Source organism: Wolbachia endosymbiont (group A) of Aleiodes leptofemur (genome assembly GCF_964028465.1).
GTDB lineage: Bacteria > Pseudomonadota > Alphaproteobacteria > Rickettsiales > Anaplasmataceae > Wolbachia > Wolbachia pipientis.
The window spans coordinates 631494-689164 of sequence record NZ_OZ034782.1; the positions used below are offsets into that span (position 1 = coordinate 631494).

The window sequence follows — 57671 nt, forward strand, 5'->3', positions numbered from 1 at the left end:
CTTAATATTCTCTTGCATATTTCTTTTTGATATACTAACCTTTACATGCTAAGAAAGCGCATACCGGTAGAGTCGTTCTGTGCCTCACCAACTTGTAATTACTCTACCAGTATGTTATGCTATAGCGACTTTTACTAATACGCCAGGTCTATGGCACATTGGCAGAGGATTTGACTGCGTATGTAAATCAGTTCCTCTATCAAACCTCCTTGGTTCTTGTTTTGCATAGAGTGGCTGTCCAAGAGTATTTACTGTCTCATTAAAGTCTGCTGGTGCAAAATATGTTGTAAATGTGCTCGCTGTTCCTAGTGGAAAACAGTGCCCTGTATCTTTGTCAATAAATCTTCTAACCGTTCCTTCAGGGTCAGTTGCTTGCCCTCTATATTCCTCAAACGTTATGCCACAAAATGTAAACCCTGACCTCATATCATTTCGAAGTGCTGCTCCTTCTTGCCATCAACTATGTTTTTTAAAATTTTTTGAATTTAGTCTCATTTGTTGATAATTTTGTATTTTTATTCAATTGAAAAATGTATTTTGGTAACAAAGATCCTAGTTTATACAGAAAGAAATTTATATCAAACAGCAACCACTGCTTAGATTTTATGGTTAACGAATATGTGCTTTAAATGTGTGTAGACGCACATATCCGTTAACCTATTTTCTATGCAGATTTTTTTTTATTTCATATTAATTGCTTCTTTAAGTCTTGCATTGGCAATTACTATGATTTTTCGCATTAGAGCTGTTATAGCTACCATCTTCTTTTTACCTCTACCAATAAGATCAGAATAAAAAGCACCAAGTGCAGATTTAGATCTTGCAGCAGCCATAGCAGCTGTGAAAAGCTTTGCACGAACATTGCTTCTACCACCTGTTATCCTTCGGTAACCAATAGTTTTACCGCTTTCTTTTGGATGTGGAGCAACTCCAGCAAGACTTGCAACTTCTTTTTTGTTTAGGTGGCCAAGTTCTGGCATTAGACACACAAAAACTTGTGATAACTTGAGACCTATTCCTGGCACTGTTCTCAAGATTTTTTGACGCTTTTGTAACTCTGGATTTTTATCAATAATTCTTTGTATGGCATCGTTGAACTCATTTATCTGACTGGTAAAAAAGTCTATTGTTTTTTGGCAACTTTCCTTTATATAGTCGTTTTCAGGTGCTGCAAGCCTACATTTCTCTTGAGTTCTCATTTGCGTAATGTCATCACGACGTTGACAGAGTGCAACTAAGGCGGTTTGTTCTTTTGACATAGGCACAAATAGAGATAGAGCACTATAGCGTTCAAAACCATATTGAGCAAGGGCTCTTGCATCTGATTGATCTGTCTTTGCTAAAGTTCCATGTGATATGATAAAACTTTTTACTTTACGAGTATTAGCTCGATGTACAGCAACATTCTTATCAACAAGAAAATGTGCTAAGCCAAGCTCATATTTTCCAGTGTTTTCTAAAGTTACTAGAGAATTAGGTAGGATATCTGAAAATTTTTGAAACAACTGTTGCCAACCAGTAGCATCATTGTCAAACTTGATAGCGCTCCTTTGGTTATAAGCTGCAGCAACATTTTTAAATTTTCCGATATCAATGCCAATGAAATTTTGATAAGATGTAATCATAATAAATAACCTCGATAGTTTAATTAATTTAAGATTGTAAACGGGTGCATACATATGTCCCATGCAACTATTCAAACGTATCGAGAGATGGGGCTAGTTTACCTTGATGGCTACGGTTGTAATACCAACTTTCATTCGGTCGCACACGCCCGTGATAGCCCTATTCCTATAGTGAGTAGGGTTATCTTTCCCTCTTATCTCTTTTATATCACATTTTTAACTTACAATCCTTCTTTGGTTTTTATATAAGTAATCCCATACTTTATTTGGTTGATCGACAATAAAGTTTTGGTCTAATATATTGGGAGCTACTGTCCGTTTGTTGTTTCTTAATTTTAAATTTTCTTCTCAATATAGCCTGAATACCATTTTTCTGCATAATACTTTGCACTGTTTTTAAGTTGCAACTTTTACCCAAAGCCTTTAATTCAGCATGAATTTTAGGAGCTCCATATCTACATTTAGAAGCTTGATATATTTTTTGAATATCTGCTAATAACTCTTTATTTGCTGATTCTCTACTGCTTATTTTCCTTGTAGTCCACTTATAGTAGCCACTAGCAGAAAACCCTACATAATTCCTGCACTTTATAGTGTTTACTATGCTCTTTTATGAAAAAATATTTTACTCTTTTTGACTGGCCAGGGCTTTTTTTAAAATGTCTCTTTCTCTTGTTACTTTTGCTAACTCTTTCTGTAAATCAAATCTCTCTTTGTCATAAGGTGCTACATCTGGAAATGCATTTGCCGCTGACTTTTTTTCGTTATATTTCTTCATCCATTTTCCTAATACACTATCCCTTATTCCTAGATCTCTTGCTACTTTTGCAACTGGTTGACCTACCTTTCTTTGTTCATTTGCCAGCTTAACAGCTTCCAATTTGAATTCTGCCGTATATTCTCTTGCCATTTCTAATCCTCCAAAATTTTATTTTACCCGAAAAAACTCCTTTCTTTCTCTCCACTTTTTCTGGGTAAGGTCAGTATGGGAAAAGGTGAAAGATGTACTAAAAAACCCAGAGATGATAAAAAAGGAATACCAACGTAGAGTATTAGAAAATAAAAATGATGAATCATCAGAGAAAAAGTTTGCAAGAAGAGAAAATCAAATAAAAGAAGGTATCGAAAAATTAATGGAAGATTATTATAGTCAAGAAAATGCAGGAGAGAAAGGATATATAAGCGAGGAAGAATTTAAACAGACAATGAGAAAAATGAAAGAACGCTTACAAGGGATAGAAGAAGAGAAAAAAAAGGTAGTTGATCAGAAGGCAGTAGAAAAAGGAATAAGTCTTATTATAAATAGCATAAAGAATTTTTATTCTAGTGTAAAATCGAACCTGGAACAGCTAGATTGGCAAACTAAGCGCGGCATTATTAAAGCATTAATAGGACAAATTAACATTGGTTGTGATCAGGTAGAAGTAGGATTTCAGATCGAAGAACCAGCACAGGATGGGGGAATTCTTAATTTGTATCATTGTACTACACATCATAATAAGGGGGTTGGCAAAATGTGTCAAGCAAGTTTTTTCGTTTCTATAAATCTGGATTTCAGCGTTATGCGCTGGAATGACAACGTGAGGTAAATTTTTCAACATCCCAAAATTACAGAATTCAGTCTGTTTAATTAAGTGTGAACTGTTACACGAAAATTTTGTAAACAGATTAATATACCCTGTTTTTGCTATTCATCTAAAAATGGAACCATAGAGTACGTTGAGGAGCGTAAGCAAATTTTAATGCAAAAATTACTATCAAAAAATAGATTATGCAAGAGGTCTAATTATTCTGCCGCAATTTTGCTCTATCACACTTGCCACATTTAATATTCCAGCTTCATCATAATAATTTCCAATCACTTGCAAGGCAAGTGGTAAACCCTCATTGGAGAGCCCAACAGGAACAGAAATAGCAGGCAATCCTGCCAGACTTGCCGGCACAGTAAACACATCATTGATGCACATAATTAGCGGATCTGGCTTTTCATTTAAGCCAAAAGCTTCTGTTGGAGCAGATGGCACAAGTATGTAATCTATTTTTTCAAACGCTTTTATAAAATCATTTCTGATTAATGCCCTGATACACTGTGCTTTTTCGTAATATTCATTGTAATGACCTGAGGAAAGCGCATAAGCGCCAATTAAAATTCTTCTTTTCACCTCTTTACCGAAACCTTCTGCTCTTGTTAGTGAATACATTTCTTCAAGGGTATCAGCATCAACCCTGAACCCATAACGCACACCGTCATAACGAGCAAGATTGGATGAAGTTTCAGCAGAACAAATTAAATAATAGACTGGTATTGCATATTTAGTATGTGGCAGAGTAACGTCAACAACTTCAGCGCCATTTTCTTTTAAATAGGAAGCAACTTTCTCCCAATTATGGACTATTTCCTCTGAAATTCCATCCATCCTATATTCTTTTGGTATACCAATACGCTTACCCTTGACATCACCATTTATAAAGCTAGAAAATTTAGGCACTGGCTTTTCGCTTGATATTGAATCTTTTGTATCATAGCCACAGATTGCTTCCAGCATTAATGCTGAATCAGAGACAGAACGAGTAATGACTCCTGCTTGATCTAGAGAACTCGCAAATGCAATCATACCAAAACGCGAGCATCTTCCATAAGTTGGCTTTATTCCAACCACTCCACAATAAGCTGCTGGTTGGCGCACAGATCCACCGGTGTCACTCCCTAGTGCTCCAGCGCATAAAAATCCAGCCACCGATGCTGCAGATCCACCAGATGATCCACCAGGAACAACTTTTTCCCCATCGCTTTTTCTAATCCACACATTTTCAACAGGGCCAAAATAGCTATTTGTGTTCGCAGAACCCATAGCAAATTCATCCATATTAAGCTTACCGAGCATGGCTGCTCCACTTTTTAAAAGCAAGTCAGACACCGTAGATTCGTAAGTCGGAACGAAATTTTCCAGCATTTTTGAGCATGCTGTTGTTTTTATTCCTTTTGTACAGAATAGATCTTTGATGCCAACTGGTACACCCATGAGCGGCGAGATTAAATCATCCTTTTGCCTAGAGAAATGTTCATCTGCAGCTTTAGCAGCTTTCATTGCTATCTCTGGGGTTTTTGTTATAAATGCATTTAATTTCTCATTTTCAACCGCACTGATGTGCGCCTCTACGAGTTCAACGGCAGAAAAACTCTTTTTTTTGAGCCCGTCATGCATTTGTGTAATACTTAACTTTCTTAGTTCATTCATCAATATTTAATTTTTAGCAAGACGTTAATTATAACATGGCACGATAAAAAATCCATACATTTATAGTTACAGCTAGAAATGTAGCTAAGGTAACTTAGATTCACCGACAATCGTCATCCCGCTACTTGTTAGCGGCTAAGAGATACCACAGCGGTATGACGTAGAAGCTATACTTTTATACTCACCAACTCAGTATCCAATCCGGATTGTATCTTAAAAAGGTCAAAAGACTATAATAAGCAAAGGAGTGATACTGTGTCTGAGTGAAAATCGTTGAGATCCCAGTGTCTGCTGCTTGCATAGCATTTATTTACAAAAAAATAGTCATGCAAGAGACTTTGCTTGGATATTTGATATAATTTAGGTCTATTAAAGCAAAAAATACTAACATGAATGAAGTGATAACATTTGGTTGTCGTCTAAATTTTTACGAGAGCGAGTTAATCAAAGAAGCATTAAAAAAAGCAAAGAGAGAAAATGTTGTTGTGGTGCATAGCTGTGCAGTGACAAACGAAGCAGAACGTCAGGTAAAGCAAAAGATACGTAAGATTTACAAAAATGATCCAAATAAAGAAATTATCGTAGTTGGTTGTGCTGTTCAGTTGGATCCAGAAGTTTACAGTAGCATTCCTGGTGTAAGTAAAGTGCTCGGTAATCAAGATAAGCTAAAAGCTGAAAATTACTTACTAAATGACGATAAAATCTTGGTCAGTGATAACCAAGTAGAACCTGTTCTAATTAATGGATTTGAAGATAAGTCAAGGGCATTTATTGAAATTCAAAATGGTTGTAATCATAGCTGCACATTTTGTTCAATTACTGAGGCAAGAGGGAATAATCGATCTGTGCCAATAAACAGTATTATAGAGCAAATCAGGATCTTTGTAGAAAATGGATATCAAGAAGTAGTGTTTACAGGGGTTGATATTACTGACTTTGGTACAGATTTGTTGGGTAAGCCATCACTTGGTTCAATGATTAGGAGAGTTTTAAAGGATATACCAGAGTTGAAGAGGCTAAGACTTTCCTCTATCGATGTTGCTGAAGTTGACGACGAATTAATGGATTTAATAGCTAATGAGTCAAGACTTATGCCTCATTTACATTTGAGTCTACAATCTGGTAATAATTTAATACTAAAGAGAATGAAGCGTCGTCACAACAGAGAACAAGTGATAGAATTTTGTCATAAAATGAAGAGCTTGAGGCCTAATATAGCATTTGGCGCTGATATTATTGCTGGATTTCCAACAGAAACTGATGAAATGTTTCAGGATACAGTTGATTTACTGAAAAAAACAAATATAGTTTACCTACATGCTTTTCCATATTCAGAGCGGAAGAATACACCTGCTGCACGAATGCCACAAGTACCAGAGAATGTGCGTAAAGAACGAGTAAAAAATTTAAGAGAAATGAATAGAGAAATGATGAGTAGCTTTTATCAATCTTTGATAGGCACTGAACAAAGTGTTCTGGTTGAGCAAAATCATATCGGTAGAGCAGAAAATTTTGCATTAATAAAGCTTGAATCAAGAGCGCAAGCTAAAAGTATTGTGAAAGTTAATGTTACAGGCGTAGAGAATAATTATTTAATTGGAAATACTCTTTCTTAATTTTTGTACATTAAAGAAATATATGATATGATGGTTATACTATAAATGATAATTATGGGTTCATTTGTGATAACTAAAAGATCTATTACTTTATTTTTGATTTTAATTTCATGTGTCTATTTTTTTATTACTTATATCGGTAATTATGTACACGTTGAACAAGTTATTGGAACACAACTCTTAAAACTAGAAACGGACAATAATGAAGATGTAATGCATTCTAAAGAGGTTAATGAAAAAGAAGTACTAACAGAGGATTTAAAATATCAAGAACCTGAAAATAGTCCTATTGAACAACCTTCTATTCTCCAAGTAGCTGATCAGAAAAATATGTGGTCACGTATTGCAGATCAAGCTGAGCCTACAAAAGAAAAATCAAAAAAACTTGATTTTTATGTTAGCGCTAACGGTGGTAAGGTATACCATGATAATTCAGAAACATTTGTAAAGGGTATACAAGAAATAGGAAAAAGAGTCCTAACTTTAGTTGAAAGTCATTATGGTTTTATAATAAAAAATATAGTGGCAGATGAAATTAAAAGTATACAGCAATTTGATGGTAAAATTGATTTCCAGTGGTTTAGCAGCATGTCTTTAGGTTACTATGCTGGAGAAAATGGTAAAATTGATTTTGAAGCCGCGTATTCTATAGCCAATATTGAAGATAGTAATTCTCCTCCGGTATTTGATAAATCAGCAAGTATATTTGCGTTTTTGTTAAACTTCTATTATAATCCCAGCGTTCAGGATACACAATTTGCTCCGTACATCGGTCTTGGTATAGGACCAACAGTTTTTAGATTAAAAAGGATTAATGGGTCACCCCAAAATTCAATGCCACTGAATGTTCCTTGGTTTGCTTATCAAATAAAACTTGGTGTTGATTATTCAATAATCCCAGAAATCAAAACCTTTCTCGGCTATCGTTACTTTAGCATTCCGATACCTGTTGCAGATGACATATCTACTCACAATATTGAAGTTGGTTTGATATTTAATTTTTAGTGATAATTTAATATATATATAAATTCTTATCTTTTCTATCTAACAAACCAAATGTTGGTACGATTGTTGCTTTTAAAAAAATGACAGTTTCTACTGTTCTAATATTATTCGCTAGCCTTTTTGATTTCTGATGCAATAAGCTTTGCTTATCTTCTCTATGTTCTATAAGCCCGCCGATTACCATAATTTCACCGCTCTTAATTTTTAACATAGAGTTCATTTCTCTGATTTCAACAATTGGAATGTCGCTATTTAATTTCATTTTACTCTGCTGTGCGACGTACTCTATATCTGGATCTTTAGTGTAGCCGTTAATTCTTGATAAAGTTGGATGTATATCCATGAATATTTCACTAGTATCAATGTTAATGCTTGGGTGGATTATTAGCACAACACCTATTGGGACGCTATTCATCTTGGTAATTAAGGTCTGATTAGAGTTTCTAGTATCTTTTTGTATATCGGAAGTAAAATAAATATGGTTTTTAGTAAATGAAATCATCGCTTGCTGATTATTTATAGCATGTACTCTGGGGCTTGAAATTACAGTTGAAGTGCCAAATTTGTCTAAATTTTTTACTAAATCTCCTAGATCATTCGCACCAAAGTTCATTGCTAGGTTAATAATGGAGTTATCTTGATTTATTATAGACTTAGTTCCATCGTGTAAGTCATTTAAGTTCATACCAGAAAGGTATTTGTCATCTAGCACAACTTCAACTATTTTTGCCTCTATCATTACTTGAGAAGACACTAACTTCTTAACCTTATTAATATATTCTTCAACAGCTTTGTGGATATCTTTTCTAGCATTCAAAATAATAACACCAGCTTCTCTGTTGGATGAGAGGAATTCGCCATCATCCACCCCGTTAACATCCATTATTGCATTCAAGCCTTTTTCTAATGAATTCCATAAGTCACTACTGTATTGAGACTTCATAACATTGTTATAGTCCCTATCAACGTTACTTCCATCACTGTTAGTAATATTGTTACTAATGACGAAACTGCTTTGAGCAGAATGTTGAATATTGATGAAGTCTACGTAATAATTTTGCGCGTATGGCAAGTCCTGCTCAATTCTAATTACACCATTACTTGTTGAATAGCGCAGTTTGGCGCTATTTGCTATACTCTGAATTACTTCATTTATATCCTTATCTTTTAGCTTTAAAATAATATTACCTGATATTTTTGGGTCCATATCCAAGTTAACGTCAGAAAGTTTTCCTATCTCAATCAGCAAATCTTTTACTGATACTTCTTCACTAACATTAATAGAAATAAGCTGATTACTGATTGTGAGATCGGGAAACTCTATTGGTAAAGGCATAATTTCTGGTATTGCCGATTCATTACTCTCCAAAGAGGTGTTATATTGTTGCAACGAATAATCGTGCTCACCTATATCATGATGATCTTCGTTGCCTATATTAGTAAGATGTTGCTTAGTAGGCAGGTGTGTGCAAGAAATAATGAAGAGGAGTATTAAGCATTTAAAAATAGCCATTAGAACAGCATATAGATCTATACTAATAGATTTCTATAAAAATATTAAAAATGTATTTAATCTCATTTTCATCGAGCAGATAATTGTCATATATTAGCTTTGGCTATGTATTTTTTGTATACTCTTCTTGTACTTAAATGTAGACCAGCATAGCCTTAGTTTTTTTATATATTTTACTTCTTTCTCTATATTTAATAATAGGCTTGAAAATAAATGGTAAGCCTATAATTGTTAGGCTTAGAGCTAGGGTTGAAAGTATACAACAGGCTTTGTGTTTACTATGTAGCTCTTTCAGGTAAAGCATCAAAAATCTACAAAATTTTTTGTAATTTTCTTCGATGTTTTTTTTGCTATGAGCCTTGCTAATGAACATATCTATTGCGGTATGACCGTTATTACACTTAATATTAAGGTCTGCACCTTTTTCTATTAACATCTGAGCTATATCAAAATAATCCTTTTGAACAGCAAGATGTAGAGGTGCAAAACCTTGTTGCTCACAAATGTTCATATTGGCTCTAACTTCCAATAACATTTTCACAATTTTTGTATGGCCTTTTTTAACTGCCAGTAGCAAGGGAGTTCTGTTACATTTAGTAACAGCATTAATGTTTACCTTAAGCTTCAATAAGAGCTTAACTGTTTTAGTGTTACCATTATGGCTAGCTTTATGCAGCCTAGCGTTACCATTAAAATCTTGATCGTTTGCTTCTATTCCCTTTAAAACAAGAAATGTTACCATTTTTCTATTATTATGCTCAATAGCGCAATCTAACGCATCAAAACCATGGTTGTTTTTTGTGCAAAAAAACTCTTTAAGTTTAATTTTATCGTTACTTGCTTGCTGTTTTTTTGCAATAAGTTTTACTATTTGCATTTTGTTGTTATACGCTGCTAGGAAAAGCGTAGTGTTATTTTCTGCATCTTTGGCTTCTATATTTGCACCTTTCTTTATCAGATATTCTATAATTTCTGCTCTGCTGTCATAATGTGCGGTGCATTGATAAATGGTTAAAAACAAAGGAGTACGAAAATTGTTATCTTCACATTCGAGATTTGCTCCGCTATCAATTAAAATTTGGACGCTTTTTTTAGAACCGTATAGTGAAGCTATATGAAGAGGAGTATAGCCCTCTTTGGCATCTTTTTCATTAATTTTTGCGCCTTTTGTTATCAAAAAATCTATTAATTCCGTGTCATCTTGTAGTGCAGCAAGGTGCAGTGGAGTGAATCCATTTTTATCCTTGGAATTAATTGTCAGTTGGTTAACAAAAAGTTTAGCAACTTTCTTGTGTCCATGCATAATGGCGTAATGCAGAGGGTTTCTATTTTCGTTGTCTACGACATTGAAATCAGCTTCGTGCTCTAGTAATGACTTTACTCCAACTAAATCGCCTTCTTTTGTGAACTTATGCAAGAGAGTGATTCCACTTGCATCTTTTGAGTTAATATCAAATCCATTTTCTACTAATTGGTTTATATCTTCCTCACGCGCCATATCACTTAAATCTCTAATTAAACTCTTTTCGCGTTAATAATACTCCTACTTGATTAAGTTTAAATGAATCTGTGAGAAATGGCTAGTGCATTCTTGCATAACAAACTTTTGGCAGCACATTGGATGAAACGAAAAACTTACTTGACAAACTCCGCCAGCCCTCCTATCATGAAACTGAAGCTATTTATTTATCTTCGCAATCTCTGCGGTGGATTAATGACAAAAAACTTAATGTATTTGGCGTAAATCATGCTTAATTTTTTGCACTATGTGCACCTCATGTCTTTATAAAACTTTTAGGTTTCTACCTATACAAGCCGAAACGCGCTTATAAAGTGTTTAAGACAGTAAAAGACGTCAAATAGACAAGGGAGAATTTGAATACTAGCTACCCTAGGGTTTCTTTGCCTTTTTTTTTATTTGGTAAATTTCTTAACATTTATAGCTAAACGACAACTGTCATTCCTGTAAAGGTCAAGTATCCCGCTACTTGTTAGCGGGATCTAGAGATACCGTGACGGTATGACGTAGGATTGCTGTCATTCTGCTACTTGTTAGCGGCTGAGATACCGCGAATGAATCGCGGTATGACGGTTAGCGGTGGCGTGACGATAAGCTCGTCATTCCGCTACTTGTTAGCGGCTAAGAGATATCGCGGTGGTATAGCTATAAATTGTTGATATCTTTTTTATATCACATTTTTAACTTACAATAGTTAGCCAGCGTTCCTTACATTAACCAAATCTTTCAAATTCTGCACTCACCACTACCTATAACTCACTTTCACGCAATATTGATCGTTCTTAAAAAGCAATCTAACATTTTTTATTCCTTGATTGCGAAGCTTTGATGCAGCTGATTTAGCAGCCTGAGCACTTTTAAAAAATGCAACATATCCCTTACTTTCTGCACTGTCTTGTTTCGGGTGACGTTTCTGCATTTCTTTTTCATATTGCTTTCTGTAATGAGGAGTATTTTGTATCAATTGTTCTGACATCTTTCTTAGGTATTGAACTTTTACTTTTGCAAGCCCAGATTTATGAAATCCTAAGACTTGAGCTGCTTTTTCTGATAAGTCTATTATTCTGCCTTCAATAAAAGGCCCTCTATCGTTAACCCTTGTAACAAGCTTTCTTCCATTTTCTAAATTAGTGACAAGAACAAAGCAGGGTAAGGGCAAAGTCTTATGCGCTGCAGAGATCAAGTGACGGTTAAACGCTTCACCATTTGCTGTAAGTGTGCCATGATCTTCTATTCCATACCACGATGCTATCCCTATCTCTTCATAGTGTTTACAGTTTTTTGGGTGATAAGTTATACCATTTATTGTGTAGCTGCTGCCAATTTTATAATGACCTGCAGTGCAGTTAAACCTGTTGCTAAAACTGCAGCTACTTATCAAAACAAATATTAGACATAGAAAGGTTAGGTTTTTTATCATTGTATTCGGTAAGAGGGTTCGATACTATGAGGATTTTAAATTATACTATAATAAATTTAGTAATGAGTAAACATCTACTGCTAAATATTAACAAAACTCAAAAAGGAATAATACATATTATTGGTATAGGTGGAATCGGAATGAGTGCCATTGCTGAAATTCTTCACAATTCCAATTGCAAAGTTCAAGGCAGTGATGCACAATCAAACGACAATATAAATAAGTTACAAAAGCTAGGTATAGAGGTTTTTATTGGTCACAATGCTAATAATATAAGCCAAGCTCAAATAGTTGTACATTCTTCTGCAATAGAATCTGATAATGTGGAGTTAATTGCGGCAAAAAATAACAATAAAACCGTTTTGCATAGATCAGACATACTTGCTGAAATTATGAAAGGTAAATATGTGATAGCGGTTTCAGGTTCAAGCGGAAAGACAACAACAACCGCTATGATTGCTTCCATTTTTGATCATTCTGGCATTGATGCGACTGTAACTGTAGGAGGGATATTAAATTCCTATAAGAGCAACTTCAAACTTGGAGGGAGTGACACTTTTCTGATCGAGGCTGATGAGTCTGATGGAACTATGCTAAAAATCCCTGCAAAGATTGCTGTCATAACAAGTATCAACAATGACCACATAGATTATTACGGCACATTTGATAATATCAAAAATGCATTTTCCCAATTCGTGAATAATGCAGGTTCTGCAGTTTTACCTGATTCTGTAGACATCGATTATGATGCGGGTAATTCTATAACGTTTGGGTTTGAGAATGGTAGCATAAGAGCCAGCAACATTAAACAGCATGCTAACAGCATAGAATTTGATGTGTTGAACAACTGGATTCCAGCATTACGTGCTGGAATGACAAAAGGAAAGTGTACAGAGATGTCATCCCAGTGCGTGACACTGGGATCCAGCCCTTTAAAAAACATAGTACTATCAAATGCAATTGGAATTCACAAAGTAAGCAACGCCCTAGCTGCAATATCAGTTGCGATAAAGCTCGGAATTAGCGATGCAGATATTAAAAAAGGCCTTTTGGAATTTCAAGGAGTAGCAAGAAGATTCTCTTTGATTGCCGATATTAAAGGTGTTAAGTTAATTGAGGATTATGCCCATCATCCAAATGAAATATATGCAACTTTAACGGCTGCACGTTCGATTACTAAAGGAAAAGTAATAGGAATTATCGAACCACTTCGTTTTGCCCGCATTCGTAATTTTTTTGATGAATTCATACGAATTTTCATGATGTTTGATTATGTCATCCTCACTCCTGTTCATCCCCCAGAAGACAAGCCTATTCCTGGTTGTGGGATTGATGATATACAAAAAGCTTTAATCAGTAATGGATTTAATAACACAAAAATTATGAATGATGCTTTGCTCATTTCACATTTTATTAGTGATTCGACAAGTCCAAGTGATATAGTATTATTTATTGGTGCTGGTAGTAATATAGCTAAATTGGCAAAGGAAACTGCAGCACTTATTGCGGAAGTTAAGGTTTAATGTAATGAATAAGATAATCAATAACGTATTTGCAAGAGAAATTTTAGATAGCAGGGGTTACCCCACTATTGAGGTAGAAATTGAGCTCTGTGATGGTCCAATAGGCAGGGCATCTGTACCTTCTGGAGCTTCAACCGGTAAATTAGAAGCCTTGGAACTCAGGGACCAAGATGAGAAAAGGTATTGTGGTAAGGGAGTGCTGAAAGCTGTTCAAGCTGTAAATGGGATAATAGCAGATGAAATCATTGGAATGAATGCAGCGGACCAAAATGCAATTGATAAAGCATTAATTGAACTGGATGGAACAAAAAACAAATCAAAACTTGGAGCAAATGCAACTTTGGGTGTGTCTCTTGCAGTTGCAAAAGCAGCAGCAAACAGTTTCAAAATGCCGCTATATAGATATTTGGGAGGAAAGCAGACGAGTGTTATGCCGGTTCCACTCATTAACATAATTAATGGTGGAGTACATGCAGACAATAAGCTCGATTTCCAAGAATTCATGATTCTTCCGGTCGGTGCTGAGACTTTCAGCGAAGCGATTAGAATATCTGCGGAGGTATTCCACAACTTACGTAGCATTCTTAAGAAAAAAGGTTATAGCACAAATGTAGGGGATGAAGGTGGTTTTGCACCAAATATTGAAAGTACTGAAGAAGCACTTGATTTGATCATATACGCTATAGAATCAGCAGGTTATTCAGCGCAAAGTGATTTTGCACTAGGCCTTGATGTTGCTTCATCTACTTTTTATGAAGATGGAATTTACAAATTTGAACACAGAGATCTTACTTCAGAAGAGTTGACTGAATATTATTGTAATCTTGTGGAAAGATATCCAATAATTTCTATAGAAGATGCAATGAGTGAAGACGACTATGAAGGTTGGAAATTACTTACTGCAAAATTGGGGAGTAAAATTCAATTGGTTGGGGATGATTTGTTTGTTACAAATTGTGAACTGATATGCAAAGGAATAGAGGAAAAAATGGCAAATGCTGTACTGATCAAGCCAAATCAAATAGGGACGTTAACAGAAACTTTTGCTGCTATTGAAATGGCAAAATCAAATGGCTATAAAGCTGTTGTTTCTCATCGCTCAGGTGAAACAGAAGACACAACAATATCTCATATAGCAGTTGCGTCAAATTGCGGGCAAATAAAAACCGGGTCGCTATCGCGTTCTGATAGACTCGCGAAGTATAACGAGCTAATCAGAATAGAAAGCGCATTAGGAAAGGATGCTAAATATTATCGTGGGTTAGCATGGGTTTTATAGACGAAGTAAAATTGTGTTTAAAAGCTGGTGACGGTGGTGATGGCTGTGCAAGTTTTCGTCGAGAAAAGTTCGTTGAATTTGGTGGTCCAAATGGTGGTAATGGAGGAAAGGGTGGAAACATAGTTTTCATCAGCGACGCTAATCTCAACACTTTGCTTCATTTTCGTTATAGAAGACACATTAAAGCAGATAGTGGAAAAAATGGTGCAGGCAGGGATAGATCTGGCACAGCAGGGAAAGACGTTATACTTAAAGTTCCAGTCGGTGCACAAATAATTGATGAAGAAAGTGAAGAGATAATAGTAGACCTTGACAAGCCTGGTATGGAATTTCAAGTAGCACAGGGTGGAAAAGGTGGACTTGGAAATACTAATTTTAAATCTTCTACTAATAAGGCACCAAGACATTTTACTTACGGTCAGCCTGGCGAAGAAAAACATGTATTATTAAAACTAAAAGTTTTATCAGATGTTGGAATTATTGGCATGCCAAACGCAGGTAAATCAAAATTTTTGACTCGCTGCTCAAATTCCGATACAAAAGTAGGCGATTATCCATTTACCACCGTAAGACCTCATTTAGGCATGGTAAAAGTGGATGATAGCGAAGTTGTAATAGCAGATATTCCTGGAATAATTACTGATGCTCACCTTGGAGTTGGGCTCGGGCATAAATTTTTAAAGCACATAGAAAGGTGTCAAATTTTACTTCATTTAATCGATGTAACTCACGATGACGTTGTTTCGGCTTATAGTTGTATCCATAATGAATTGGAACTTTACAATAGTGATCTTGTTGAAAAAGAAGAGATTGTAGTATTAAACAAATGCGACTTATTGAGGGAAGCAGAAATTCTGGAAAAGAAGAATCACCTAGCTAATTATCTCAATAAAGAAGTGCTGTGCTTATCAATTAATGGTGATTTACAGCCTATTTTAAGATTATTAAGTGAAAAATTGAAAAAGAGTAATTCTAAGGAAATCGATGTATATGATCCTTTTAAAGCGTAAATTTTCTATTTATGGATGTACAAGAATGGTAGCGTGCAACCAGAACTAAGCGTACAGCTGTGCAAACATCGTGATTTGAGTCCACCAGAAGGGTGTCATCCCAGTGCCCAGACACTGGGATCCAGGAATTTTATTAAGTTGGTAAGCATAAAAGTAGCCGTTTTATGTTAAAATACAACGTTTTGATGATTATGAAAAGGCTGGATTCCAGACTGGAATGACACCATCATAAAGTGAATCAGTGTCAGCTACTTGCATCTACCATGCAAGTTATAGCTCTTTTTACAATAATCCGAACAGACCGTAATATGCTACTGGCCTGCTATAGCCATAAACACATATCTTATCGCATTCGGACTATTATAAGAAAGGCTATAGATGTATGGTCCCAGAGAGTGATGGTATACTATCATCATCATTTAAGGAGTCATTATGGGACAGATATTACATGGGTGCGCCAAAACAACACAGACGATTCGTAGAGCAATACAAAATAGAAAAGAGAGCATAGCAAAACTCTCCAAGCATTATAACCTTAATCCAAAAACTATTATTAAGAGGTTGTCCGGAAACTAGTAAATTCAAGCATATTCCCTCTTTAACATAACCCTACTCATAGCTAGGTATATGAAATTCTCAGTGGATGTTGTGAGTAAATCATACTCCTTCGATAGCCTTCTATTCCTATTAACCCAAGCAAAAGTCCTTTCTACAACCCATCTTCTTGGCTGTACTTTAAACCCTTGTTCTCTTGTTGGTAGTAGCTCAGGTGGCGTATCTTTGTGCACCCAAAATCTACATGGAGGCCTTTTAACAATTTCAATATCTATGTCATATTCTTCCTTTATGTGATTCTTTAAATTTCTTCCTTGGTATCCCATGTCAGCCCACATTTTTTTAACTTTAGTATATTTTGTTCTCATATTGTTTAATGCTATTTTAATACCATCTCTATCATTTTCGTTAGCAGCGCCTACGTAACAACCTAGTATAAAACCCTGAGTGTCTGTAATTATATGCCTTTTTCTACCCTTTACTTTTTTACTTCCATCATAGCCTTTGATCCCCCCTTTTCTGTAGTCTTTACAGATTGACTATCTACTATACAGGCACTCGGCTGCTCATTCATTCCTATTTTTCTTCTACTATATTTTGTAATTTCATAATTCATTTTCTCAAAAATTCCCTGCTTCTTCCATTGCCTGAACTGCTCATACACAGTCTTCCATAGCGGAAAATCATTTGGTAAATACCGCCATTGACACCCTGTACGCAATACATAGAAAATTGCTTCTAATATTTCTTTTTTGCTATACTTTGGCGGCCTTCCTCCTTTCTTGTATGATACTCTGAAGTGTTTTTCTATTCTTGCCCATTCCCTTTCGCTTAGATCTGTTGGATACTTTTTTCTCATCTTTACCCCGTACTAAAATTTCAGATATTATAGCCTTTTACTTGTTTCCGGACAACCTCTAACTGAAAATTGCAATGTTCGTACACTTGACTACTTGGATCTAGTATGATTTAATTAACCAAGAAGTAGGCATGAAAAAATTATGTAGTGAACCAGTTTGCATAACACCAGGAGGAAAATATGGATAGAAAGACGAGAATAGAATCAGACAGCTTAGGGGAAGTAAAAGTACCAAGTGAACATTACTGGGGAGCACAGACTCAGCGTTCTTTAGAAAATTTTAAGATTGGCACAGAAAAAATGCCAGAGCCTCTGATTAAAGCATTAGCAATAGTAAAACTTGCAGCAGCGCGTGTTAATATGAAACATGGTGTTATAGATGATAGGGTAGGGGACGCAATTTGCACAGCCGCGAGGGAAGTAATAGATGGCAAATTTAATAATGAATTTCCGCTTGTTGTTTGGCAAACCGGATCCGGAACGCAGACTAATATGAATATGAATGAAGTGATCAGCAATCGTGCAATAGAGATTTTAGGTGGTAATTTGGGTAGTAAATCTCCAATACATCCAAATGATCATGTGAATTATGGTCAGTCGTCAAATGACACCTTTCCAACAGCAATGCATATAGCAGCAGCAGAGCAAATAAACTGCTTGCTTATTCCAAATCTTGAAAAATTGCATAAGGTGCTGGATAATAAGGTTCAGGAATTTAAAGATATAATAAAAGTAGGACGTACTCATCTGCAAGATGCAACGCCCCTAACACTAGGACAGGAGTTCTCTGGCTATGCAGTCCAGATTAAAAAGGGGATAGAGAGAGTAAAATCAACTTTAAGTGGTATATACGAGCTTGCACAAGGTGGCACTGCGGTTGGCACGGGACTCAATACTAAAAAGGGTTTTGCTGAAGATTTTGCAAAGCAAGTTGCAGGAATTACTAACCTTCCATTTACTTCAGCAGGCAATAAATTTGAAGCGCTAGCAGCAAATGATGCTTTAGTTGAGCTCAGTGGAACACTCAATACAGTAGCAGTCAGTTTAATGAAAATTGCAAATGATATAAGGTTGCTTGGTTCTGGTCCAAGATGCGGAATTGGGGAAATAATGTTACCGGAAAATGAGCCTGGTTCTTCAATTATGCCAGGTAAAGTGAATCCAACTCAGTGTGAAGCGGTGACTATGGTATGCACTCAAGTTATGGGAAATCATGTTGCTGTAACCATTAGTGGTTCAAACGGTCATTTTGAATTGAATGTGTTTAAGCCAGTGATAATTTACAATGTTTTGCAGTCTATAAGACTTTTAGCTGACGCAAGTTTAAATTTTACAGAAAAATGTGTAGTTGGTATTAAAGCAAATGAAGAGAGGATAAAAGATTTACTGAATCAGTCGTTGATGTTGGTCACTATATTAAATACGCATATAGGGTACGACAATGCAGCAAAAATAGCGAAGCTTGCTTATAAAGAAAATATCACTCTAAAAGAAGCAGCAGCAAAACTTCAACTGCTCACTGAGGAAGAGTTTGAAAGGATAGTGAAACCAGAAGAAATGGTAAATTATTTGTAACCGCTCACACTTAATTCTTCAATCTCACTAATAGAAAGGCCAGTAAACTTGACAATAGTGTTAACATCAACATTATTATCTTGCTTTGTCTACCTTATTTTGCCGCTCCCCTGAACGGATACGGTTTAAGACATAAGATCCTTTTTCATAGCTATACTACGTTATCCAGCGTCTGGGCACTGGTTTCTTGGTACTTATTCCGCAATAATTTTTTTTTCCCTCAATAAACTTTGCAGTTCGCCTTTTTCGTACATCTCGCGAGTGATGTCGCAACCACCAATAAACTCTTCCTTTATATATAATTGTGGAATTGTTGGCCAATCAGAAAACTTTTTTATAGATTCACGTATTTCATCATTCTCCAACACGTTAATATACTTAAACTTCACGTTCAATTTTTTTAGGATTGACACGACGAGTCCAGAGAATCCGCATTGAGGAAAATCAGAAGTGCCTTTCATATACAATACCACATCATTTTCTGTTATATCTTTTTTTATTTGTTCAAAATTGCTCATAAATTCACCTTATTTTTAAGTATTAGTTTCCAGTTGCAAGGCGTGTATAGACTGACCTTCCAGAGCTTTATATACCATTTTATGCTGTTCTATTTTTGTCTTTCCAAGAAAACACTTGGAGTTTATTTTTAAATGATAATGGTCATCATCTCCAGCAAGATCATGAATCTTTATATCAGCGTCGGGGAACGATTGTTTGATGATCCTCTCTAATTCGTGAATTGCAATAGTCATTGATTTGCTTTAAATTACAATACTTTCATTATAAATCTAAAACGATTGAGCGCAATAAAAAGTTGCTATCATAAAAAATAGAAGCATACTATAATAATGGAATGACAAATTATGCAGGGAGGCTTTTTGGTGGGCGAAAGATTTAAATTCACATATCTATTGGTTTTTCTAACTTTTTCATTTAGGTGCTTATCTTACGATGATAAAATAAATAACTTAGAGAATGTTTACATCAAAGCTAACTATTTTGGAGCATTCTTCAATGCAATAGGTTCTCTAGAAGGAAAAGAAGATGCAGGTGACAATATAACAGAGGGGGTTTTTAGTTTTAATAAGAAGGAGCGAATTGAAGCTGGATACAGTCCTAAATATGTTCCAGGGTTTGCCGGTAGTGCTGCAATAGGGTATTTATTCAAAAATATGAGAGTTGAGTTTGAAGGCTTATATTCTCAGACTAACTTATATGATGAAGATTATTCAGATAAGAAAAAAGCAAGATATATTGAACTTCGTCGTCACAATGATGCGTCTACTGGAGCGGAATGCAATTCACCTTGGAGAAGTGGAAAGGTTGATATTCACATTCAAGAAAATTGTAGTGTTGAAGCAGAGTTCAGAGCTGCATTTAAGATGAAAAATGAAGGTTTTAATAACTTAGCTGGAATGGTCAATGTATATCGTGATTTTAATATAGCAAAAATGCCATTCACCCCATATGTTGGTATTGGTGCAGGTGTAACTAGGGTTAAATTTCTAGGAAAAACCAGATATGCCTTGGCTTACCAAGCAAAACTTGGTATCAATCACCAACTTACAGCACAAACTCAAGCATTTGCTGGTTTACGCTATTTTGGTATCCTTGATAACCAATTTAAAGATATTGTACCAGGAATAAAGATACTAGCTGGTGAAGGATATATTCCTGCCGGTGGAGGAAGTAAAGTTGATGGAACTGCACGTGTTGAATCAACAACTGCAACCATTACCAATAGGTTTGGCATATATGGCTTAGAGTTTGGGTTGGTTTATCACTTTTAACTTTATCCAATAAATTACATATGTGAAGATAGTAAATTCAGCGTGCTGAGAACATTAGAAAGACGAGATTTTAATTGATTTTCATATTTACTCCAATCTTGTATTGCCTTTCTTGCAACACCTGAATCAACTGCGGCTTTTGCAACAGCAGAAGCTACTATAGAAATTAATCTTGGGTCAAATGGAGTAGGTATTATATATTCACGTCCATAGCCCATTTTACGACCGCCATAGACTGCAGATATCTCACCTGGTACTGGCTCACGGGCAAGCTTTGCTATTGCATCTGCAGCTGCAATTTTCATTTCATCATTTATTGTTGTTGCATGTACATCAAGTGCCCCTCTAAATATATAAGGAAAACCCATTACGTTGTTGACTTGGTTGTTGTAATCTGACCTACCAGTTGCAATTATTGCATCTGGCCTCACAGATTTTGCAAACTCAGGCCTTACTTCTGGATCGGGATTGGCAAGAGCAAAAATAATCGGGTCTTTGCCCATACTCTTTAACATCTCTTCATTTAACACATCTTTTGCAGATAGTCCGATGAATACATCAGCGCCTTTTATTGTATCAAGTAGAGAACGTTCGGAAGTATCAATTGCATACTTTTCCTTCCACTCATTCATATCCTCGTTTCTACCTTTGTATATTACTCCTTGCTTATCACACAGCACTATATTTTTAGCGCCCATGGACTTTAGTATTTCTAAACATGCAATACCGGCTGCTCCAGCACCATTCATAATGATCTTAACGTCCTCTAATTTCTTTTCAACAATATCAAGAGCATTTTCTATGCCAGCTGCAACAACCACCGCAGTTCCATGCTGGTCATCATGGAACACTGGAATATCCATCAGTTCATTCAGGCGTTTCTCTATTATAAAACAATCGGGAGATCTTATATCTTCTAAATTTATCCCCCCCCAACTTGGCCCAAGATACCTTACTGCATTGATGAAATCTTCTATATTTTCTGTACCAACTTCTATATCAACTGCATCAATATCAGCAAAACGCTTAAATAAAACAGCTTTGCCTTCCATGACAGGTTTTGCAGCAAGAGGACCGATATTACCAAGTCCAAGCACTGCAGTGCCATTTGAAATGACAGCAACACAGTTGCTTTTTGCTGTATAATCATAAACAACCTCAGGATTTTTAGCTATTTCAAGGCACGGAGCTGCAACACCAGGGGAATAAGCAAGTGACAAATCATACTGGGTAGATAAAGGTTTTGTTGGCATGATTGAAATTTTACCAGGGTTACCACCTCTGCTGTGATACTTAAGCGCTTCTTGTTTTGTGGTACTATCTAAATCATCGTTCATCATTACATCCTTATATTTTAAGCTTGTATTTTTTAAGTATATGGAGTTTTTATAAATGTTCAATTGTAAACTATTAACTTGTGAACTCTGTTGTACTTCTGTATAAGTTTACCTATTACGTAAGATGATATTACATGCTTAAAAAAAACGTGCCTAATTTGCTTACAATTTCTCGTGCACTTGCAATACCAGCAATAATATTAAGTTTTTATATAGAAAATAAATATGCAGGCCTGATAACAATATCAATCTTTGTGTTTGCGTGCATTACGGATTTTTTTGATGGTTACTTGGCGCGTGCGTGGAAAGTCCAATCAAAATTTGGCAAGCTATTTGATCCAATTGCTGATAAATTAATAGTGGTTTCAACGATAATTATGCTAGTTTATAAGCAGAAGATAAATGATTTTACAATAGTACCATCGATTATCATCATCTGTAGGGAGATATTAGTCTCGGGTTTGCGGGAGTTTTTGATAGCTACAAATGTTAGTCTACCTGTAAGCAAAGCTGGAAAAATTAAAACATTTTTGCAGATGGTTGCTGTAGTAGCGCTAATAATGAACGATTATTATATGATTCAATATACAGGTGCGATTTGTTTATGGGTTGCAGCTATTATAACTATGTGGTCAGGCTATAATTATATCCTAGCCTGCATCAAATAGATTGATTAAATCTCCTAGGAAATAGTTAATAGACAAGAGTAGTTAATATCTTAGTGATATTGACTCAGAAAGCAAAAAGGTGTATAATTGTATTAACTTACTACTAATTAGGTTAATATTATGAAAATACCTAGTGGCAAATTTTCTTCTACTAAAAAGGTTCCAGGAAAGAATAAGAAAAAAAGAGATTTTGAACCATTAGAAGAGTTTTTTTTGGATTTTTGGCCAACAGTTGATAAAGAAGTCAAAAGAGAAAGGCTAGAACAAGAACTATTAGCACTAAAAAAAAGAGAGCTATATAGAAAATGTGCATCATTGGCAACAATGGTCCCATTTACATTGCTGATGGCGATTGAACTGGAAAAAACATATAGCGATCAGGTATTACTTGGCGTGATAAGTGGCGCGCTAAGCCACACTATATTACCTTTTACAGTCTTATCTCTTATTTGTACGCTATATTTAATTTATAATAATAGGAAGATAGCACAAAAAGAACGAGAGTTGGAGATTATTGAAAATGGAAAGGAAGTAAAGGAAAAAGAGCACAATATTTCTGATATAGGTCAGTGTTTGATCTATATTGAGGCTATAACAACTGCACTGGTTATTGTAGGTATGATAATGGGTGAAACATCTTCACTTGAAGCAGCAGAGGATGCAATTTTATTTCTTGCCAATGCAATTGCTTTTCTTGCAACTCTTGTTTCTTATATTGATAAGCATGAAAAAAATAAGAAAAAGGAAACAGAAAAGTCTGATCTTGATGAGAAATCTAGCAAGAAAACTAGCAATATATCTGTAGCCGGATTGGCGCTTGCTGGTTCTTCTGTGTTTTTAATAAGAAGGATAATGTTAATAGCATTAGCATCGTCCTTAAATCCTGCTGTTGGACCTACTTTAGGCTTGATAGGTATTGCAATTTTTATGGCTGTACAGGTCTTAACTATACATTCCTACAGTAAGACGCTGAAAGATCCAAAAGTGGAAGGACGAGGTGAATCAAGAAATGCAGGTAGTTCTGACCGTAGTTATAAAGAAGAAGGACCGGCTATTGCCTAAGAAATTTATTTATTTAAGTAATATTTAGGTCTATACTTTATTTTGATCGAAAAAAATCTTATGTATAAGACTTTAATCACGTGCTTTATTTTCCTAATTTGCTCCTTTACACAATCGTATGCGGATGATCTTGAAAAAACTGAAACTGAACTATATGAAGAAGCAGTTGAACTTTTTGACCAGAAAAAATATAAACAAGCTATTAGGGCATTTCATAAGATAGAGGATTTGTATCCTTTTTCTTATTGGGCAATGAAAGCAAAATTATTATCTGTGGTCTCTCACTATAATATGGGTAACTATAGCAGTGCTGCAAGTGATATGGCTGATTATATATATGTTTATTCAAATGGTGAAGATTTACCATATGTATACTACTTAAGAGTATTATCTTATTACATGCAAATTAATAAAGTGCAACTTGGACAGCAAACTGCATATAAAACTTTAGAGCTAGCCACTGAGTACATTAATCTCTTTCCAGGCAGCGAATATGTAGACGAGATAAAGGAAAGAGCAAAATTAATCACAGAACATATATCAACAAAAGAGTATTCTATCGGTAAATTTTACCTGAGGCGTGGTGAATATTTAGCAGCAATTAAGCGTTTCCAGAATATGGCAAGCTATAAGGATTCTAAATATTTTTCTAAGTCTATTAACCATTTAATAGCAGCCCATTCAGCTCTTGGCCTTGACTTAGAAGCTGAGCAGTATGAAAGTATGTTATTAGCAGAAAACCTGCAAGATGCCAAGCCAGAGGCTTGAAAATTTGCTTTAGCTTTTTCTATGCTTTGATATATAATTAGGTTTTTAACTATTTGAATATGGCTGGTCATTCACAATTTTCAAATATAAAACATCGGAAAGGCGCTCAGGATGCAAAGCGCTCTCAAAAATTTACGAAGATGATTAGAGAAATAGCAGTTGCTGCAAAGCAAGGGCTACCCGAACTCAACCCGCGCCTTCGCTCTGCTATATTTGCTGCACGCAAGGAAAATCTACCAAAAGATAAAATAGAAACAGCAATAAAAAATGCAACTGGTAACGTTGCTGGAGAAAATTACGAGGAAATACAATATGAAGGTCATGGGCCTTCTGGCACTGCACTCATTGTCCATGCCTTGACTAATAACCGCAACCGTACTGCTTCTGAGGTACGTTATATCTTTTCTCGTAAAGGTGGAAATTTAGGAGAAACAGGAAGTGTTAGTTACCTTTTCGATCATGTAGGCTTAATCGTCTATAAAGCAGAGGGTGTGAATTTTGATGATTTATTCAGTCATGGAATCGAATTAGAAGTATTGAATGTTGAGGAAAATGACAAAGAAGGATTACACGTTATAACTTGTGAAATAAAAGATTTTGGTAAAGTACGCGATGCCTTTTATGCAAAATTCGGAGAACCAGAACTTGCTCGTCTTTCATGGCAGCCAAAAGATCTGATTGAAATTAGCGATAAAGAGTTGATTGATAAATTATCTGCATTGGTTGAAGAATTAGAAGATAATGATGATGTACAGTATGTGGAAGGTAATTTTACTTTTGTTGATGCTGTTTAAATGATGAAGCTGATTGTATTTATGCTGCTCTTTATCTTACCGTTATATACCGCTGAAACATCAACAGATCTTGCACAGCCATTCCAGCATGGAATCAGAAAAAAAAAAGCTACTTTGACGACAGAAAGTGATAGAAAGTTGTTATTCATATCCAGTACCATAAAATCTTCCTTTTTTGCCACGGAAGGGTTGGCGCCAAATACAGTGGTGAAATTGATCAACATATATAAAGATTTCGGTGTTGATTTTAAAAAAGACATTGTGCCGAAGAGTAAATTGGAGGTTCTTTTTGAGAGATTGCCTAATAATCAGAAGACTGAAGAAAAAATTTTATATGCTTCACTGACAATAAACAAGAAAGCTATTAGTTTATATCATTATAAATCGCAAGACGGCAAAGAAAGATATTTTAATAAAGAAGGAATAAGCTTAAAAAATGGCGAAATTTTTGCAAATCCTTTAAATGGAGATTATCGCGTATCCTCGAAATTTGGTAATAGAAAGCACCCTATTCGCGGTAAAATTGTTTTTCACAAAGGAGTGGATTATGCAGCTAAACTTGGCACTCCCATATACGCTGCTGCAGAGGGTGTGATAGAATATATAGGAAAGAATGGTGGCTATGGAAATTACATCAAAATAAAACACAAAAATGAATATTCAACCTGTTACGCGCATGTAAGTAGATTTAGTGGCGATATAAAGTTAGGCTCTAAAGTAAAGCAGGGGCAGATCATCGCTTATGTTGGTAGCACTGGTGTTGCAACAGGACCCCATTTACATTACGAAGTTATATATAATGGCAAACACATTGATCCGCTTACGATAGCACATAAAACTGAAGTAAAATTGCCTGATCATGAATTAAGAGAGTTTAAACTATTTGTAAATAAGATAAATAAAACGATCAACAGAGAGGGTTCAAGTGAAAAAGAAGTTTAAAGACAATATGGATAAGAATACGATAAACGATAGAAATTTAAGTCAACTCCGGTTTTTTCCTGTACTAATAGCGCTAGGATTAATTTTATCGCTGCTTTTTTTGGCATATGACAGCACAATTGCACTTGGAGTTGCTGCCGTTTCAATTTTGACTTTTCTTCAAGGATTTTTTATTAATGACCCTAATGAAGCAAGAGTGATAGAATTTTTTGGTCATTATATTGGAACTTATTTTAAGTCTGGAATATGTGTAACGCTTCCCTTTTCAAGCAAATATATAGTTTCCCTAAAATTTCAAAATATCAACACAGAAAAAATAAAAGTGAATGATGCCAATGGAAGTCCAATAGAGATTTCAGCAGTGATTGTTTGGAGAGTAAATAGCCCTGCAAAGGCGTATTATAATGTTAACAACTATCACGAATTTGTTTTTGTACAAAGTGACTCAGTAATAAGAGAATTAGCTAGTAACTATCCGTATGACAGCGAGAGCAATGAGGAATCTTTACGTAAAAATTCTGATAAAATTTCAGATGAATTGCGGTCAATGTTACAACAAAGATTAGATATTGCAGGAATTGAGATTACAGAAGCAAGAATATCGCATTTGGCGTATTCGTCCGAGATTGCACAAGCAATGTTAAGGCGTCAACAAGCACATGCTATCACTTCGGCAAGAAGGCATATAGTGCAAAATGCAATAGGAATTGTCGAGGAAGTAATAGCTCATTTTGAAAAAAACAAAAGCTTACAATTAGATGGCAAGCAAAAGGTTCAATTGATAAATAATTTGTTGGTTACCCTGATCTCTGAGCAAGATGCACAACCGACGATTAGTTTAGATAATAATTAGCATAGAAGCCGATTGGGTTTCATAAATGCAAGTCACTATTAATTTCTTGATTAATAGACTAAATGATGTTATAAATTACACGCATTAGGGGTGCTCTAGAAAAGCTGAGAGTACATAAAGTACAACCCTTTGAACCTGATATGTTAAAGCAAGCGTAGGAAAATGTATGTATATAAATATTGAAGAATGCTTCGGCTTCATTGCGTTAATTGCATCTCTAATTGGATTATCACCTCAAGTATATAAAGCATATATCACTAAAGTTACTCGTGATGTATCGATGTTAATGTTAGTAAACTATCTTATTTGTTCATTGTCTTGGATTGGCTATGGTCTTTACCAGAGCTCAATTTTTGTGGTGCTTAGCAATATTGCTGGATTAGTGATTAGCATAATATCAATTATTCAAAAATGTTACTACGATGCAAAACCTGCACCATGATCATGTGCTGCACTGCAGTACACAACAACAATATCGTTCTATTGTAGTGCTAAATGGAAAAATACCGAGCTCATCGTTTTTTAAACGAGATATACCTATTATTGCTGTAGATGGAGGAGCAAACAAGCTTCTATCAATTGGCGTAAAACCTGATCTTGTAGTAGGAGATTTGGATAGCGTAAATCTGGATTTACGTGCTAATTTGAATACGATATATCTACCTGATCAAGATTATTGCGACTTTTCTAAAGCAATGGCTCACTTAAAAACAGTAAAGTTATTGCCATCAATAGTAACGGGTATTACTGGAGGAGCAATTGATCACATACTACAGAATATTAACATTTTTCTAAGTACGGGCAGTATCTTTTACACACCTTCACCTCCCATGGTAGGTTACACTTTACAAAAAGGTATTACCCATTTTTTTTCTTTGCCAAAAAATACTAAAATATCTTTACTTGGTATACCGAGAGCTCAAATATCAACTAAAGGATTAAAATGGGAACTGCACCTTAGTAATCTTGCTTTTCCGGGAAAAAATTCTTGCTTTAATCGAAGTTTAGGCAATAAGGTATCCGTAGAAGTACACAGTGGTATATGTCTAGCAATGATTTATTTAGAGACAGTAGATGATGCTGCAAGACATCATGTGCGTCAAGTTAAGAAGTAAATAGACTTCTTGCATAACCCAAACTAAGTAGAAAAAAGGTATCATCCAAGTAGCTGACACTGGTTCCTTTATGACGTGTCATTCCAGTTTCAGCTACTTGAATGACAGCAGTCCTACGTCATACCGCCGCGGTATCTCTTAGCCGCTAACAAGCAGCAGGATGACGAATTGCTTAACCGTCATTACACCGTCATACCGCGATTCATTCGCGGTATCTCTTAACATAGATCCCTTACTTAACCGTCATACCTTAACATAGATCCCGCTAACAAGCAGCGGGATGACGAATTACTTAACCATCATTACACCGTCATACCGCGATTCATTCGCGGTATCTCTTAACATAGATCCCCTACTATACCTTAACATAGATCCCGCTAACAAGCAGCGGGATGACGAGCTTATCGTCACGCCGCCGCGAACCGTCATACCGCGATTCATTCGCGGTATCTCTAGATCCCGCTAACAAGCAGCGGGATGACGAATTACTTAACCATCATCTACACCGTCATACCGCGATTCATTCGCGGTATCTCAAAGCATAGATCCCGCTAACACGTAGCGGGATGACGATTGTCGTTTAGCTATAAACATTAAGAAATTTACCAAACGAAAAAAAAGGCAAAAGAAGCCCCGTGGTTATTATCCGCTTTAAAATATTGGCGTTTTTTATGTTTTAAACGCTTGACAAGCGAAATTCAGCTGCTTTTAATTGCAACTAACTTACGCTGCAAATGTTTAAGAAATTTACTAAGCAGAAAAAAAGACAAAGAATCCCCGAGTTAGCTAGTCTTTTACTATCTCTGTCGAGTATTGGCATTTTTTGATGTCTTGTAACGCTTTATAAGCGCGTTCAGCTTATTTAGATAAAAATCTAGATGTAGATGAAGTTTTGTAAAGACATACAGTATCTATACACTGCAAAAAATTGAACATAAGACGCCGATACATTAAGTAATCCTTACCTTTTAATCTGCAGATTGGCGAAAGCAAATACAATAGCTTCAGTTTCATGATAAGTGGGCTGGCGGAGTTTGTCAAGCAAGTTTTTTCGTTTCTACTGAATGACAGTTGTGGCTTGGGAGGTAGTGCAAGAAGTCTATTGTATTACTGAATTATTAATAATTCAGTAATAGTGCCTGCTATGTAGCTAAAATTTTCCTTTAACTTAAGCTATATGTAGCTAAAATAACTTGGGTTTACCGACAACCGTCATCCCGCTGCTTGTTAGCGGGATAACGCGGCGGTATGACCCTGACTTGCATTAGCTATGTATAATAAAGGGAATCTATGACAAAAGAATCATTGGTAAAAACTGATATAGTGAAAGTTGAAGACAAAAAGGCGGTAAGAAGCTTTTTTAAAATACTAGGTGGAGTGGCAGATGCTGTAAGATCGTGGATTGGTAACATCAGTCCTGATTTAAGCAACAGTCGCGATATCGATAATTTAGTCTTGAAGATGAACGAGTGCTTAAATCCAAAGGGAGGGGAGGTTTCAGCACGTAAAAACGCTGTATCTCTTGGTAACTTGTACTTAAGCTTATCAGAGAAAGGTAAAATAAAATTTCTACAAACCCTGGCAGAAAAATTTAATCCGAATAAAGCGGAAATAGATGAGAAAATTAGAGAGTATAAGAAAAACCAAGATCCCGAGTTAAACTATAAATTTGAACAGGATTTAATAAAAATTCTTGAATCACCGCGTTCTAAAATATTGAAGCAATTTATTTCTTTACCAGAAGGCCTTAAGTTTATTGTTGATATGCGTTCTGACGTGCTTAAGCTAAAGAACCAATATAGAAGCTTGAATCCACTAGAAAGCGAATTAAAAAATATACTCTATACTTGGGTTGATGTTGATCTACTTGATCTTCGTCAAATCACCTGGGATTCACCTGCATCATTGCTAGAAAAACTTATAAAATATGAAGCTGTGCATAAAATTTCCTCTTGGGATGACTTAAAAAACAGGCTGGGTCTCTGTTTTGCTTTTTTTCATTACAAGATACCAAACGAACCTCTAATTTTTGTAGAGGTTGCATTGGTGGATAAGATTGCAGATAGTATTCAACACCTTTTAGATGAGTCAGTACCTTCAAATGATCCGAGTAATGCAAGCACTGCTATATTCTATTCAATATCAAACACTCAAGCAGGGTTATCTGGAATCAGCCTTGGTAATTTTTTGATCAAAAGGGTTGTAGAAAAGCTATCACAGGAGTTTAAAAGTATAAAAACATATGCAACTCTTTCTCCAATACCTGGCTTTACGAAATGGCTAAAAAACAATCTAAACCAAGATGTCACTTTATTGGGCAAACTAAATATAAAACAATCTAGTGCAGAAATTTTAGAAAGTGCAGAGCAATTAAAAATTAACGTTGAATGTATAAATGAAACTAAACAATGCATGCTTAAACTATGTGCATATTATTTACTAAAAGTGAATAATAGTAATGGGAATGCTTATGATCCGGTGGCGCATTTTCATTTAAGCAATGGTGCATCGATAAAACAATTAAACTGGATGGCGGATACTTCTGAAAAAGGTATTAGTCAGTCGGCTGGAATGATGGTAAATTATCTGTATGAGTTGCCTAAAATAGATAATAATCATGAAAACTATATGGTTAATAAAGTGATTTCCTGCTCGAAAAAAGTGTCGTCTATGTTGAAGGAGTAAATAGTCTCTTAATAAAGGATTGCCCTCACAACACTTAAAATGTAAAATGGTTCTACTTAAGTAAAATAGCCATAAATGAACAACATAAGAAATTTTGCAATAATAGCGCATATAGACCACGGTAAGTCAACGCTTGCTGACCGTTTAATAGAGGAATGTAACGGCCTTGAAGCAAGAGAAATGATCAATCAAATACTCGATTCAATGGATATAGAACGCGAACGTGGGATTACAATTAAGGCACAGACGGTAAAACTCAATTATACGGCAAACGACGGTAATCAATATTGCCTAAATCTCATGGACACCCCAGGTCACGTTGACTTTTCTTACGAGGTAAGCCGAAGCTTAGCCGCATGTGAAGGTTCACTTTTAGTGGTAGATAGTAGCCAGGGCGTTGAAGCACAAACCCTTGCAAATGTATATAAAGCTATTGACAACAACCATGAAATAATAGTTGTGCTCAATAAAGTTGATCTTCCTGCTGCAGATCCAGAAAAGGTAAAACTCCAGGTTGAGGAAGTAATTGGCATTGACGCAAGTGAGTCAGTTTTAATATCAGCAAAAACTGGACTTGGAATAAAAGATGTACTGGAAGCAATAGTAGCAAAACTTCCAGCTCCTCAAGGTGATGTAAATGCTCCATTGCAAGCAATTTTGGTTGATAGTTGGTATGACACTTACTTAGGAGTAGTAATTTTAGTGCGAGTTAAAAATGGAGTGCTAAAAAAAGGCATGAGAATTGTTATGATGTCTAATAATGCTACATATCAGATAGATAATATCGGTATTTTCACCCCTAAAAAAGTGATGACGGGTGAACTTTCAGCGGGTGAAGTTGGTTTTATAACTGCTTCAATGAAGGAAGTAGCAGACTGCAAGGTAGGAGACACTATCACTGAGGAAAAGAGACCTTGTAGTGAAGCACTTCCTGGATTTAAAGAAGTGCATCCTGTGGTATTTTGTAGCATTTTCCCTCACAAAACGGATGATTTTAAATATCTAAGGGAAGCTCTAGAGAAGTTACATTTAAATGATGCAAGTTTTACCTTCGAAGCTGAAACTTCAAATGCACTAGGCTATGGATTTCGTTGTGGTTTTTTGGGAATGTTGCATCTTGAAGTTATTCAAGAAAGACTCGAGAGAGAGTTTGATTTAGATCTAACAGCAACTGCACCGAGTGTTATATATAGGGTTACAACACGAAGTGGTGAAGTTTTGAATATTCATAACCCAAGTGATATGCCAGATCCAACGAAAATTGAAATTGTGGAAGAACCGTGGATTACCGCAACCATAATGGTCCCTGACCAATACTTGGGAGAGATTCTATCTCTATGTGAAGAAAGGAGGGGAGAACAGGAGGATTTATCTTACATTGGTAACACAACAACAGCATTGTTAAGATATAAATTACCACTGTCTGAAGTTGTTTTTGACTTTTATGATCGATTAAAATCAATTTCCAAAGGATATGCAAGTTTGGATTGGGAAATTTCCAGCTATCTGGTAAGCCAAATAGATAAATTAAGCTTTTTAATTAATGGAGAGCCCGTAGATGCATTAGCCTGTATTGTTCACAAAAGTAGGGCAGAAAAAAGGGGGCGTGAAATATGTGCACGCTTGAAGGATCTAATACCACGTCAGCAATACAAAATCGCGATTCAAGCGGCAGTGGGCGGAAAAATCATTGCCAGAGAAACGATTAACCCATACAGAAAAGATGTAACAGCTAAACTCTATGGTGGGGATGTAACGCGAAGAATGAAACTACTTGAAAAGCAAAAGAAGGGTAAAAAAAGGTTACATTCTATAGGGAACGTAAATATTCCACAGAATGCTTTTATTCAAGCCTTGAAGATAAGTGATTGATCTTAAAAGACTTCTTGTATAGTTTTTGGCAACAACCGTTAGAAACGAAAAAACTTACTTGACAAACTCTGCCAGCCCCCTTATCATGAAAGTGAAGCTATTTATTTATCTTCTCTGTACAGATTAAATGACAAAAAAACTCACGTATCTGGCGTCTCATGTTTAATTTTTTGCACTATGTGCACCTTATGTCTTTATAAAACTTCTACCTACATAAGCTGAAACGCGCTTATAAAGCGTTTAAAACATAAAAAAACGCCAACTTAAAAAATGGATAGTGAATAACTAGCTACCCTAGGGTTTCTTTTGCCTTTTTTTCTGTTTAGTAAATTTCTTAATGTTTCTAATTTAGATTAGTTGCGGTTTAAAAGCAACTGAATCGCGGTTATTAAGCATTTATAGCTCTTTCCACAGAAGTCCGGATATGATAAGATTAAGGGTAGATGGCGATAAGGAGGTTGGATGCCGGCAGCATATAGTTATGATTTAAGAAAAAAAGCAATGGAAGCACTAGACGAAGGGGAAAGCAGAGAAGCAGTGGCAGCAAGATTTAAAATTGGACGAACTACTTTGTGGGAGTGGCAGCAAAGAAAAAAAGAAACAGGCGACTTTCAGTCAAAAAACTCGGTAATGGAGGTTACAATCAGAAAATTATCGACTGGAATAAGTTTATCGAATTTGCTAAAAAACACGGTAGAAAAACTCTGTCGGAAATGGCTAAACTTTGGGGCAACGTTAGTATCGAAACGATCCACCGAGCTCTCAGAAAAATTGGATTTACGCGCAAAAAAAGACATATGGATACAAGGAAAGGAACGAAGAAAAACGTGCTGAATTCTTAAAAATTATAGCAACAAAAGAACCAGAAAACTTAGTGTATATAGATGAGTCTGGGATTGATAACACGGAGGACTATCCATATGGGTATTGCCAGAAAGGACAGCGATTTTATGCCCTAAAATCTGGAAAAAAAACTCAACGAATCAGCATGGTTGCAGCCTTAAGTAGAAGAAAGATAGTTGCTCCATTAACATTTGAAGGCCACTGTAATATGGATATTTTTAATGGATGGTTTGAGCAATTTTTGGCACCGATCTTAGAACCTGGACAAACTGTCATTCTTGATAATGCTACTTTTCATAAGTCTGATAAGCTTATCAAGCTCGCTAAAGGAGTCGGTGCAGAAATTTTGTATCTGCCGCCTTATTCTCCAGATTTTAACAAAATTGAGCATCATTGGTTTGCTATAAAAAACAGAGCCAGGAAAAACATTCCTCTATTCGAATCCTTTCGTCGTGCTGTTGATTCTGCCTTCCTATGACCTATTCGGACTATTATGAGAAATGCTATAAGAGGTTGTCCGGAAACAAGTAAAAGGCTATAATATCTGAAATTTTAGTACGGGGTAAAGATGAGAAAAAAGTATCCAACAGATCTAAGCGAAAGGGAATGGGCAAGAATAGAAAAACACTTCAGAGTATCATACAAGAAAGGAGGAAGGCCGCCAAAGTATAGCAAAAAAGAAATATTAGAAGCAATTTTCTATGTATTGCGTACAGGGTGTCAATGGCGGTATTTACCAAATGATTTTCCGCTATGGAAGACTGTGTATGAGCAGTTCAGGCAATGGAAGAAGCAGGGAATTTTTGAGAAAATGAATTATGAAATTACAAAATATAGTAGAAGAAAAATAGGAATGAATGAGCAGCCGAGTGCCTGTATAGTAGATAGTCAATCTGTAAAGACTACAGAAAAGGGGGGATCAAAGGCTATGATGGAAGTAAAAAAGTAAAGGGTAGAAAAAGGCATATAATTACAGACACTCAGGGTTTTATACTAGGTTGTTACGTAGGCGCTGCTAACGAAAATGATAGAGATGGTATTAAAATAGCATTAAACAATATGAGAACAAAATATACTAAAGTTAAAAAAATGTGGGCTGACATGGGATACCAAGGAAGAAATTTAAAGAATCACATAAAGGAAGAATATGACATAGATATTGAAATTGTTAAAAGGCCTCCATGTAGATTTTGGGTGCACAAAGATACGCCACCTGAGCTACTACCAACAAGAGAACAAGGGTTTAAAGTACAGCCAAGAAGATGGGTTGTAGAAAGGACTTTTGCTTGGGTTAATAGGAATAGAAGGCTATCGAAGGAGTATGATTTACTCACAACATCCACTGAGAATTTCATATACCTAGCTATGAGTAGGGTTATGTTAAAGAGGGAATATGCTTGAATTTACTAGTTTCCGGACAACCTCTAAACAGTTATTTCAAGCAAAAGTTATACTGACCTTAGCCAGAAAAAGTGGTGGAAAAGTTAGGAATGTTTTTTACAAAAAAAGACAGTATCAATAAAAAGGATTTTATTCTATTTGAAATATAAAATTATCATGTATTTTTCTGTTATTCCCAAGTGAATTATTATTAACTTAGCAGTATATATTATTAAAAACACAAGCAATACAATCATTATGTTTGTAAAACTTAATTTGTACACTTTACTTATCCCCAGTAATTCTGATATAGTTACTTTAGTTAAAGTCTATAAAAGTTTATAAATGGCAACCTTAAGTGTAAGAGAAGCTTTATGCACAGCAATTAGAGAAGAAATGCAAAACGACTCTGATGTGCTTATCATGGGTGAAGAAGTTGCAGAGTATGATGGTGCTTATAAAGTAACGAAAGGATTACTGAAAGAGTTTGGAGAAAACAGAGTAGTTGATACGCCTATTACCGAACATGGATTTGCTGGCCTTGCTGTTGGAGCGGCATTTGCTGGATTAAAGCCAATAGTCGAGTTTATGACTTTTAATTTTTCTATGCAAGCTATTGACCAAATTGTGAATTCCGCAGCAAAAACAAATTATATGTCAGGCGGACAACTTGGATGCCCTATAGTATTTCGTGGACCAAATGGCGCTGCAGCAAGAGTTGCTGCACAACATTCTCAATGCTTTGCAGCTTGGTATTCGCATATACCGGGGTTAAAAGTAATAGCACCCTATTTTGCCTCCGATTGCAGAGGTCTGCTTAAAGCTGCAATTCGTGACCCTAATCCGGTAATATTTCTAGAAAACGAAATAGCTTATGGACATGAGCATGAAGTTTCTGACTCTGAGCTATCAAACAAAGATTATCTACTTGAGATAGGCAAAGCTGCTGTTATACGGGAAGGAAAGGATGTAACTATCACTGCTTTTTCATTAAAATTAATGGATGCCTTAAATGCAGCAGATTTACTTTCGAGTGAAGGTATAGAAGCTGAAGTTATTGACCTCAGAACCTTAAGACCACTTGACACTCAAACTGTTATTAACTCTATTCAGAAGACTAATAGGTTAGTTAGTGTAGAAGAAGGATGGCCATTTGCAGGAATAGGAGCAGAGCTGTCAGCCGTTGTTATGGAACAAGGATTTGACTACCTTGATGCTCCAGTTGTACGCGTAACTGGCAAGGACATCCCCTTACCTTACGCTGCAAATCTAGAAAAAAAAGCATTACCACAAGTGGAAGATATAGTTAAAGCCGTACATCAGGTCTGTTTTAGAAAAAAATAGTTCTTTTTTGTGTCTCCTGTTCCACATTGGTCCATCAAAGAAGTATTTCCAGTGCCGCCTATACCACCCATTACTTTTATGACGATAGTTTTAGCACCGAAAAATACAGCACAAAATATACCGAGTGCAAAAAGAGCTGGCCATGGCATTCTACCAAATATCGCAAGCAAAGCTGCACCTATTATCACTACGGTCATAAGCGGTCCGCCTATTCCCCAAACGTAGCCAATAATGTTACATATTAGAGGTTGTCCGGAAACAAGTAAAAGGCTATAATATCTGAAATTTTAGTACGGGGTAAAGATGAGAAAAAAGTATCCAACAGATCTAAGCGAAAGGGAATGGGCAAGAATAGAAAAACACTTCAGAGTATCATACAAGAAAGGAGGAAGGCCGCCAAAGTATAGCAAAAAAGAAATATTAGAAGCAATTTTCTATGTATTGCGTACAGGGTGTCAATGGCGGTATTTACCAAATGATTTTCCGCTATGGAAGACTGTGTATGAGCAGTTCAGGCAATGGAAGAAGCAGGGAATTTTTGAGAAAATGAATTATGAAATTACAAAATATAGTAGAAGAAAAATAGGAATGAATGAGCAGCCGAGTGCCTGTATAGTAGATAGTCAATCTGTAAAGACTACAGAAAAGGGGGGATCAAAGGCTATGATGGAAGTAAAAAAGTAAAGGGTAGAAAAAGGCATATAATTACAGACACTCAGGGTTTTATACTAGGTTGTTACGTAGGCGCTGCTAACGAAAATGATAGAGATGGTATTAAAATAGCATTAAACAATATGAGAACAAAATATACTAAAGTTAAAAAAATGTGGGCTGAAATGGGATACCAAGGAAGAAATTTAAAGAATCACATAAAGGAAGAATATGACATAGATATTGAAATTGTTAAAAGGCCTCCATGTAGATTTTGGGTGCACAAAGATACTCCACCTGAGCTACTACCAACAAGAGAACAAGGGTTTAAAGTACAGCCAAGAAGATGGGTTGTAGAAAGGACTTTTGCTTGGGTTAATAGGAATAGAAGGCTATCGAAGGAGTATGATTTACTCACAACATCCACTGAGAATTTCATATACCTAGCTATGAGTAGGGTTATGTTAAAGAGGGAATATGCTTGAATTTACTAGTTTCCGGACAACCTCTTATATCATTTCTCATAATAGTCCGAATAGGTCATAGGAAGGCAGAATCAACAGCACGACGAAAGGATTCGAATAGAGGAATGTTTTTCCTGGCTCTGTTTTTTATAGCAAACCAATGATGCTCAATTTTGTTAAAATCTGGAGAATAAGGCGGCAGATACAAAATTTCTGCACCGACTCCTTTAGCGAGCTTGATAAGCTTATCAGACTTATGAAAAGTAGCATTATCAAGAATGACAGTTTGTCCAGGTTCTAAGATCGGTGCCAAAAATTGCTCAAACCATCCATTAAAAATATCCATATTACAGTGGACTTCAAATGTTAATGGAGCAACTATCTTTCTTCTACTTAAGGCTGCAACCATGCTGATTCGTTGAGTTTTTTTTCCAGATTTTAGGGCATAAAATCGCTGTCCTTTCTGGCAATACCCATATGGATAGTCCTCCGTGTTATCAATCCCAGACTCATCTATATACACTAAGTTTTCTGGTTCTTTTGTTGCTATAATTTTTAAGAATTCAGCACGTTTTTCTTCGTTCCTTTCCTTGTATCCATATGTCTTTTTTTGCGCGTAAATCCAATTTTTCTGAGAGCTCGGTGGATCGTTTGGATACTAACGTTGCCCCAAAGTTTAGCCATTTCCGACAGAGTTTTTCTACCGTGTTTTTTAGCAAATTCGATAAACTTATTCCAGTCGATAATTTTCTGATTGTAACCTCCATTACCGAGTTTTTTTGACTGAAAGTCGCCTGTTTCTTTTTTTCTTTGCTGCCACTCCCACAAAGTAGTTCGTCCAATTTTAAATCTTGCTGCCACTGCTTCTCTGCTTTCCCCTTCGTCTAGTGCTTCCATTGCTTTTTTTCTTAAATCATAACTATATGCTGCCGGCATCCAACCTCCTTATCGCCATCTATCCTTAATCTTATCATATCCGGACTTCTGTGGAAAGAGCTATATATGGTGCAATTTACAGCTTTTAGTTGCTAAAATTATAACTCTTAATTTAATAATTTTAATCCAATAAGCTTTCAGGTTAATAAAATTAAATTATTTGAGTAAATGCAATACCATGTCTTTATTTGTGGGTAATAATAAGAATAACGAAGGTTGGCTCAGCTACACTTCTATAATTTCAATTTTTATGTTTACCGTATAAAAGAAGTTTCTTCTGTCTGTGTCTCCCTGTTTGAAACCAACCTTATTCTCTCTCTTTCTTGTTCTGAACTTAACCCGCGAAGCGCGTGATCGAAATCTTTCTCACTAATCTTAGACCGTCTTTCCTCAACAGCACACATTTTTGCCTCATTTACTAATTGCTCTAACTCAGCCCCAGAATAGCCTTTAGTCCTTTCCGCAATGTTTTTAAGGTTTAACTCATTATCGGCTTCTGTACCTCGCATATAAAGTTCTAATATTTTTTGTCTCGCTTCTACGCTTGGATTAGGGATATAAACCCTCTGACCTAAACGTCCAGGTCTAATAAGTGCTGGATCTATACCACCGATAAGGTTAGTTGCACCAATTACTATTATATCTTTTCTGCTCTTAAATCCATCTATTTCAGTTAACAACTGTGTTAAACTCTCTCGACAATGGTAAGCTGAGTTATTAGCGGTACTTCTTTTTTGTGCAACTGCATCTATTTCATCTATAAAGACTATACAAGGAGAATATTTTTTTGCTATTTTAAAAAGCTCGCGTACAGCATGTGCACCATGACCAATATATACTCCAATAAGTTCAGGACCTGAGATGCTTATGAAATTCATATTTGATTCACCTGCAATTGCACGAGCGATAAGTGTTTTACCATTTCCAGGAGGGCCATATAATATGTAACCTCTTAGTGAATTAATACTTTTATTTCCAAACAGCTTGCGCATTTCTTCTGTCATTTGGTCACAGCAAATCATCTGCAACCGTTGTTTTAAGGAGTCATCAATTCCAGAATTCGGGTTAAAAACGCTAACTTGTATCTTCAAGAAGTAAGACATAATAGCTCTAAAATGTCTTGCAAGGAAAGGTAAAGCTGAACGCTAACTTATGCCAGAAAAATACCGTCTTGTTTGCCTTTTTGAGTAGTATCATCTTATTTTTCCTGTAAATTTTGTTTATAACGCCTAAGATTTACGATATTTTAATCCCGGTAGAATATCTTATAAAATCAGATTATATGTTATACCTATGGAAATAGATAACTTTCAGCAATATTACAACCAAGAAGAAATGAAGACAGTAACATTAGCTCAAATTTATAAAGACTTGGTAATAAAGATATTCGATATAGCCACAAGCAAAATGTAAGCTACTATTAATGGTATTATGGAAATAGCACCAACGATACCACCTACTATACCTACTACCAGAGGTGACGGAGTAGTAAGGCTTAATATAATAAGTGGGAGAGATATAATTGATAGTATTATAGAAATTACACCTACTGTTTTCAGAAGAGATAGAAATCCTTTTGAATCTAAGTGTTCTTTTTCCCTTAAATAATATAAAGAAAATGCTTATACACATTATAGCACAAAGTATTACTGCTGCTATTTTTATTATAGCTGCTGCTATAAGTGCTGCTAAATAAGCTATATTCATTGCAATTATCACACACCATAATAAAAAAGTCAACTCCATATGTTTAGGTTGTAAAATCCCAAAAAGCAGCCAGAATAGAATAAGCAAACATTTACGAATTGAATTTAGTGCAAACAAGGGTGTTGATATCAACCATACTCTGCAGAATCGCAATATGGTATGACTACATGCTTTTTATTGATTTGATTAACATAATCAGCAGAGAGTTTTGTTTTGCAAAAGATGTCTACAGTAACATACTGCAATTATTTGGAATTGTAGGGCTAGGTGCAATTGTAAGGCCACTTGGTGCATTCATATTTGGTCACGTTGGTGACAGGTATGGAAGGAGGATAGCATTAATAATTACTATCTTGCTAATATCGATACCATCAAGTCTCATTGCATTTATTCCAAGTCACAATCAAGTAGGTATAATTTCTACTATATTGCTTCTTGCAATCCATATAACACAAGGAATTGCACTTGGTGGTGAACAAGGAAGTTCTGTTTATCTTATAGAGCATTTATCCAGTAGGAAAGAGAACTTAGGGATGTATTTTGGAATGATGGGTTTTGGTCGCTCCATTGGCGTCTTGCTTTCTGCGGTGATAGTGATTATCTGCAAAAAAACTACTGATTTTTGTACCTGGGGTTGGAGATTGCCATTTATTTTCTCAGCTATTTTAGGATTAATTAGCGCGTATAGCATATACACATTGGGAGAAACTCCAGCATATGAAAAAAATCGAAAACAAAGAAATTTACCTGATTTGCCAATAATAGAGCTTATAAAACGCCACAAGAGAGCTCTTATACTTGCTATTTTAATATCTGTACCTGTTAATGTTGCTGTTGGATTTACCATATTTCTTCGAACTCTCGCAAAGGAAATAGCATCAGTGGATGTTTATGTAACAACATATATCAACGAAATTGTATTGATTATAACCAGTGTATTAATGCCGATATCTTCAATAGCGTTTGGAATGTTGGCTGATAAAGTTGGAAAAGAGCGCACTGCAATCTTATTTATAGCAATTACAATGGCACTGTGTTGTCCTGCGTTATCTATTGCATATTACTATAAAAATTATCTTGTGATTGCGTTGAGCGTAATGGTTCTCTCTATAATAGAAAGGGGTATAGTTCCCATAGGAATAGTTGCATCTGAACTCTTTCCTACCAATGTTAGATTTAGTGGTGTGAGCTTATCACGCAATATCTCTTATGCGTTACATGGAGGATTTACTCCTATGGTTTGTATTTGGTTGACTGTAACATTTCCTCAAACAAACCTTGCTGCTGGGCTTTATATAGTCTTCTGCTTGTTGATCAGTGTGGTAGCAATATTGCAAATAAAACCGCAAGATAAGAAATTTGATTGGTCTTAGTTTTCTCCTATGTGATTTGATAGACCGGGAAAGGGTTTCATCTAAGTAGCTGACACCCTGACAACCGTCATCCTGCTGCTTGTTAGCGGGATCTAGAGATACCGTGACGGTATGACGTAGGACTGCTGTCATTCCAGTCTGGAATCCAGAGAAAAGGATGATGTCATCCCAGTGTCCCTGTAATGTCATTCCAGTGCTTGACACTGGAATGGCTTTGTTGCATCGCTACTTATGAAAGGCTAACTATAGTTAGAATTATAAGCAACCTATTGAAAATCTTGTTTTTTTGCAATCAATCTGATCAAATTTAAGAATAGTAATTTATTATTTATATTAATAAATTTAATTCTATTGAAAATAGCTAAAGCATTGAAATTCTTGAATTTTAGCCAGATTAGTGAGTGGTAGTGAAATTTCTTTTACTCAAATTTAGGTATTCACTGACCGTTCTTATTATAAATACCAGAATAATAAGCTACTGATATTCTCCATCTTTTTTATCTTTAATCCATCATAGCTAGCGATGCAACAAAGCCCACTGGAATCCAGCCTTTATTATGCAGCCACTTGGTTAAAATTAAGTCTTCTGGATCCCAGTGTCTGGGCACTGGGATGACAAAGGAGGGCAGTGTCAGCTACTCGGATGACACCCTGCTGGTGGACAATGTTTGTATAGTTGTGCGTCACGCGCTGGAATGACGAATTACTTAACCGCCATACCGTCACGGTATCTCCTAGCATAGATCCCGCTAACACGTAGCGGGATGACGATTTTGTATCGGAAAACAAGTAGCATGACGATTTATCAAATGTTCCTTAGTTTCTCAAAAAAATCCTTTAACAAAAAAGAGCATTCTGTTTCTAATATCCCACCATAAACTTCAGGTATATGGCTGCAAAATTGAAATATCTTAGCACCATTTTCAATTCCTCCACCTTTTGGATTATAAGCTCCAAAGTACAATCGTTTAATTCTGGCAAAGGAAATGGCTTGAGCACACATCGGACATGGTTCTAATGTTACGTACATATCAGCATCACAAAGCGTGGGAGTTGAAAATGCTTGTCTGATCGCTAACATCTCTGCATGTGCAGTTGGATCGCTGGATATATTGTGTGCAGAAGAAATGATATTGTCTCCACTCACTATTACAGCACCTATGGGCACCTCATCATTTTTTTGAGCGAGTTTGGCTTGCTCTATGGCAAGCTCCATATATTGATACTTAAACACTAGGCACTTATTTCTTATCAATTGTTGCTTTAACGAACGACACGAAAAGAGGATGAGGAGAAAACGGCTTTGATTGAAATTCTGGATGAAACTGCACACCAATAAACCACGGATGACTCTCTAACTCCACTGCCTCTATGCACGTTCCATCTTCTGATATGCCACTGCATAGCAGCCCATTTTTTTCCAAATCATCTTTATAATCTGAATTGATTATGTATCTATGCCTGTGTCTTTCTGAAATAGTAGTGTTACTATATGCATCCATCATTTTAGAGTTTGCATTTATATTACATTTGTATGCCCCAAGTCTCATGGTTCCACCAAGATCGTCATCTTGATCGCCAGCTAACTTAACGATTGGATGTTTACAGTTACGAAATTCTTCAGAGTGTACATCTTCAAGCTTAACAACATTACGAGCAAATTCAATAATTGCAAGCTGCATACCAAGGCAAATTCCGAAAAATGGGATATTATTTGTACGGGCATAATTTATTGCTAATATTTTACCCTCTACTCCGTCATCACCAAACCCCCCTGGAACAAGGATTGCATGAGAATTCTGTAATTTCTCTCCTATAAGTTTTTCATTTATAGGTTTTTCTTCCTTCTCTCTTGAGTTAACCCAATTTATCCTTACTTTGACTTTATTACTAATCGCACCATGATTTAATGCTTCAACTAGTGATTTATACGCATCAGGGAATTCGGTGTATTTTCCCACTATAGATACAGTAACTTCCTGTGTTGGGTGCCTTATGGAATGCACTATTTGATCCCATTCAGTCAAGCTTGGTTTTGGCTTACTTAAATGAAAGTGCTCCAAAATTTGCGTATCAAGCCCACATTGGCTATACAACACCGGTAACTCATATATATGACTCACATCAGGGGCAGGTATCACATTGAATAAAGAAACATTGCAAAGCTTAGCTATTTTCTCTCTTTGATTATCGAAAATTTCTTTCTCACTGCGGCATAATATAATATCTGGCTGTAACCCCGCGGAATTTAACTCTCGAACTGAATGCTGCGTTGGTTTTGTCTTTAATTCTTGCGCTGCGGTAAGATATGGTATTAAAGTTAAGTGAATAAGGATAACTCTTTGTTTTCCTAATGTGTAGTTAACTTGGCGTATAGCCTCCAAAAATGGTTGGCTTTCAATGTCACCTACAGTTCCGCCTATTTCACATATTACAAAATCTAAACCTTCCGTACCATTAAAAATGAACGATTTGATCAAATCTGTCACATGAGGAATGACTTGCACAGTTTTGCCCAGATAATCACCACGCCTCTCTTTCTTCAATAACTCATGATATATCTTACCAGTTGTTATATTGTCATCTTTTGTTGCTTTAATTCCAGTAAAACGCTCATAATGCCCAAGATCCAAATCAGTTTCAGCACCATCTTCGGTAACAAATACCTCTCCGTGCTGAGTTGGGTTCATTGTCCCAGGATCAATGTTGAGATACGGGTCAAGTTTTCTGATACGGATCTTAAAACCGTGAGCTTGAAGAAGCGCACCAACGCTTGAAGCAACTAAGCCTTTACCAAGCGATGACACAACTCCACCTGTGACAAAGATAAATTTAGCTTCCTTCATTAATTTTCAAATGGAACAGAAGTAGATTCACTTTCTTGCTTTTTTTCTAATATAATTTTTTCTGCGATCGATTTTTTATGTACGTCTTTTGAACATAATCCTGACAATAGCAATGTATTTATAATAAACAATCCAGCAACAATAGCCGTTACTCTGCTGAGCGGGTTTTCAGAAGATTTCACTGGAATCATCGAGTTGACCCCCTGTTGTGTATTACTAAAACCACTTAACGAACTACTCCCAGGTGGCTGCAAGAGCACTAAAATTACTAACACAACAACCAATATTATTTGAAATATACTTAATACCGCTACTGACATTATAGATAGGGCTGAAAATAAAAATCTTAGCAGTACAAAGCACGTAAGTCAAGAACATCTGTCACCCAAGTAGTTTGAAATCTAAGTATGTATTTACTGCTTACCTTATTTTGATTAACATATGCATAAGACTTTGGGCTTAATATGTATCACATTTTAAAATACAAAGATTATGAACCAAAAATAGACGGAAGTGCTTTCATCGCAGGTGGTTCGCATATCATAGGCAAGGTTGAAATAGGAAGAGATGCAAGCATCTGGTTTAATTGTGTAATCAGAGGGGACGTTGGATCAATAAAAATAGGTAATGGAACAAATATTCAAGATGGAACGGTAATTCATGTGGATAGAAACCCAGGTGGTGACACAATTATTGGCAGCATGGTAACAGTGGGACATTTTTGTATGTTGCACGCATGCACGGTGCATGATAAAGCGTTTATTGGTATGGGCTCTACCGTGATGGACCATGCAGTTGTGGAGCCTGAAGCTATGGTAGCTGCTGGCTCACTGGTAACACACGGAAAAGTGATAAAAAGTGGGGAAATATGGGCTGGCAGGCCAGCAAAGTTCTTCAAAAAGATGTCGAACGAAGAAATTAAACATATTACACAATCAGCACAAAATTATATTATGCTAATGAAGGAATATAAAAACTGAAGTTCGCGTCAAGTGTTTTACTTGACACGTACATTTCGGCTTAACCCTTGTTACTTCTTTTTCCCATCTCATTTACTTCTTGTGCTTTTGCCCCATCTACTTGAGTACTAGGTAATACTGCATATGTAATACCACCGGCTACAAGTGAAGATGCTACTGCTATACCAACCATTACCCAAATATCTAATCTCACTGTACGTTCAAGTGCAGTAAATGCTATCAGTCCAGCAGCAAGACCCATACCAACAGTAGCAGTGTACCGTGCTCCATTGCCTTGTTTTGGTTGCTCAGTTGTTTTGTTTTTAGCTTCTAGTTCTTTATTTTCCTTCTCTAACTGATGAACTCGAGCATTTCGAGCTTGTAAGTCTTTCTTTAGGCTTTCAACTTCAGCATTTGGTTGGTTTATTTTAGCTTCTAAATCTTTTATTTTCTCGTCTTTATTTTTTAACTGAGCAGCATTTGGTTGGTTGTTTAACTGTGCTTCTAAATCTTTTATTTTATTTGTTAGTGTTGTTTTTTCACCCTCTAACTTCGTAACAGCAGCATCTGATTGAGCTTTTAATGCTGTTATTTCATTCTCTTTCTCTGTTAACTTTTGCTGTAACGCCACAGCATCTAATGCTTCCAATTCTGTTATTTTAGCATTTTTCTCTTCTAACTGCTGCTGCAACGCTGTAGAATCTATTGCCTTTAGTTTTTCCACTTCAGCTTCTAAGTCTTGTTTTTCCTGCTGAGCTGTGTCCAATTGATCTTGTAATTCTTGTGTTTTAATTCTCAATTCCTCCTCAGCTTTCTTCTTTGCAGCTTCTAATTCTTCATTTTTCCCCTTTAACTGCTCTTCTGCAGCTTCCAATTCTGTTGTTTTAACATTTTTCTCTCCTAACAATTGTACTGTGTGATAGCAAGATAGGGCTTTTACCATAATCTCCTCTTTCCCATCGTTAAAGCCTAACAGATTTTTCATTTCTTCTAGGCAACTAAAATATTTGCCACCCTTTTTCCCAACGGATTTTACATTCACGATTGTATTATCTCCTAGTTCTTCTTGAGGATAAGAACCAGTAATATATAGTTGTTGATCATTTAGCGCACAGTCCACATAAAACTTGTCATCAATTATAGCACCACTCTTATCTACGTTTTTATACTTTTTAAATTCTTCATAATCACCTTTTTTTATAACAAGCACTATTTTATCATCGGCAACCTTTATTGTACCATTCTTTAAGCTTAGCATAACGAACCTCAATTATAACTTAACATTACATAATACCCTTAGAACCTAAGGTCAAGTAGTATTTTTATCATAGCATAGAAAATTTATGTTCGTAAACAAAAAATTTTGGCGTAAAATTGCCGTAATTGTGCTATAGCTAAAGTAATTTAGGTTTACCAACCATCGTCATTCCGCTGCTTGTTAGCGGGATCTAGAGATACCGCGGCGGTATAACGTTGCTAGCTTAAGGTGTAAAATTGAGAAATATTTATGTTAAAAGAAAAATACGGCTTTAAAGAAGTTGAAGACAAATGCAACATATTATGGGAAGGTAGTAAAGTTTACAGGTGGAATGGTGAAAAGGATAACACTTTCACTATAGACACACCTCCACCGACAATATCGGGTAAATTGCATATTGGCCATATATTTAGCTATTGCCACACGGACTTTATTGCAAGGTTTCAGCGCATGCTGGGAAAAGATGTGTTTTACCCAATTGGGTTTGATGATAATGGGCTTCCCACTGAAAGATTGGTTGAGCAAACCTATAAAACCCGCGCAAAAGAAGTTGGCAGAGAAAAATTTATAGAGATGTGCCATGAGGTTATTGAAAAATCAAAGCAAGAATTCAAGGAACTATTTAAATCGGTCGGCATTAGTTATGACTGGGATTTGGAATATCACACGATCAGCAAGGAAACTGTGACGCTTTCACAGATGTCGTTTATTGATCTATATAATAAAGGGTATGCATATAGAAAAATGCAGCCCATCCTTTGGGACCCGGTTGATAAAACAGCAATTGCGCAAGCAGAAATAGAAGATAAAGTTTTTGAGTCATCCTTAAACACGATAGTTTTCTCTACTCAAGAAAATGAGCAGATCAACATTGCAACTACGCGGCCTGAGTTACTTCCCGCATGTGTTGCAGTTTTTTGTCATCCAGAGGATGCGCGCTACACTCATCTAATCGGAAAAACAGCCATAGTGCCAATAACAAAGGAAAAAATTCCAATCATAGCTGATGATAAGGTTAAAATAGATAAAGGCACTGGGCTTGTTATGTGCTGTACGTTTGGTGATGAACTCGACATATATTGGCAGCAAAAGCATAATCTACCGATGAAAATTATCATCGATCAGGATGGGAGGATGAACCTTCATTCAGTACATGGTCAGAAGGAAGAAACATGGATTCCAGTGTCAGCTACTCGGATGACAGACGATATACTAAATGAAATAAATGGATTGAAAGTTACAGCAGCAAGAAAGAGGATGATTGAAATCTTGAGTGGAAAAGGACTTTTGATAGAAAGCACTAACATTTCTCATTCTGTTAAGTGTGCAGAAAGATCTGGTGCACCACTTGAGATATTGCCTACTTATCAATGGTTTATCAAGACCTTAGAGCAAAAAGCTCAAGTATTAGATAAAGTAAAAGAATGCAATTGGCACCCAAGCAATATGCGTAAACGCATGGAAGTGTGGATAGAAGGGCTAAATTGGGACTGGTGCATCTCAAGGCAGCGCTATTTTGGTGTGCCATTTCCAGCGTGGTATTCCAAGCGTAAAGGAGAAGAGGGCAAAATCATCCTAGCTGAAATAAAGGCCCTACCTATAGATCCATCGAAAGATTTACCAAAAGGGTATAGCAAAGAAGAGATTATCCCAGATCAAGATGTAATGGATACTTGGGCCACAAGTTCAATTACTCCTCAACTAAGTGCACTGGCAGTAAACAGTGAGTTTAGCTTACCAAATCATCGCTATGATACGATATTTCCTGCAGATCTGCGCAGCCAGAGCCATGAGATAATAAGAACTTGGGCTTTTTATACTATTTTAAAGGCACATTATCATGCAAATTCTTTACCTTGGAAAAACATTATGATCAGCGGTTGGTGTTTAGCAGATGATAAGAAAAAGATGAGTAAATCAAAGGGTAACATCATCACTCCTCATGTAATACTTGAAACTTATGGAGCTGATGTAGTGCGCTATTGGGCAGCGAACTCAAGGCTTGGAGTTGATACAGTCTACTCTGAAAATATATTCAAAATTGGCAAGCGCCTAGTTACAAAACTTTGGAACGCTAGCAAGTTCGTTTCCATGTTCATGGAAAAGCATCAAACAGTAAGCATAAATTCCATCAGTGAGACGATGGATAAATGGATACTGTCTAAGCTGTACAAAGTAATAGGTAGAGCAACGAATAACCTATTACAATTTGAATACTGCGAAGCTTTGGGCGTAATAGAGGAATTTTTTTGGAAGGATTTTTGTGATAGTTACTTGGAGTTAGTAAAAAAACGTGCGTACGGAAGCAGTTTAAGTGCAAAACAAAGCTTGGCATATGTACTGAATATTACTTTGCGGTTATTTGCACCTTTTCTGCCATATATTACAGAAGAGATATATCACCAGTTGTATAGTTATAATTCTGTACACAATCAAAGTAATTGGCCGAGCAAAGAAGAACTTATCTACGATAAATATTCAGAGGAAATGGGAGATAATGTTATTCAGATATTAAACATTATCAGAAAGATAAAGGCAGATAATAATGTATCAGTTAAGCATCTGATAAAAAAGTTGATGATAAAAGCAGATCTACGAGAGGATAAATTGAATCAATCTGCACAGGATGATTTGCAGGCAGTTTGCAATGCGGAAACGATAGAGTGGATGCAGTCTGAGCTTGAAACTGAAGACGGAAAATACATAGTGAATATAGATTTACATTGATTTTTGTGTGAAATTAGTTTGACTTCCTTTAACGTGAGTGTTACGATAACAACCGTTTTACGTGTCAGGGATAATGATAGGAAATCTATATAATAAAAATAATGCACCATATTTTATAGCTGGTGCTCTTGCTACTTTGGTATTGCTTGCGTCTAGGACACTTGCTGTTGCCCCTTATGTTAAGTTCTTGTCTTCAGTTCCAGCCTTTAATGTAGCTCTTCCTGTTGCTTTGAGTTTGTCTATACTTTCTATTTTGGTGCTTGCACTTTCATGTAAAATAATTAGTAATAATGTAGAATTGGAAGCAAAAGTAAAAGGTCAGTTAGAACATAAGGAGGAGATGCTTTCTCTTGAACACCAAGAGCTACGTGATGAAAATACAAGATTGAATGAAAGAGTAGATTCTTTAATGGAGGAATTGTGTCAATGCAAATTAGAAAGTGAAAAGAATAAGTTATGTTTAAAGTCAGAATATGAAGATGAGTTACGCTTAAGATTGGAATGTGAAGATGAATTAAACTTGGAATTAGAACATAAAAGTAGGGAAGCTTCTTCTCTGCGTACTCAATTAACTATGTTAAGAAAAAAAGTAGAAGTAGAAGAAGTAAAACAATTAAAAACTTTAGAATCGGAAGAACAACATGAGAGCTCAGAAAGCGACATAGAAGAATTAGAGAAGAAGTTATGCCAGTCGGAAAAGGAAAAGAAAGAATTAGAAGGTAAAGTTAGTGATGAACGTCAAAAGCGCACTGATCTTGAAAGTAAAGTTGATAAATTGTGTACAAAGGAGAAAGAGTACTTATCTAAAATTAAGGAGCTGGAAAAGGAATTATCATCTTTAAAAGAAGACGAGGAAGAACTTGTTGATGAATCAATGAGAGCTAACGATGATCTCAAGAGAACTGGAAATAAATTTAAAGAAAAAGAGAGAGAATATGTAACGAAAGCAGTATTTACTGTACTCGATTTAGTGGAAAAAAGAGTAGAGCAAGAACTTTCTGATTTGGAAGAACAACAATACATACAAGATACAGGCCATATACAAAAAGGAGTTGATGTATTTATGCAACCTATATATAGAAAGTTAAATATAGATAATCAACAAAAACTCAACGATTGTACTACAACGTTGAAACAGTTACAGGATCTTCTAGCTCCTTGCGATTCTGGATATGCTAGTAGACGTTCTACCCCGATCAATAGCCACTAGACATTTTGAGTACAGTTGTACACTGGATACATAAAACCTTAGCCATTTTTAGCTAGTAGACTGAAGATGGGAAGTTTGTTGTAGGTGCAGGATAAAAATAAATACTCCCCTCCACAGATAAGAGAATTTTAATAAATATATACAAGACTGCTGAACGTGGGGGGGAGGGGAGTAATGAGCAATTTGCTTAGTGAGGCTAATGCATTTTATTTTGTAGCTAGTTCCTTAGCTACTCTTACGTTACTTACATCTTTAGCGCTTATTGTAACTTCTAATGTGCCTCTTCCTCTAATTCTTGCTTTAGCTACATTATCTGTTTTGGTGCTTGCACTTTTATATAAAATAATTCGTAATAATAAGAAAATAGAGATTGAGAGAAACAAATTCGCTCAAAAAGAGCAAGAGTTGGAAAATAAAATAACTCTAGGAAAGGAAGCTGAAGAAGCTGCAAACAAAGAAGTGAAGAATCAATTACATGAATTAACTAGAGAGAAGCAAAATTTAGACAAGAGAGCAAAAAAATTGAATCAGAAAGTAAATGAGTCAGAAGCTGAGAGAAAATCTTTTCTTAAAGAAAAAGAATCTTTAGAGAAAAAATTAGAAACAGCAAAGAATCGTACGTTTGAAATAGACAATGAATTGGACAAAACAAAAGAGGAAATAGATAAGCTTGTTGCACGAGAAGAAGAATTAGATGTATGGTCCCAGAGTGTGATGGTGTGGATTTAGTATAAATAATTCTGGAGACTGTGTCCACTGATAACATATAAATTCATAAGGAGTAAGACCCTTAAGAGTTTTGAGTCTCTTTGCATAATTATAGCTCTTTTTACAATAATCCGAACAGACCGTAATATGCTACTGGCCTGCTATAGCCATAAACACATATCTTATCGCATTCGGACTATTATAAGAAAGGCTATATAAGCCATAACAAAGTTATAAAGGTGTTCTTTAAGTTGCTGGTGCGATTGATAGTAATACTTCTTAACTGTAGCATCCTTTAAAGTTTTATTCATACGCTCGACTTGCCCATTCGTCCAAGGATGGCTAACTTTTGTCAAACGATGTTCAATAACATTCTCTTCGCAAACTCTATCAAATATATGTTGGAAAGCATACTTATGACGCTTCTGGTTTGTAAATTGTATACCGTTATCTGTCAAAATAGTATGGATTTTATACGGTAAAATTCTAATCAAATTACGTAAGAACTCAGCAGCTATGGGTTTTGTAGCACTGTTACACAACTCAACATAGGTAAATTTGGATGTCCTATCAATAGCAACAAACAAATGTAATTTGCCCTCCTCAGTTCTAACTTCAGCAATATCAATATGAAAGTAACCGATAGGATATTGTTTGAATTTCTTTTTTGACTTAACTTCTCCATCAACAGTTGGTAATCTGCTAATGTTGTGTCTTTGTAAACAACGATGCAAGCTAGAGCGAGTCAAATGCGGAATTGTAGACTGCAGAGCGTAAAGGCAATCATCTAGTGGCAGTAGTGTATACTTGCGAAATGTAACTATTATAGCTTCCTCTTCTAGCGTTAAAACAGTTGATCTTGGATGCTTTCGACCCATATCAGCATCTTTCGTAAATGAACGTTTTCTCCACTTAATAATAGTTTTTGGATTAAGGTTATAATGCTTGGAGAGTTTTGCTATGCTCTCTTTTCTATTTTGTATTGCTCTACGAATCGTCTGTGTTGTTTTGGCGCACCCATGTAATATCTGTCCCATAATGACTCCTTAAATGATGATGATAGTATACCATCACTCTCTGGGACCATACATATCTTTGTGCACCCAAAATCTACATGGAGGCCTTTTAACAATTTCAATATCTATGTCATATTCTTCCTTTATGTGATTCTTTAAATTTCTTCCTTGGTATCCCATTTCAGCCCACATTTTTTTAACTTTAGTATATTTTGTTCTCATATTGTTTAATGCTATTTTAATACCATCTCTATCATTTTCGTTAGCAGCGCCTACGTAACAACCTAGTATAAAACCCTGAGTGTCTGTAATTATATGCCTTTTTCTACCCTTTACTTTTTTACTTCCATCATAGCCTTTGATCCCCCCTTTTCTGTAGTCTTTACAGATTGACTATCTACTATACAGGCACTCGGCTGCTCATTCATTCCTATTTTTCTTCTACTATATTTTGTAATTTCATAATTCATTTTCTCAAAAATTCCCTGCTTCTTCCATTGCCTGAACTGCTCATACACAGTCTTCCATAGCGGAAAATCATTTGGTAAATACCGCCATTGACACCCTGTACGCAATACATAGAAAATTGCTTCTAATATTTCTTTTTTGCTATACTTTGGCGGCCTTCCTCCTTTCTTGTATGATACTCTGAAGTGTTTTTCTATTCTTGCCCATTCCCTTTCGCTTAGATCTGTTGGATACTTTTTTCTCATCTTTACCCCGTACTAAAATTTCAGATATTATAGCCTTTTACTTGTTTCCGGACAACCTCTTATAGCATTTCTCATAATAGTCCGAATAGGTCATAGGAAGGCAGAATCAACAGCACGACGAAAGGATTCGAATAGAGGAATGTTTTTCCTGGCTCTGTTTTTTATAGCAAACCAATGATGCTCAATTTTGTTAAAATCTGGAGAATAAGGCGGCAGATACAAAATTTCTGCACCGACTCCTTTAGCGAGCTTGATAAGCTTATCAGACTTATGAAAAGTAGCATTATCAAGAATGACAGTTTGTCCAGGTTCTAAGATCGGTGCCAAAAATTGCTCAAACCATCCATTAAAAATATCCATATTACAGTGGCCTTCAAATGTTAATGGAGCAACTATCTTTCTTCTACTTAAGGCTGCAACCATGCTGATTCGTTGAGTTTTTTTTCCAGATTTTAGGGCATAAAATCGCTGTCCTTTCTGGCAATACCCATATGGATAGTCCTCCGTGTTATCAATCCCAGACTCATCTATATACACTAAGTTTTCTGGTTCTTTTGTTGCTATAATTTTTAAGAATTCAGCACGTTTTTCTTCGTTCCTTTCCTTGTATCCATATGTCTTTTTTTGCGCGTAAATCCAATTTTTCTGAGAGCTCGGTGGATCGTTTCGATACTAACGTTGCCCCAAAGTTTAGCCATTTCCGACAGAGTTTTTCTACCGTGTTTTTTAGCAAATTCGATAAACTTATTCCAGTCGATAATTTTCTGATTGTAACCTCCATTACCGAGTTTTTTTGACTGAAAGTCGCCTGTTTCTTTTTTTCTTTGCTGCCACTCCCACAAAGTAGTTCGTCCAATTTTAAATCTTGCTGCCACTGCTTCTCTGCTTTCCCCTTCGTCTAGTGCTTCCATTGCTTTTTTTCTTAAATCATAACTATATGCTGCCGGCATCCAACCTCCTTATCGCCATCTATCCTTAATCTTATCATATCCGGACTTCTGTGGAAAGAGCTATAAGTTCTATGTTGGTAATATTAGAGGAGATAAAGGGAAAAGTTTAGTAGTAGAAACAAGAGGAGAAAGAGCCGGATTATGGCACGATTTTGCTACTGGTGAAGGCGGAGATATACTTAATCTCTGGTGGGATGTTACTAGTCAGACTAAGTTTCTTGATACCATAGAAGATATAGAAAAATGGCTTGGTCACTCAACAAACCATAAAGAAGAATTTTCAGAACGTTTAATAGCATGTTGGGACTATCATGATGAAAATAATCAAGTAATAGCTAAAATTTACCGTTATGATAGCACTTCAGGGAAAAAACGATATAGCTGTTTTGATGTAAAAAACTCAAGTAGTACTGCTCCAGATCCAAGGCCTTTGTACAATGTTCCAGGTATAATTAAATCCGATAAAATTGTTTTCGTTGAAGGTGAAAAATGTGCTGAAAGTTTAATCAGTAAGGTCATAACAGCCACAACAATGATGTTTGGGGCAAATTCACCTGTAAATAAAACAGATTGGGCTCCGCTAAAAGGTAAACACATAACCATATGGCCAGACAACGATAATTCAGGTCAGAAATATGCTGAAAATGTTGCAAAGAAGCTTTTAAATATAGGCGTTGCATCGCTTTCTATTCTTAAAATTCCACAAGATAAACCAAAAGCTTGGGATGCTGCTGATTGTATTAAAGAAGGAGTAGACGTCAAAAGATTTTTAACCTCAACTGTTTCTCTCCCATATACAAAAAACGTTACTTCATTTCCTGTATTGCAGTACCTAAATGACAAATCACCAATGCCAGAAGACATAATTGCTCCTAGAGTTTTAACTCCTAGTGGTCTTTTAGTTTTTGCTGGCGCGCCTAAAGTGGGAAAAAGTGACTTTCTTATTTCTTGGCTTTTTCATATGGCATCTGGAACTCCATTTTTTGATATGGTGCCAAAAAGGCCCTTAAGAATCTTCTACCTTCAGACTGAAATCGGTTACCACTATATGCGTGAACGGTTGCAACAGATGAAACTTAGTGAAGAACTTATTAAACTTGCTGCAAACAATTTAGTTATTACACCACAGACTAAGCTGCTTTTAAATGAAAATGGCATTAAAGATATCGTAACTGAAGCAGAAAGAAACTTTGACCTAAACACCATTGATATCATAGCGGTAGATCCATTGCGTAACGTTTTTGATGCTGATGAATACGGTAACGAAAATGATAATAATGCCATGATTTTCTTTCTCCAGGAGAGAGTTGAAAAACTGCGTTCTCTAATCAATCCAGATGCTGGAGTTATTCTTGTGCACCATACAAAGAAAATGCAAAAGAAACTATTAGAAGAAGATCCATTTCAAAGTTTTAGTGGCGCTAGCAGCTTACGAGGATTCTATACCACTGGAATGATCATGTTTAGGCCTGATGAGAAGAACAGCTATCGTCAACTGATGTTTGAGTTACGTAATGGAAATTCTGTTATGCCAAAATTTGTTGATAAAATTAATGGTCATTGGTACGAAGTTGACGCTGAGTCACAAAGGTTAATAAATAAAGACTATGGTGAAAAACTAGATGCCGAACGTTCTCGTAGATATGACATCATCTTGGACTTAATATGTGCAGAAGGACGTAAGGGTCATGCTTATACAATTAATCAGTTTTGTCAGGCATTTGAAAATAAAGAAGGTCTTGGCAGTACACATTCTATACGTGATCGTCTCGATGTCCTTGCTACCAAAGGCTACGTTAAATTCAACAAAGAAGGCAAAAACGCTGCAAGAAACAAATACGGAGTACTTTGCGTTGAAGGTATGGAATTTGGGGAAAAAATATTTGATCCAGAGAAGAATAAAAAGGTTACAGTCTATCACAGATTACTACCCACACACTACAAGTCACCACACTATGGCAGCGTAATTCCTGTAGAAAATCCAAATACTTGGGTTTATCACAATTAACACTTTAATCATTTCTTAATTAGAGGGGCAAAATATGCATTCTAAAAATTCCTATATTGGTATTAACCCAAAAGTTGTTAAACACATACGACACTATGCTAAGCTTCTGAAGAGAGGAAAAGCTTTTGCTTATAAAGACATTGAAGATGTTGAGCAAGATCTTTTACTTGACTGTTTGCCTGGCCTTAATGAACTTGAAGGACATTTTATAAAACAGTACGTTAAATGCCGTGCTCTTAATTTAAAAGAGAAAGAACTATGTAAAAAACGTACCATTAATTTTATTGATGAAGCTTTATACGAAGAGAGCGATGAAAGTCTTGAATATAGCTCCGCAGTACGCATTGACGTAAATGAAGCAATTGCAAAGTTACCTAGAGAGTTAAGAAAAATATGTAAACTATTGGCAGAAGATCACAGCATTTGTGAAATTTCCAGAAGGACTAGTATACCAAAATCAACTCTCTACGACACAATCAACAAACTACGCAAAGAGTTTTCCCACCTAAAAACATACCTAAAACGAGATTTCTAACTATAAGGGGGAAAAACATGAAAATAATAAACAACAAAGAAAGAGCAAAAATAGTAACAGGTGTGAAAATGGTAATCTTCGGACCTTACGGAATTGGCAAGACTAGCTTACTCAAAACTCTCGATGAATCAACAACACTTTGTCTTGATTTTGAAGCAGGACTTCTAGCTGTTCAGGATTGGAAAGGAGATTCAACTGAGATTCGCACTTGGAATGAAGCCAGAGACATTGCTTGTCTTATTGGTGGTCCAAACCCTGCATTAAGGTCTGATCAGGCATATAGTCAAAAACACTACGAGCATGTATCTAGTAAATATAAGGAGTTTTCCTCTGAGTTTTCTAAATACCGATGCATCTTTGTAGATAGTATAACCGTTGCCTCACGTTTATGTCTATTATGGGCAAAAATGCAACCTGAAGCTTTTCTGAAAGAAGTGGAAAGCAAGACATGAGAGCTGCTTACGGAATGCTTGCTCAAGAAATTGTAAGTTAAAAATGTGATATAAAAGAGATAAGAGGGAAAGATAACCCTACTCACTATAGGAATAGGGCTATCACGGGCGTGTGCGACCGAATGAAAGTTGGTATTACAACCGTAGCCATCAAGGTAAACTAGCCCCATCTCTCGATACGTTTGAATAGTTGCATGGGACATATGTATGCACCCGTTTACAATCTTAAATTAATTAAACTATCGAGGTTATTTATTATGATTACATCTTATCAAAATTTCATTGGCATTGATATCGGAAAATTTAAAAATGTTGCTGCAGCTTATAACCAAAGGAGCGCTATCAAGTTTGACAATGATGCTACTGGTTGGCAACAGTTGTTTCAAAAATTTTCAGATATCCTACCTAATTCTCTAGTAACTTTAGAAAACACTGGAAAATATGAGCTTGGCTTAGCACATTTTCTTGTTGATAAGAATGTTGCTGTACATCGAGCTAATACTCGTAAAGTAAAAAGTTTTATCATATCACATGGAACTTTAGCAAAGACAGATCAATCAGATGCAAGAGCCCTTGCTCAATATGGTTTTGAACGCTATAGTGCTCTATCTCTATTTGTGCCTATGTCAAAAGAACAAACCGCCTTAGTTGCACTCTGTCAACGTCGTGATGACATTACGCAAATGAGAACTCAAGAGAAATGTAGGCTTGCAGCACCTGAAAACGACTATATAAAGGAAAGTTGCCAAAAAACAATAGACTTTTTTACCAGTCAGATAAATGAGTTCAACGATGCCATACAAAGAATTATTGATAAAAATCCAGAGTTACAAAAGCGTCAAAAAATCTTGAGAACAGTGCCAGGAATAGGTCTCAAGTTATCACAAGTTTTTGTGTGTCTAATGCCAGAACTTGGCCACCTAAACAAAAAAGAAGTTGCAAGTCTTGCTGGAGTTGCTCCACATCC

50 protein-coding genes, 9 pseudogenes and 1 riboswitch (2 of these 60 cut by a window edge) are annotated in these 57671 nt (G+C 35.9%); of the genes and pseudogenes, 35 read left to right on the forward strand and 24 right to left on the reverse strand.

Annotated elements, in window-relative coordinates; translation table 11 throughout:
* The 5 genes and pseudogenes from ABWU67_RS03510 to ABWU67_RS03530 form a co-directional block, all read right to left on the reverse strand.
* Positions 1-18, reverse strand: partial view of a hypothetical protein gene (locus tag ABWU67_RS03510; protein ID WP_341819738.1) — the 5' portion only. It extends 300 nt beyond the left edge of the window; the window shows 18 of its 318 coding nt (coding positions 1-18); its start codon is at positions 16-18; the stop codon falls past the left edge of the window.
* 96 nt (positions 19-114) lie between these two features.
* Positions 115-456 (reverse strand): annotated as a pseudogene (locus ABWU67_RS03515) (major capsid protein); the annotation flags it as partial.
* A gap of 224 nt (positions 457-680) precedes the next feature.
* Positions 681-1625, reverse strand: coding sequence for an IS110 family transposase (locus ABWU67_RS03520; RefSeq protein WP_265022222.1), 945 nt, complete (start codon positions 1623-1625; stop codon positions 681-683).
* A gap of 262 nt (positions 1626-1887) precedes the next feature.
* Positions 1888-2229 (reverse strand): IS3 family transposase, encoded by a 342-nt coding sequence (locus ABWU67_RS03525; RefSeq protein ID WP_095866567.1) that lies wholly within the window; start codon positions 2227-2229, stop codon positions 1888-1890.
* Positions 2230-2250: 21 nt separating this feature from the next.
* Positions 2251-2535, reverse strand: a complete 285-nt coding sequence (locus ABWU67_RS03530; RefSeq protein ID WP_038198869.1) for a transposase — start codon at positions 2533-2535, stop codon at positions 2251-2253.
* Between the two features lie 85 nt (positions 2536-2620).
* Here ABWU67_RS03530 and ABWU67_RS03535 point away from each other — a divergent pair, with 85 nt between their 5' ends.
* A complete protein-coding gene (locus tag ABWU67_RS03535) occupies positions 2621-3214 on the forward strand; it encodes a hypothetical protein (protein WP_244226866.1) in 594 nt (197 codons plus the stop codon).
* Between the two features lie 180 nt (positions 3215-3394).
* Here ABWU67_RS03535 and gatA read toward each other — a convergent pair whose 3' ends face one another.
* Positions 3395-4864, reverse strand: a complete 1470-nt coding sequence (gene gatA / locus ABWU67_RS03540; protein ID WP_010962643.1) for an Asp-tRNA(Asn)/Glu-tRNA(Gln) amidotransferase subunit GatA — start codon at positions 4862-4864, stop codon at positions 3395-3397.
* 389 nt (positions 4865-5253) lie between these two features.
* Between gatA and mtaB the strand changes: the two genes are divergently transcribed.
* Both mtaB and ABWU67_RS03550 read left to right on the forward strand, forming a co-directional pair.
* A complete protein-coding gene (gene mtaB / locus ABWU67_RS03545; RefSeq protein ID WP_353282201.1) occupies positions 5254-6480 on the forward strand; it encodes a tRNA (N(6)-L-threonylcarbamoyladenosine(37)-C(2))-methylthiotransferase MtaB in 1227 nt (408 codons plus the stop codon).
* Between the two features lie 66 nt (positions 6481-6546).
* Entirely contained in the window at positions 6547-7485 is a 939-nt protein-coding gene (locus ABWU67_RS03550; protein WP_353282202.1) for an outer membrane protein, read from the forward strand.
* Positions 7486-7492: 7 nt separating this feature from the next.
* Here ABWU67_RS03550 and ABWU67_RS03555 read toward each other — a convergent pair whose 3' ends face one another.
* The 3 genes from ABWU67_RS03555 to ABWU67_RS03565 form a co-directional block, all read right to left on the reverse strand.
* Complete coding sequence (locus tag ABWU67_RS03555; protein ID WP_353282203.1) at positions 7493-8998, reverse strand: secretion system protein; 1506 nt, start codon at positions 8996-8998, stop codon at positions 7493-7495.
* 133 nt (positions 8999-9131) lie between these two features.
* Positions 9132-10496, reverse strand: coding sequence for an ankyrin repeat domain-containing protein (locus tag ABWU67_RS03560; protein ID WP_341821652.1), 1365 nt, complete (start codon positions 10494-10496; stop codon positions 9132-9134).
* Positions 10497-11262: 766 nt separating this feature from the next.
* On the reverse strand, positions 11263-11937 hold the full coding sequence (locus ABWU67_RS03565) for a septal ring lytic transglycosylase RlpA family protein (protein WP_209472799.1): 675 nt from the start codon (positions 11935-11937) through the stop codon (positions 11263-11265).
* Positions 11938-11963: 26 nt separating this feature from the next.
* Here ABWU67_RS03565 and murC point away from each other — a divergent pair, with 26 nt between their 5' ends.
* The 5 genes and pseudogenes from murC to ABWU67_RS03590 all read left to right on the forward strand — a co-directional run.
* Positions 11964-13460 (forward strand): UDP-N-acetylmuramate--L-alanine ligase, encoded by a 1497-nt coding sequence (gene murC, locus ABWU67_RS03570; RefSeq protein WP_038250394.1) that lies wholly within the window; start codon positions 11964-11966, stop codon positions 13458-13460.
* Positions 13461-13464: 4 nt separating this feature from the next.
* Complete coding sequence (gene eno / locus ABWU67_RS03575; RefSeq protein WP_353282204.1) at positions 13465-14739, forward strand: phosphopyruvate hydratase; 1275 nt, start codon at positions 13465-13467, stop codon at positions 14737-14739.
* Positions 14727-15749, forward strand: coding sequence for an Obg family GTPase CgtA (cgtA, locus tag ABWU67_RS03580; protein WP_006280016.1), 1023 nt, complete (start codon positions 14727-14729; stop codon positions 15747-15749). Before eno ends, cgtA begins: the two co-directional genes overlap by 13 nt.
* A 308-nt stretch (positions 15750-16057) precedes the next feature.
* The gene (locus ABWU67_RS03585) at positions 16058-16231 is read left to right on the forward strand and encodes a hypothetical protein (RefSeq protein WP_353282205.1); all 174 of its coding nucleotides are present in this window, start codon (positions 16058-16060) and stop codon (positions 16229-16231) included.
* Positions 16182-16307: pseudogene (locus ABWU67_RS03590) on the forward strand (IS481 family transposase); the annotation flags it as partial. The gene ABWU67_RS03585 and the pseudogene ABWU67_RS03590, both read left to right, overlap by 50 nt.
* 23 nt (positions 16308-16330) lie before the next feature.
* Here the strand turns inward: ABWU67_RS03590 and ABWU67_RS03595 are convergent.
* Positions 16331-17163 (reverse strand): IS5-like element ISWpi1 family transposase gene (locus ABWU67_RS03595; protein WP_353282041.1). Its coding sequence is split into 2 segments (ribosomal slippage): positions 16331-16794 and positions 16794-17163, totalling 834 coding nucleotides; the frame shifts between segments, so codons are not numbered across the junction.
* Between the two features lie 180 nt (positions 17164-17343).
* Here ABWU67_RS03595 and fumC point away from each other — a divergent pair.
* A complete protein-coding gene (gene fumC, locus ABWU67_RS03600; protein WP_341821650.1) occupies positions 17344-18738 on the forward strand; it encodes a class II fumarate hydratase in 1395 nt (464 codons plus the stop codon).
* A 194-nt stretch (positions 18739-18932) separates the two neighbouring features.
* Here fumC and grxD read toward each other — a convergent pair whose 3' ends face one another.
* A complete protein-coding gene (gene grxD / locus ABWU67_RS03605; protein WP_341821649.1) occupies positions 18933-19256 on the reverse strand; it encodes a Grx4 family monothiol glutaredoxin in 324 nt (107 codons plus the stop codon).
* 15 nt (positions 19257-19271) lie between these two features.
* On the reverse strand, positions 19272-19490 hold the full coding sequence (locus tag ABWU67_RS03610; RefSeq protein ID WP_006280012.1) for a BolA/IbaG family iron-sulfur metabolism protein: 219 nt from the start codon (positions 19488-19490) through the stop codon (positions 19272-19274).
* A 129-nt stretch (positions 19491-19619) separates the two neighbouring features.
* On the opposite strand from ABWU67_RS03610, the gene ABWU67_RS03615 reads away from it, so the two are divergent.
* A complete protein-coding gene (locus tag ABWU67_RS03615) occupies positions 19620-20528 on the forward strand; it encodes a P44/Msp2 family outer membrane protein (RefSeq protein WP_353282206.1) in 909 nt (302 codons plus the stop codon).
* A 14-nt stretch (positions 20529-20542) separates the two neighbouring features.
* Here the strand turns inward: ABWU67_RS03615 and ABWU67_RS03620 are convergent, their stop codons facing one another.
* A complete protein-coding gene (locus tag ABWU67_RS03620) occupies positions 20543-21865 on the reverse strand; it encodes a malic enzyme-like NAD(P)-binding protein (RefSeq protein WP_341822178.1) in 1323 nt (440 codons plus the stop codon).
* Positions 21866-21999: 134 nt separating this feature from the next.
* Here ABWU67_RS03620 and pgsA point away from each other — a divergent pair, with 134 nt between their 5' ends.
* The 13 genes and pseudogenes from pgsA (at position 22000) to ABWU67_RS03685 (ending at position 36191) form a co-directional block, all read left to right on the forward strand.
* Complete coding sequence (pgsA, locus tag ABWU67_RS03625; RefSeq protein WP_341821647.1) at positions 22000-22533, forward strand: CDP-diacylglycerol--glycerol-3-phosphate 3-phosphatidyltransferase; 534 nt, start codon at positions 22000-22002, stop codon at positions 22531-22533.
* A gap of 120 nt (positions 22534-22653) precedes the next feature.
* Positions 22654-23595 (forward strand): hypothetical protein, encoded by a 942-nt coding sequence (locus ABWU67_RS03630; protein WP_353282207.1) that lies wholly within the window; start codon positions 22654-22656, stop codon positions 23593-23595.
* Positions 23596-23655: 60 nt separating this feature from the next.
* On the forward strand, positions 23656-24363 hold the full coding sequence (locus ABWU67_RS03635; RefSeq protein ID WP_353282208.1) for an outer membrane protein assembly factor BamD: 708 nt from the start codon (positions 23656-23658) through the stop codon (positions 24361-24363).
* A gap of 59 nt (positions 24364-24422) precedes the next feature.
* Complete coding sequence (locus ABWU67_RS03640) at positions 24423-25157, forward strand: YebC/PmpR family DNA-binding transcriptional regulator (RefSeq protein ID WP_341822176.1); 735 nt, start codon at positions 24423-24425, stop codon at positions 25155-25157.
* Positions 25158-25160: 3 nt separating this feature from the next.
* Positions 25161-26099, forward strand: a complete 939-nt coding sequence (locus tag ABWU67_RS03645; RefSeq protein WP_264329854.1) for a M23 family metallopeptidase — start codon at positions 25161-25163, stop codon at positions 26097-26099.
* Between the two features lie 7 nt (positions 26100-26106).
* Positions 26107-26952, forward strand: coding sequence for an SPFH domain-containing protein (locus ABWU67_RS03650; protein WP_353282230.1), 846 nt, complete (start codon positions 26107-26109; stop codon positions 26950-26952).
* A 76-nt stretch (positions 26953-27028) separates the two neighbouring features.
* Positions 27029-27130, forward strand: a riboswitch (TPP riboswitch).
* The gene (locus ABWU67_RS03655) at positions 27119-27394 is read left to right on the forward strand and encodes a SemiSWEET family sugar transporter (RefSeq protein WP_006280002.1); all 276 of its coding nucleotides are present in this window, start codon (positions 27119-27121) and stop codon (positions 27392-27394) included. (Overlaps the previous riboswitch by 12 nt.)
* Positions 27375-28067, forward strand: a complete 693-nt coding sequence (locus tag ABWU67_RS03660; protein ID WP_010962623.1) for a thiamine diphosphokinase — start codon at positions 27375-27377, stop codon at positions 28065-28067. Before ABWU67_RS03655 ends, ABWU67_RS03660 begins: the two co-directional genes overlap by 20 nt.
* 1290 nt (positions 28068-29357) lie before the next feature.
* The gene (locus tag ABWU67_RS03665; RefSeq protein WP_353282209.1) at positions 29358-30752 is read left to right on the forward strand and encodes a malonyl-CoA decarboxylase; all 1395 of its coding nucleotides are present in this window, start codon (positions 29358-29360) and stop codon (positions 30750-30752) included.
* A gap of 75 nt (positions 30753-30827) precedes the next feature.
* Positions 30828-32624: a translation elongation factor 4 gene (gene lepA, locus ABWU67_RS03670; RefSeq protein ID WP_353282210.1), complete on the forward strand. Its 1797-nt coding sequence runs from the start codon at positions 30828-30830 to the stop codon at positions 32622-32624.
* 462 nt (positions 32625-33086) lie between these two features.
* Positions 33087-33945, forward strand: a pseudogene (locus ABWU67_RS03675) (IS630 family transposase).
* 90 nt (positions 33946-34035) lie between these two features.
* Positions 34036-34868 (forward strand): IS5-like element ISWpi1 family transposase gene (locus ABWU67_RS03680; RefSeq protein ID WP_353282041.1). Its coding sequence is split into 2 segments (ribosomal slippage): positions 34036-34405 and positions 34405-34868, totalling 834 coding nucleotides; the frame shifts between segments, so codons are not numbered across the junction.
* Between the two features lie 324 nt (positions 34869-35192).
* Positions 35193-36191 carry a pyruvate dehydrogenase complex E1 component subunit beta gene (locus tag ABWU67_RS03685; RefSeq protein WP_006279663.1) on the forward strand — a complete coding sequence of 333 codons (999 nt, stop codon included), beginning with the start codon at positions 35193-35195 and terminating at the stop codon, positions 36189-36191.
* Here ABWU67_RS03685 and ABWU67_RS03690 read toward each other — a convergent pair.
* Positions 36167-36436: pseudogene (locus tag ABWU67_RS03690) on the reverse strand (TrbC/VirB2 family protein); the annotation flags it as partial. The gene ABWU67_RS03685 and the pseudogene ABWU67_RS03690 sit on opposite strands and share 25 nt — an antisense overlap.
* Before the next feature lie 58 nt (positions 36437-36494).
* Here ABWU67_RS03690 and ABWU67_RS03695 point away from each other — a divergent pair.
* Positions 36495-37327, forward strand: a protein-coding gene (locus ABWU67_RS03695) for an IS5-like element ISWpi1 family transposase (RefSeq protein ID WP_353281801.1) whose coding sequence is annotated in 2 segments (ribosomal slippage) — positions 36495-36864 and positions 36864-37327 — 834 coding nt in all. Because the reading frame shifts where the segments join, the coding sequence is not laid out codon by codon here.
* A gap of 55 nt (positions 37328-37382) precedes the next feature.
* Here ABWU67_RS03695 and ABWU67_RS03700 read toward each other — a convergent pair.
* Both ABWU67_RS03700 and ABWU67_RS03705 read right to left on the reverse strand, forming a co-directional pair.
* Positions 37383-38242, reverse strand: a protein-coding gene (locus ABWU67_RS03700) for an IS630 family transposase (protein WP_353282211.1) whose coding sequence is annotated in 2 segments (ribosomal slippage) — positions 37383-37918 and positions 37918-38242 — 861 coding nt in all. Because the reading frame shifts where the segments join, the coding sequence is not laid out codon by codon here.
* Between the two features lie 254 nt (positions 38243-38496).
* Positions 38497-39345 carry an ATP-binding protein gene (locus ABWU67_RS03705; RefSeq protein WP_353282212.1) on the reverse strand — a complete coding sequence of 283 codons (849 nt, stop codon included), beginning with the start codon at positions 39343-39345 and terminating at the stop codon, positions 38497-38499.
* 328 nt (positions 39346-39673) lie between these two features.
* On the opposite strand from ABWU67_RS03705, the gene ABWU67_RS03710 reads away from it, so the two are divergent.
* From ABWU67_RS03710 to ABWU67_RS03725, 3 genes are all read left to right on the forward strand, one after another.
* Positions 39674-39850: a hypothetical protein gene (locus ABWU67_RS03710; RefSeq protein ID WP_174930852.1), complete on the forward strand. Its 177-nt coding sequence runs from the start codon at positions 39674-39676 to the stop codon at positions 39848-39850.
* Positions 39851-40116: 266 nt separating this feature from the next.
* Positions 40117-41322: an MFS transporter gene (locus tag ABWU67_RS03715; RefSeq protein ID WP_244663081.1), complete on the forward strand. Its 1206-nt coding sequence runs from the start codon at positions 40117-40119 to the stop codon at positions 41320-41322.
* Positions 41323-41889: 567 nt separating this feature from the next.
* Positions 41890-42021 (forward strand): hypothetical protein, encoded by a 132-nt coding sequence (locus tag ABWU67_RS03725; protein WP_255356237.1) that lies wholly within the window; start codon positions 41890-41892, stop codon positions 42019-42021.
* Positions 42022-42127: 106 nt separating this feature from the next.
* Here the strand turns inward: ABWU67_RS03725 and ABWU67_RS03730 are convergent, their stop codons facing one another.
* Genes ABWU67_RS03730 through secG form a run of 3 tightly spaced genes read right to left on the reverse strand, consistent with a single transcriptional unit; the run spans position 42128 to position 44488 of the window.
* Positions 42128-42538 carry a nucleoside deaminase gene (locus tag ABWU67_RS03730; RefSeq protein ID WP_015588966.1) on the reverse strand — a complete coding sequence of 137 codons (411 nt, stop codon included), beginning with the start codon at positions 42536-42538 and terminating at the stop codon, positions 42128-42130.
* A 25-nt stretch (positions 42539-42563) separates the two neighbouring features.
* Positions 42564-44168, reverse strand: a complete 1605-nt coding sequence (locus tag ABWU67_RS03735; RefSeq protein WP_341821641.1) for a CTP synthase — start codon at positions 44166-44168, stop codon at positions 42564-42566.
* On the reverse strand, positions 44168-44488 hold the full coding sequence (gene secG / locus ABWU67_RS03740) for a preprotein translocase subunit SecG (RefSeq protein ID WP_264723320.1): 321 nt from the start codon (positions 44486-44488) through the stop codon (positions 44168-44170). The genes ABWU67_RS03735 and secG overlap by 1 nt, the downstream gene beginning before the upstream one ends.
* 144 nt (positions 44489-44632) lie before the next feature.
* On the opposite strand from secG, the gene ABWU67_RS03745 reads away from it, so the two are divergent.
* Complete coding sequence (locus ABWU67_RS03745) at positions 44633-45148, forward strand: gamma carbonic anhydrase family protein (protein WP_353281675.1); 516 nt, start codon at positions 44633-44635, stop codon at positions 45146-45148.
* A gap of 40 nt (positions 45149-45188) precedes the next feature.
* On the opposite strand, the gene ABWU67_RS03750 is transcribed toward ABWU67_RS03745, so the two are convergent.
* Positions 45189-46385 carry a hypothetical protein gene (locus ABWU67_RS03750; protein ID WP_353281677.1) on the reverse strand — a complete coding sequence of 399 codons (1197 nt, stop codon included), beginning with the start codon at positions 46383-46385 and terminating at the stop codon, positions 45189-45191.
* Between the two features lie 249 nt (positions 46386-46634).
* Between ABWU67_RS03750 and ABWU67_RS03755 the strand changes: the two genes are divergently transcribed.
* The 3 genes from ABWU67_RS03755 (at position 46635) to ABWU67_RS03765 (ending at position 51051) form a co-directional block, all read left to right on the forward strand.
* On the forward strand, positions 46635-49112 hold the full coding sequence (locus ABWU67_RS03755) for a valine--tRNA ligase (protein ID WP_341821637.1): 2478 nt from the start codon (positions 46635-46637) through the stop codon (positions 49110-49112).
* A 73-nt stretch (positions 49113-49185) separates the two neighbouring features.
* Positions 49186-50322: a hypothetical protein gene (locus ABWU67_RS03760; protein WP_353281679.1), complete on the forward strand. Its 1137-nt coding sequence runs from the start codon at positions 49186-49188 to the stop codon at positions 50320-50322.
* A 174-nt stretch (positions 50323-50496) separates the two neighbouring features.
* Positions 50497-51051: a hypothetical protein gene (locus tag ABWU67_RS03765; protein ID WP_353281681.1), complete on the forward strand. Its 555-nt coding sequence runs from the start codon at positions 50497-50499 to the stop codon at positions 51049-51051.
* On the opposite strand, the pseudogene ABWU67_RS03770 reads toward ABWU67_RS03765, so the two are convergent.
* From ABWU67_RS03770 to ABWU67_RS03785, 4 genes and pseudogenes are all read right to left on the reverse strand, one after another.
* Positions 51013-51144 (reverse strand): annotated as a pseudogene (locus tag ABWU67_RS03770) (IS481 family transposase); the annotation flags it as partial. The gene ABWU67_RS03765 and the pseudogene ABWU67_RS03770 overlap by 39 nt on opposite strands.
* Before the next feature lie 104 nt (positions 51145-51248).
* Positions 51249-52067, reverse strand: a pseudogene (locus tag ABWU67_RS03775) (IS481 family transposase); the annotation flags it as partial.
* Between the two features lie 54 nt (positions 52068-52121).
* A pseudogene (locus ABWU67_RS03780) lies at positions 52122-52759 on the reverse strand (IS5-like element ISWpi1 family transposase); the annotation flags it as partial.
* Positions 52760-52849: 90 nt separating this feature from the next.
* Positions 52850-53709 (reverse strand): IS630 family transposase gene (locus ABWU67_RS03785; protein WP_353281683.1). Its coding sequence is split into 2 segments (ribosomal slippage): positions 52850-53385 and positions 53385-53709, totalling 861 coding nucleotides; the frame shifts between segments, so codons are not numbered across the junction.
* 64 nt (positions 53710-53773) lie between these two features.
* On the opposite strand from ABWU67_RS03785, the pseudogene ABWU67_RS03790 reads away from it, so the two are divergent.
* The 4 genes and pseudogenes from ABWU67_RS03790 to ABWU67_RS03805 form a co-directional block, all read left to right on the forward strand.
* Positions 53774-55717: pseudogene (locus tag ABWU67_RS03790) on the forward strand (AAA family ATPase); the annotation flags it as partial.
* A gap of 34 nt (positions 55718-55751) precedes the next feature.
* Positions 55752-56252, forward strand: coding sequence for a sigma-70 family RNA polymerase sigma factor (locus ABWU67_RS03795; RefSeq protein ID WP_341822154.1), 501 nt, complete (start codon positions 55752-55754; stop codon positions 56250-56252).
* A 17-nt stretch (positions 56253-56269) separates the two neighbouring features.
* A pseudogene (locus tag ABWU67_RS03800) lies at positions 56270-56742 on the forward strand (AAA family ATPase); the annotation flags it as partial.
* A 219-nt stretch (positions 56743-56961) separates the two neighbouring features.
* Positions 56962-57671, forward strand: the 5' portion of a protein-coding gene (locus tag ABWU67_RS03805; protein ID WP_353281687.1) for an IS110 family transposase. The gene runs 196 nt beyond the window's last position; 710 of the gene's 906 nt are visible here — the first part of the coding sequence; the start codon lies at positions 56962-56964; the stop codon falls past the right edge of the window.

What these genes read in the sequence shown, in the direction of transcription:
- ABWU67_RS03620 (WP_341822178.1), bottom strand. Translation starts at nt 21,865, where the DNA reads ATGAACGATGATTTAGATAGTACCACAAAACAAGAAGCGCTTAAGTAT.
- ABWU67_RS03745 (WP_353281675.1), top strand. Translation starts at nt 44,633, where the DNA reads ATGTATCACATTTTAAAATACAAAGATTATGAACCAAAAATAGACGGA.
- grxD (WP_341821649.1), bottom strand. Translation starts at nt 19,256, where the DNA reads ATGAGCAATTTTGAACAAATAAAAAAAGATATAACAGAAAATGATGTG.
- ABWU67_RS03585 (WP_353282205.1), top strand. Translation starts at nt 16,058, where the DNA reads ATGCTACTGGCCTGCTATAGCCATAAACACATATCTTATCGCATTCGG.
- ABWU67_RS03645 (WP_264329854.1), top strand. Translation starts at nt 25,161, where the DNA reads ATGAAGCTGATTGTATTTATGCTGCTCTTTATCTTACCGTTATATACC.
- gatA (WP_010962643.1), bottom strand. Translation starts at nt 4,864, where the DNA reads ATGAATGAACTAAGAAAGTTAAGTATTACACAAATGCATGACGGGCTC.
- ABWU67_RS03555 (WP_353282203.1), bottom strand. Translation starts at nt 8,998, where the DNA reads ATGGCTATTTTTAAATGCTTAATACTCCTCTTCATTATTTCTTGCACA.
- ABWU67_RS03660 (WP_010962623.1), top strand. Translation starts at nt 27,375, where the DNA reads ATGCAAAACCTGCACCATGATCATGTGCTGCACTGCAGTACACAACAA.
- fumC (WP_341821650.1), top strand. Translation starts at nt 17,344, where the DNA reads ATGGATAGAAAGACGAGAATAGAATCAGACAGCTTAGGGGAAGTAAAA.
- mtaB (WP_353282201.1), top strand. Translation starts at nt 5,254, where the DNA reads ATGAATGAAGTGATAACATTTGGTTGTCGTCTAAATTTTTACGAGAGC.
- ABWU67_RS03650 (WP_353282230.1), top strand. Translation starts at nt 26,107, where the DNA reads ATGGATAAGAATACGATAAACGATAGAAATTTAAGTCAACTCCGGTTT.
- ABWU67_RS03795 (WP_341822154.1), top strand. Translation starts at nt 55,752, where the DNA reads ATGCATTCTAAAAATTCCTATATTGGTATTAACCCAAAAGTTGTTAAA.
- ABWU67_RS03750 (WP_353281677.1), bottom strand. Translation starts at nt 46,385, where the DNA reads ATGCTAAGCTTAAAGAATGGTACAATAAAGGTTGCCGATGATAAAATA.
- ABWU67_RS03730 (WP_015588966.1), bottom strand. Translation starts at nt 42,538, where the DNA reads ATGGAGCTTGCCATAGAGCAAGCCAAACTCGCTCAAAAAAATGATGAG.
- ABWU67_RS03765 (WP_353281681.1), top strand. Translation starts at nt 50,497, where the DNA reads ATGAGCAATTTGCTTAGTGAGGCTAATGCATTTTATTTTGTAGCTAGT.
- cgtA (WP_006280016.1), top strand. Translation starts at nt 14,727, where the DNA reads ATGGGTTTTATAGACGAAGTAAAATTGTGTTTAAAAGCTGGTGACGGT.
- ABWU67_RS03710 (WP_174930852.1), top strand. Translation starts at nt 39,674, where the DNA reads ATGGAAATAGCACCAACGATACCACCTACTATACCTACTACCAGAGGT.
- ABWU67_RS03630 (WP_353282207.1), top strand. Translation starts at nt 22,654, where the DNA reads ATGAAAATACCTAGTGGCAAATTTTCTTCTACTAAAAAGGTTCCAGGA.
- ABWU67_RS03635 (WP_353282208.1), top strand. Translation starts at nt 23,656, where the DNA reads ATGTATAAGACTTTAATCACGTGCTTTATTTTCCTAATTTGCTCCTTT.
- ABWU67_RS03665 (WP_353282209.1), top strand. Translation starts at nt 29,358, where the DNA reads ATGACAAAAGAATCATTGGTAAAAACTGATATAGTGAAAGTTGAAGAC.
- ABWU67_RS03560 (WP_341821652.1), bottom strand. Translation starts at nt 10,496, where the DNA reads ATGGCGCGTGAGGAAGATATAAACCAATTAGTAGAAAATGGATTTGAT.
- ABWU67_RS03735 (WP_341821641.1), bottom strand. Translation starts at nt 44,168, where the DNA reads ATGAAGGAAGCTAAATTTATCTTTGTCACAGGTGGAGTTGTGTCATCG.
- ABWU67_RS03760 (WP_353281679.1), top strand. Translation starts at nt 49,186, where the DNA reads ATGATAGGAAATCTATATAATAAAAATAATGCACCATATTTTATAGCT.
- eno (WP_353282204.1), top strand. Translation starts at nt 13,465, where the DNA reads ATGAATAAGATAATCAATAACGTATTTGCAAGAGAAATTTTAGATAGC.
- ABWU67_RS03530 (WP_038198869.1), bottom strand. Translation starts at nt 2,535, where the DNA reads ATGGCAAGAGAATATACGGCAGAATTCAAATTGGAAGCTGTTAAGCTG.
- ABWU67_RS03520 (WP_265022222.1), bottom strand. Translation starts at nt 1,625, where the DNA reads ATGATTACATCTTATCAAAATTTCATTGGCATTGATATCGGAAAATTT.
- ABWU67_RS03705 (WP_353282212.1), bottom strand. Translation starts at nt 39,345, where the DNA reads ATGTCTTACTTCTTGAAGATACAAGTTAGCGTTTTTAACCCGAATTCT.
- ABWU67_RS03565 (WP_209472799.1), bottom strand. Translation starts at nt 11,937, where the DNA reads ATGATAAAAAACCTAACCTTTCTATGTCTAATATTTGTTTTGATAAGT.
- pgsA (WP_341821647.1), top strand. Translation starts at nt 22,000, where the DNA reads ATGCTTAAAAAAAACGTGCCTAATTTGCTTACAATTTCTCGTGCACTT.
- ABWU67_RS03685 (WP_006279663.1), top strand. Translation starts at nt 35,193, where the DNA reads ATGGCAACCTTAAGTGTAAGAGAAGCTTTATGCACAGCAATTAGAGAA.
- murC (WP_038250394.1), top strand. Translation starts at nt 11,964, where the DNA reads ATGAGGATTTTAAATTATACTATAATAAATTTAGTAATGAGTAAACAT.
- secG (WP_264723320.1), bottom strand. Translation starts at nt 44,488, where the DNA reads ATGTCAGTAGCGGTATTAAGTATATTTCAAATAATATTGGTTGTTGTG.
- ABWU67_RS03715 (WP_244663081.1), top strand. Translation starts at nt 40,117, where the DNA reads ATGCTTTTTATTGATTTGATTAACATAATCAGCAGAGAGTTTTGTTTT.
- lepA (WP_353282210.1), top strand. Translation starts at nt 30,828, where the DNA reads ATGAACAACATAAGAAATTTTGCAATAATAGCGCATATAGACCACGGT.
- ABWU67_RS03755 (WP_341821637.1), top strand. Translation starts at nt 46,635, where the DNA reads ATGTTAAAAGAAAAATACGGCTTTAAAGAAGTTGAAGACAAATGCAAC.
- ABWU67_RS03610 (WP_006280012.1), bottom strand. Translation starts at nt 19,490, where the DNA reads ATGACTATTGCAATTCACGAATTAGAGAGGATCATCAAACAATCGTTC.
- ABWU67_RS03640 (WP_341822176.1), top strand. Translation starts at nt 24,423, where the DNA reads ATGGCTGGTCATTCACAATTTTCAAATATAAAACATCGGAAAGGCGCT.
- ABWU67_RS03655 (WP_006280002.1), top strand. Translation starts at nt 27,119, where the DNA reads ATGTATATAAATATTGAAGAATGCTTCGGCTTCATTGCGTTAATTGCA.